At 71.8% G+C, this 55540-nt stretch carries 52 protein-coding genes and 1 pseudogene (1 of these 53 cut by a window edge); 27 read left to right on the top strand and 26 right to left on the bottom strand.

What is annotated here, in order from left to right; genetic code table 11:
- The 3 genes in view from GWI24_RS02545 to GWI24_RS02535 are tightly spaced (at most 34 nt apart) and all read left to right on the top strand, a layout consistent with a single transcriptional unit that may run on beyond the window.
- Positions 1-443: the end of an extracellular solute-binding protein gene (locus GWI24_RS02545; RefSeq protein WP_210944246.1), read on the top strand. It extends 865 nt beyond the left edge of the window; only the last 443 of its 1308 coding nucleotides appear in the window; its start codon lies off the left edge, out of view; the stop codon is at positions 441-443.
- 34 nt (positions 444-477) lie between these two features.
- Positions 478-1425 carry a carbohydrate ABC transporter permease gene (locus GWI24_RS02540; protein ID WP_210944245.1) on the top strand — a complete coding sequence of 316 codons (948 nt, stop codon included), beginning with the start codon at positions 478-480 and terminating at the stop codon, positions 1423-1425.
- A 7-nt stretch (positions 1426-1432) separates the two neighbouring features.
- The gene (locus GWI24_RS02535) at positions 1433-2371 is read left to right on the top strand and encodes a carbohydrate ABC transporter permease (protein WP_210944244.1); all 939 of its coding nucleotides are present in this window, start codon (positions 1433-1435) and stop codon (positions 2369-2371) included.
- Here GWI24_RS02535 and GWI24_RS02530 read toward each other — a convergent pair.
- From GWI24_RS02530 to GWI24_RS02515, 4 genes are all read right to left on the bottom strand, one after another.
- Positions 2365-3462, bottom strand: a complete 1098-nt coding sequence (locus tag GWI24_RS02530; RefSeq protein ID WP_210944243.1) for a LacI family DNA-binding transcriptional regulator — start codon at positions 3460-3462, stop codon at positions 2365-2367. The genes GWI24_RS02535 and GWI24_RS02530 overlap by 7 nt on opposite strands.
- Before the next feature lie 64 nt (positions 3463-3526).
- The gene (locus tag GWI24_RS02525) at positions 3527-6181 is read right to left on the bottom strand and encodes a SpoIIE family protein phosphatase (RefSeq protein WP_210944242.1); all 2655 of its coding nucleotides are present in this window, start codon (positions 6179-6181) and stop codon (positions 3527-3529) included.
- A 179-nt stretch (positions 6182-6360) separates the two neighbouring features.
- Positions 6361-7380, bottom strand: coding sequence for a Gfo/Idh/MocA family oxidoreductase (locus GWI24_RS02520; RefSeq protein ID WP_210944241.1), 1020 nt, complete (start codon positions 7378-7380; stop codon positions 6361-6363).
- Positions 7381-7452: 72 nt separating this feature from the next.
- Positions 7453-8235, bottom strand: a complete 783-nt coding sequence (locus tag GWI24_RS02515; RefSeq protein ID WP_210944240.1) for a TIM barrel protein — start codon at positions 8233-8235, stop codon at positions 7453-7455.
- A 238-nt stretch (positions 8236-8473) separates the two neighbouring features.
- Here GWI24_RS02515 and GWI24_RS02510 point away from each other — a divergent pair, with 238 nt between their 5' ends.
- A complete protein-coding gene (locus tag GWI24_RS02510; protein WP_210944239.1) occupies positions 8474-9499 on the top strand; it encodes a LacI family DNA-binding transcriptional regulator in 1026 nt (341 codons plus the stop codon).
- 22 nt (positions 9500-9521) lie between these two features.
- Here the strand turns inward: GWI24_RS02510 and GWI24_RS02505 are convergent, their stop codons facing one another.
- The gene (locus GWI24_RS02505) at positions 9522-10217 is read right to left on the bottom strand and encodes a type 1 glutamine amidotransferase domain-containing protein (RefSeq protein ID WP_210944238.1); all 696 of its coding nucleotides are present in this window, start codon (positions 10215-10217) and stop codon (positions 9522-9524) included.
- A gap of 205 nt (positions 10218-10422) precedes the next feature.
- On the opposite strand from GWI24_RS02505, the gene GWI24_RS02500 reads away from it, so the two are divergent.
- Positions 10423-11379: a LysR family transcriptional regulator gene (locus tag GWI24_RS02500; RefSeq protein ID WP_247615763.1), complete on the top strand. Its 957-nt coding sequence runs from the start codon at positions 10423-10425 to the stop codon at positions 11377-11379.
- A 32-nt stretch (positions 11380-11411) separates the two neighbouring features.
- Here the strand turns inward: GWI24_RS02500 and GWI24_RS02495 are convergent, their stop codons facing one another.
- Together GWI24_RS02495 and GWI24_RS02490 are read right to left on the bottom strand one after the other, a co-directional pair.
- Positions 11412-12137, bottom strand: coding sequence for a response regulator (locus tag GWI24_RS02495; protein WP_374103260.1), 726 nt, complete (start codon positions 12135-12137; stop codon positions 11412-11414).
- A complete protein-coding gene (locus tag GWI24_RS02490) occupies positions 12130-13371 on the bottom strand; it encodes a sensor histidine kinase (protein ID WP_210944236.1) in 1242 nt (413 codons plus the stop codon). The genes GWI24_RS02495 and GWI24_RS02490 overlap by 8 nt, the downstream gene beginning before the upstream one ends.
- A gap of 269 nt (positions 13372-13640) precedes the next feature.
- Here GWI24_RS02490 and GWI24_RS02485 point away from each other — a divergent pair, with 269 nt between their 5' ends.
- The 3 genes from GWI24_RS02485 (at position 13641) to GWI24_RS02475 (ending at position 18698) form a co-directional block, all read left to right on the top strand.
- Positions 13641-16100, top strand: coding sequence for an FtsX-like permease family protein (locus GWI24_RS02485; RefSeq protein ID WP_308343375.1), 2460 nt, complete (start codon positions 13641-13643; stop codon positions 16098-16100).
- Between the two features lie 125 nt (positions 16101-16225).
- Positions 16226-17659, top strand: a complete 1434-nt coding sequence (locus GWI24_RS02480) for a cytochrome ubiquinol oxidase subunit I (protein WP_374103259.1) — start codon at positions 16226-16228, stop codon at positions 17657-17659.
- Positions 17660-17675: 16 nt separating this feature from the next.
- Complete coding sequence (locus GWI24_RS02475; RefSeq protein WP_210944234.1) at positions 17676-18698, top strand: cytochrome d ubiquinol oxidase subunit II; 1023 nt, start codon at positions 17676-17678, stop codon at positions 18696-18698.
- A gap of 85 nt (positions 18699-18783) precedes the next feature.
- Here GWI24_RS02475 and GWI24_RS02470 read toward each other — a convergent pair whose 3' ends face one another.
- The 7 genes from GWI24_RS02470 to GWI24_RS02440 form a co-directional block, all read right to left on the bottom strand.
- Positions 18784-19638 carry an FHA domain-containing protein gene (locus GWI24_RS02470; protein WP_247615762.1) on the bottom strand — a complete coding sequence of 285 codons (855 nt, stop codon included), beginning with the start codon at positions 19636-19638 and terminating at the stop codon, positions 18784-18786.
- The gene (locus tag GWI24_RS02465) at positions 19635-21566 is read right to left on the bottom strand and encodes a serine/threonine-protein kinase (RefSeq protein WP_210944233.1); all 1932 of its coding nucleotides are present in this window, start codon (positions 21564-21566) and stop codon (positions 19635-19637) included. Before GWI24_RS02465 ends, GWI24_RS02470 begins: the two co-directional genes overlap by 4 nt.
- Positions 21567-21778: 212 nt before the next feature.
- Positions 21779-22213, bottom strand: a complete 435-nt coding sequence (locus tag GWI24_RS02460) for a septal ring lytic transglycosylase RlpA family protein (RefSeq protein ID WP_247615761.1) — start codon at positions 22211-22213, stop codon at positions 21779-21781.
- Positions 22214-22283: 70 nt separating this feature from the next.
- The gene (locus GWI24_RS02455) at positions 22284-23096 is read right to left on the bottom strand and encodes a glycoside hydrolase family protein (protein ID WP_247615760.1); all 813 of its coding nucleotides are present in this window, start codon (positions 23094-23096) and stop codon (positions 22284-22286) included.
- Positions 23097-23107: 11 nt separating this feature from the next.
- Complete coding sequence (locus tag GWI24_RS02450; RefSeq protein WP_210944231.1) at positions 23108-23995, bottom strand: thaumatin family protein; 888 nt, start codon at positions 23993-23995, stop codon at positions 23108-23110.
- A gap of 24 nt (positions 23996-24019) precedes the next feature.
- Positions 24020-24775, bottom strand: coding sequence for a chitinase (locus tag GWI24_RS02445; RefSeq protein WP_210944230.1), 756 nt, complete (start codon positions 24773-24775; stop codon positions 24020-24022).
- A gap of 479 nt (positions 24776-25254) precedes the next feature.
- The gene (locus GWI24_RS02440; protein ID WP_210944229.1) at positions 25255-25881 is read right to left on the bottom strand and encodes an alpha-ketoglutarate-dependent dioxygenase AlkB; all 627 of its coding nucleotides are present in this window, start codon (positions 25879-25881) and stop codon (positions 25255-25257) included.
- A 189-nt stretch (positions 25882-26070) separates the two neighbouring features.
- Between GWI24_RS02440 and GWI24_RS02435 the strand changes: the two genes are divergently transcribed.
- Positions 26071-26721 (top strand): L,D-transpeptidase family protein, encoded by a 651-nt coding sequence (locus GWI24_RS02435; protein ID WP_374103258.1) that lies wholly within the window; start codon positions 26071-26073, stop codon positions 26719-26721.
- A gap of 56 nt (positions 26722-26777) precedes the next feature.
- Here GWI24_RS02435 and GWI24_RS02430 read toward each other — a convergent pair whose 3' ends face one another.
- Positions 26778-27713 carry a fumarylacetoacetate hydrolase family protein gene (locus tag GWI24_RS02430; RefSeq protein WP_210944228.1) on the bottom strand — a complete coding sequence of 312 codons (936 nt, stop codon included), beginning with the start codon at positions 27711-27713 and terminating at the stop codon, positions 26778-26780.
- A complete protein-coding gene (locus tag GWI24_RS02425) occupies positions 27685-29016 on the bottom strand; it encodes an MFS transporter (protein WP_210944227.1) in 1332 nt (443 codons plus the stop codon). The genes GWI24_RS02430 and GWI24_RS02425 overlap by 29 nt, the downstream gene beginning before the upstream one ends.
- A 195-nt stretch (positions 29017-29211) precedes the next feature.
- On the opposite strand from GWI24_RS02425, the gene GWI24_RS02420 reads away from it, so the two are divergent.
- Together GWI24_RS02420 and GWI24_RS02415 are read left to right on the top strand one after the other, a co-directional pair.
- Entirely contained in the window at positions 29212-30561 is a 1350-nt protein-coding gene (locus GWI24_RS02420; protein ID WP_210944226.1) for an enolase C-terminal domain-like protein, read from the top strand.
- Between the two features lie 17 nt (positions 30562-30578).
- Positions 30579-31325, top strand: a complete 747-nt coding sequence (locus GWI24_RS02415) for a FadR/GntR family transcriptional regulator (protein WP_210944225.1) — start codon at positions 30579-30581, stop codon at positions 31323-31325.
- A gap of 26 nt (positions 31326-31351) precedes the next feature.
- Here the strand turns inward: GWI24_RS02415 and GWI24_RS02410 are convergent, their stop codons facing one another.
- The 3 genes from GWI24_RS02410 to GWI24_RS02400 form a co-directional block, all read right to left on the bottom strand.
- Positions 31352-32434 (bottom strand): polyprenyl synthetase family protein, encoded by a 1083-nt coding sequence (locus tag GWI24_RS02410; protein ID WP_210944224.1) that lies wholly within the window; start codon positions 32432-32434, stop codon positions 31352-31354.
- On the bottom strand, positions 32431-33477 hold the full coding sequence (locus GWI24_RS02405; RefSeq protein ID WP_210944223.1) for a tetratricopeptide repeat protein: 1047 nt from the start codon (positions 33475-33477) through the stop codon (positions 32431-32433). The genes GWI24_RS02410 and GWI24_RS02405 overlap by 4 nt, the downstream gene beginning before the upstream one ends.
- A 208-nt stretch (positions 33478-33685) precedes the next feature.
- Positions 33686-34141 (bottom strand): DUF4186 domain-containing protein, encoded by a 456-nt coding sequence (locus GWI24_RS02400; protein ID WP_210944222.1) that lies wholly within the window; start codon positions 34139-34141, stop codon positions 33686-33688.
- 115 nt (positions 34142-34256) lie between these two features.
- Here GWI24_RS02400 and GWI24_RS02395 point away from each other — a divergent pair, with 115 nt between their 5' ends.
- Entirely contained in the window at positions 34257-35000 is a 744-nt protein-coding gene (locus GWI24_RS02395; RefSeq protein WP_210944221.1) for a trans-aconitate 2-methyltransferase, read from the top strand.
- Positions 35001-35018: 18 nt separating this feature from the next.
- On the opposite strand, the gene GWI24_RS02390 is transcribed toward GWI24_RS02395, so the two are convergent.
- Entirely contained in the window at positions 35019-35669 is a 651-nt protein-coding gene (locus GWI24_RS02390) for a hypothetical protein (RefSeq protein ID WP_210944220.1), read from the bottom strand.
- The gene (locus GWI24_RS02385) at positions 35669-36229 is read right to left on the bottom strand and encodes a GNAT family N-acetyltransferase (RefSeq protein ID WP_210944219.1); all 561 of its coding nucleotides are present in this window, start codon (positions 36227-36229) and stop codon (positions 35669-35671) included. Before GWI24_RS02385 ends, GWI24_RS02390 begins: the two co-directional genes overlap by 1 nt.
- A gap of 109 nt (positions 36230-36338) precedes the next feature.
- On the opposite strand from GWI24_RS02385, the gene GWI24_RS02380 reads away from it, so the two are divergent.
- The 9 genes from GWI24_RS02380 to GWI24_RS02340 all read left to right on the top strand — a co-directional run bounded on the left by GWI24_RS02380 (position 36339) and on the right by GWI24_RS02340 (position 42012).
- Positions 36339-36902, top strand: a complete 564-nt coding sequence (locus GWI24_RS02380; RefSeq protein ID WP_210944218.1) for a TetR/AcrR family transcriptional regulator — start codon at positions 36339-36341, stop codon at positions 36900-36902.
- Positions 36903-36943: 41 nt separating this feature from the next.
- Positions 36944-37330 carry a tautomerase family protein gene (locus tag GWI24_RS02375; RefSeq protein ID WP_210944217.1) on the top strand — a complete coding sequence of 129 codons (387 nt, stop codon included), beginning with the start codon at positions 36944-36946 and terminating at the stop codon, positions 37328-37330.
- A gap of 166 nt (positions 37331-37496) precedes the next feature.
- Positions 37497-37964, top strand: coding sequence for a DUF2269 family protein (locus GWI24_RS02370; protein WP_210944216.1), 468 nt, complete (start codon positions 37497-37499; stop codon positions 37962-37964).
- A 113-nt stretch (positions 37965-38077) separates the two neighbouring features.
- On the top strand, positions 38078-39133 hold the full coding sequence (locus tag GWI24_RS02365; RefSeq protein ID WP_210944215.1) for a biotin/lipoate A/B protein ligase family protein: 1056 nt from the start codon (positions 38078-38080) through the stop codon (positions 39131-39133).
- Between the two features lie 95 nt (positions 39134-39228).
- Positions 39229-39858: a TetR/AcrR family transcriptional regulator gene (locus tag GWI24_RS02360; RefSeq protein WP_247615759.1), complete on the top strand. Its 630-nt coding sequence runs from the start codon at positions 39229-39231 to the stop codon at positions 39856-39858.
- A 109-nt stretch (positions 39859-39967) separates the two neighbouring features.
- Entirely contained in the window at positions 39968-40639 is a 672-nt protein-coding gene (locus GWI24_RS02355) for an enoyl-CoA hydratase-related protein (RefSeq protein WP_210944214.1), read from the top strand.
- A gap of 101 nt (positions 40640-40740) precedes the next feature.
- Positions 40741-41196: a PaaI family thioesterase gene (locus GWI24_RS02350; RefSeq protein WP_210944213.1), complete on the top strand. Its 456-nt coding sequence runs from the start codon at positions 40741-40743 to the stop codon at positions 41194-41196.
- A 71-nt stretch (positions 41197-41267) separates the two neighbouring features.
- A complete protein-coding gene (locus GWI24_RS02345; protein WP_210944212.1) occupies positions 41268-41486 on the top strand; it encodes a hypothetical protein in 219 nt (72 codons plus the stop codon).
- A 67-nt stretch (positions 41487-41553) separates the two neighbouring features.
- Positions 41554-42012 carry a hypothetical protein gene (locus tag GWI24_RS02340; protein WP_210944211.1) on the top strand — a complete coding sequence of 153 codons (459 nt, stop codon included), beginning with the start codon at positions 41554-41556 and terminating at the stop codon, positions 42010-42012.
- A 57-nt stretch (positions 42013-42069) separates the two neighbouring features.
- Here GWI24_RS02340 and GWI24_RS02335 read toward each other — a convergent pair whose 3' ends face one another.
- Positions 42070-42507: a TIGR03618 family F420-dependent PPOX class oxidoreductase gene (locus tag GWI24_RS02335; protein ID WP_210944210.1), complete on the bottom strand. Its 438-nt coding sequence runs from the start codon at positions 42505-42507 to the stop codon at positions 42070-42072.
- A 214-nt stretch (positions 42508-42721) separates the two neighbouring features.
- Between GWI24_RS02335 and GWI24_RS02330 the strand changes: the two are divergent.
- Positions 42722-43441, top strand: a pseudogene (locus GWI24_RS02330) (sensor histidine kinase); the annotation flags it as partial.
- Between the two features lie 31 nt (positions 43442-43472).
- Here the strand turns inward: GWI24_RS02330 and GWI24_RS02325 are convergent.
- A complete protein-coding gene (locus tag GWI24_RS02325; protein WP_247615758.1) occupies positions 43473-46199 on the bottom strand; it encodes a helix-turn-helix transcriptional regulator in 2727 nt (908 codons plus the stop codon).
- 72 nt (positions 46200-46271) lie between these two features.
- Here GWI24_RS02325 and GWI24_RS02320 point away from each other — a divergent pair, with 72 nt between their 5' ends.
- Positions 46272-47168, top strand: coding sequence for an MBL fold metallo-hydrolase (locus GWI24_RS02320; protein ID WP_210944208.1), 897 nt, complete (start codon positions 46272-46274; stop codon positions 47166-47168).
- The gene (locus GWI24_RS02315; RefSeq protein WP_210944207.1) at positions 47159-48313 is read left to right on the top strand and encodes a carboxylesterase family protein; all 1155 of its coding nucleotides are present in this window, start codon (positions 47159-47161) and stop codon (positions 48311-48313) included. The genes GWI24_RS02320 and GWI24_RS02315 overlap by 10 nt, the downstream gene beginning before the upstream one ends.
- Positions 48314-48411: 98 nt before the next feature.
- Here the strand turns inward: GWI24_RS02315 and GWI24_RS02310 are convergent, their stop codons facing one another.
- Both GWI24_RS02310 and GWI24_RS02305 read right to left on the bottom strand, forming a co-directional pair.
- The gene (locus tag GWI24_RS02310; protein WP_210944206.1) at positions 48412-49308 is read right to left on the bottom strand and encodes an MHYT domain-containing protein; all 897 of its coding nucleotides are present in this window, start codon (positions 49306-49308) and stop codon (positions 48412-48414) included.
- A 268-nt stretch (positions 49309-49576) separates the two neighbouring features.
- Entirely contained in the window at positions 49577-49819 is a 243-nt protein-coding gene (locus tag GWI24_RS02305) for a hypothetical protein (RefSeq protein WP_210944205.1), read from the bottom strand.
- 197 nt (positions 49820-50016) lie between these two features.
- Between GWI24_RS02305 and GWI24_RS02300 the strand changes: the two genes are divergently transcribed.
- Genes GWI24_RS02300 through GWI24_RS02290 form a run of 3 tightly spaced genes read left to right on the top strand, consistent with a single transcriptional unit; the run spans position 50017 to position 55099 of the window.
- Positions 50017-53763, top strand: coding sequence for a CHAT domain-containing protein (locus GWI24_RS02300; RefSeq protein WP_210944204.1), 3747 nt, complete (start codon positions 50017-50019; stop codon positions 53761-53763).
- Entirely contained in the window at positions 53760-54446 is a 687-nt protein-coding gene (locus GWI24_RS02295) for a hypothetical protein (protein ID WP_210944203.1), read from the top strand. The genes GWI24_RS02300 and GWI24_RS02295 overlap by 4 nt, the downstream gene beginning before the upstream one ends.
- Positions 54447-54472: 26 nt before the next feature.
- The gene (locus GWI24_RS02290) at positions 54473-55099 is read left to right on the top strand and encodes an RES family NAD+ phosphorylase (protein WP_247615757.1); all 627 of its coding nucleotides are present in this window, start codon (positions 54473-54475) and stop codon (positions 55097-55099) included.
- 50 nt (positions 55100-55149) lie between these two features.
- On the opposite strand, the gene GWI24_RS02285 is transcribed toward GWI24_RS02290, so the two are convergent.
- Positions 55150-55540 (bottom strand): FHA domain-containing protein (locus GWI24_RS02285; protein WP_210944201.1); only part of this gene is annotated, 391 nt, incomplete at its 5' end.

Below are 55540 nucleotides of genomic sequence, written 5' to 3'. Positions count from 1 at the left end.
AGTCGACCCTGAAGGACAAGCTGGGCGGCTCCCCCATCCCCACCTTCTACGACCGTCCGGCCGGGGCCTCGGACAGCCACGCCCTGGTGCTGCCGCACCAGGACAACCCGGATCCGGAGCGCAGGCGGCGTGCCCACCGGTTCGTGGCCGAGCTGGTCCGGTCCGGGCTGACATGGGCGACGGCGGGCCACATCCCCGCGTACACACCGGCCGTCTCGTCCGCGCAGTACGCGAAGCTGCGCCCGCAGTCGGAGTACGCGGGCGCCGCGAAGCAGCTCGTACTCGACCCGCCGGTGTGGTTCGCGGGCTCCGGCTCGGACTTCCAGACCCGGATGTGCCAGGCGCTCGATCCCGCGCTCGGCGGCTCGTCGTCCGCGCAGAGCGCGGTGCGCACGATGGTCTCCCAGATCAACACCCTGCTGGCCCAGCCGAATCCGGCCTGATCGCGACGGAGTCGCGATGGAAAGGAGCGATGTCATGGCTTCCGTCTCCACGCCCGCACGGCGGGCCGCGGCCGGATCCCGGCGCGCCGGATTCCGGCGGGCCGCCGCCACGGACCGGCCTCGGTCGGGCGGCGCCGGGTGGCTCTTCGCCACCCCCTTCCTGGTGTTCTTCACTCTCTTCCTCATCGTGCCGATCGGCATCGGCCTGTGGATGAGCTTCACCGACGCCAGCCTGACCGGGCACGGTGACAACACCCTCATCGGCCTGGACAACTACACCGAGGCGTTCGGCGACAGCCAGGTGTGGCAGACCCTCGGCAACACGCTCTGGTTCACCGTCCTGACCACCGTCCCCCTCGTAGTCGTCGCCCTGGTGATGGCCCTGCTGGTGTACACAGGGATGCCGGGGCAGTGGCTGTGGCGGCTGGCCTTCTTCGCCTCGCATCTGCTGCCGGTCGCGGTGGTCTACCAGATCTGGAGCATGCTGTTCCAGCCGGACCGGGGGATGCTCAACGGCCTGCTGAAGATCTTCGGGATCGACGGCATCGGCTGGCTGACGGACGAGAAGTACGCGATGTGGTCCATCGCACTGGTGACCCTGTGGTGGACCGTGGGGTTCAACTTCCTGCTCTATCTGGCCGCGCTGCAGGCGATCCCCGACCACCTCTACGAGGCGGCCGCGCTGGACGGCGCCGGGGCGTGGCGCCGGCTGTGGTCGGTCACCCTGCCACAGCTGCGGCGGACCACCGGGCTGATCGCGGTGTTGCAGGTGATGGCGTCGCTGAAGGTTTTCGACCAGATCTATCTGCTGACCAAGGGCGGCCCGAACGGGGCCACCCGGCCGATCCTGGAGTACATCTACGACACCGGCTTCACCAACTACCGGCTCGGCTATGCCTCGGCGGTGTCCTATGTGTTCTTCGGGCTCATCATCATCCTCTCGATCGCCCAGCTGAAGATCTTCTCGCGCAGGGAGGACTGATCGCGCCATGACCACCGAGACACTCTCCCCCCGTACCCCCGGAAAGCCCCGGTCGACCATGCCCCGGGAGGTGGTCCGGCGGCGCCGCTACGGCGGCCATGTCTGGCACCCCTCGCTCGGGACGGGCCCCCTCCCCCGTGTGCTGACGCTGCTGGCGCTGGCGCTGATGACGGTGGTCTGGCTGGTGCCGTTCGGCTGGGGGGTGGACACCTCGTTCAAGACGGAGGTCGACGCGAGCGCGTCGGGCGCCGACTGGATCCCCAAGGCGGGCTTCACCCTCGACGCCTACCGGACCATCTTCGGCCAGGGCAATCTGCCGGTGTGGGCGGTGAACAGCGTGGTGATCGCCGTGTGCGTCACGGCCATCACCGTGGCCATCTCGGCGATGGCGGCGTACGCCTTCTCGCGCACCCTCTTCCGCGGCCGCCGGGTGCTCTTCGCCGTCACCGTCGCCTCGATCATGGTGCCGCCGCAGATCCTGATCGTGCCGCTGTTCCGGCAGATGCTCGCGATGAACCTCGTCGACACCTACGCGGCGGTGATCCTGCCGCAGGTGGTGGCGCCCGCCATGGTGTTCATCCTGAAGAAGTTCTTCGACGGCATTCCGCGGGAGCTGGAGGAGGCCGCCCGGATCGACGGGGCGGGCAGCTTCCGGGTGTTCTGGAGTGTGGTGCTGCCGCTGTCCCGGCCGATCCTCGCGGCCGTGGCCATCTTCGTCTTCATCAACACCTGGAACAACTTCCTCTGGCCGTTCATCAGCACGAGCGATCCCCAGCTGATGACCCTGCCGGTGGGGCTGTCGACCGTGAAGGACTCCACCGGGCTCCGCAACGCCCAGGAGTCCGCCGCCTCGATCCTCGGCTCCATCCCGCTGCTCATCGTCTTCATGCTGTTCCAGCGTCAGATAGTGAAGTCGGTGGCCACCACGGGTCTGGGAGGTCAGTGAGCGGTAGTGGCGATACCGCCCTCGGTGGACTCGCGGGTGTGGAGGGTGTGGCCGACGACGACCTCCTGGGCCGGACGGTCCGGTGTCTCGATCCGCTCCAGCAGCAGATCGACGGCGTGCCGGGCGATGGCGCTCTTGTCCGGTGCCACGCTGCTCAGACTCGGTGTGCTGTAGCGCGCGGCCTCGATGTCGTCGAAGCCCATCACGGCCATGTCGTCCGGCACCCGCAGTCCGCGCTCGTAGAGGGTCCGCAGGGCACCGAGGGCGAGGGCGTCGTTGAAGCAGAACACGGCGTCCGGGGGTTCGGGCCGGTCCAGCAGCGCCGCCATCGCCCGGGCGCCCTCGGCCAGGTGGTAGCGGGGCGTCTCCCGCTCCAGGAGGGGGTCAAGCGGCAGCCCGGCCTCCTCCAGGGCCTGGCGGTAGCCGGTCCTGCGCAGCAGCGGAGTGCCGATGTACGGCTCGGGCTGGAGGCCGATGGCGGCGATCCGGCGGCGCCCGCCGGCCGCCAGATGGGCCACGGCCTCCTTGGCGGCGGCCACGTTGTCGATCACCACATGGTCGGCGAGGCCGCCGCTGGGGCGTTCGCCGATGAGCACGAGCGGCACGGTGCCGAGGTGGTTCGCCAGCGCGCTGCCGTGCAGGGCGAGCGGGCTCACCACCATGCCGTCCACGACCTGGTCGCCCAGGCCGTGGATCACCGCCGCCTCCCGCTCGCGGTCGCCGAGGGTCTGCTCGATCAGCAGGGTGCGGCCGTGTTCCTCGGCCGTGGTGAGGAAGTGGCGTCCCAGCTCGGCGAAGTACGGAACGTCCAGCTCGGGCAGGACCAGCCCGATCATGCCGGTGCTCCCGCGGCGGAGGTTGCGGGCCACCCGGTTGGGCCGGTAGCCGAGCTCCCGGATGGCCCGCTGGACCCGTTCCCGGGTCGCCGGGGACACATGCACAAAGCCGTTGATCACATTCGACACGGTCTTCGGGGAGACCCCGGCGAGCGTCGCCACGTCCTTGACGGTGGCGCTCCGGCCGGCACCGTCCGAGCGCTTCCGCCCCGGTGCCGCTTGGTCCCTGGTGGTCTGCTGTTTCACGGCGGTCACCGACCGATCCTAGAGCGTGCCGGTGGTGGGCCGCACCGCCGGGCACACCGCGGGCCCCGTCCGCTCAGGGCGCGGTGGGCCCCGTCCCCTCAGGCGGCGGCCGGTGGGCGGGCGAGGGCAGTGCCTGCTCCGTCCAGATGCACTTGCCCGTCGCCGAGAACCGCATGCCCCATCGATCGGAAAGCGCGGCGACCAGCTGCAGCCCGCGCCCGCCCTCGTCGGTCTCGGCGGCGCGGCGGATCCGCGGGGTGGTGAGGCTGCGGTCGGAGACCTCGCAGATCAGCGTCCGGCCGTAGAGCAGGCGCAGTCGCGGAGGGCCCTTGGCGTGCCGGACGACATTGCCGACCAGCTCGCTGACCAGGAGCTCCGTCGTCATCGTCAGCTCGTCGAGATGCCACGCGGACAGCTGCTCGGTGACATGGTGGCGGGCCTCGGCCGCGGCGATGGGGCCGTCCGGGAGCGCCCAGGACATCACCCGGTCCGGAGCCATCGACCGCGTCCGGGCGATCAGCAGCGCGGCGTCGTCGTGGGTCGCGGCCTGCTCCGGCACCAGCGCGCTGATGACGGCGTCGCACAGTCGGCCGGGATCGTGCAGCGTGGCGGGTCCGGACGCGGTCCCGGACGGATCGGCGGGGGGTGCGGCGGCCCTGGTGAGGGCCTGGGCGAGGCGGTCCATGCCCTCGTCGATGTCGACCGCCGACGACTCGACCAGGCCGTCGGTGTAGAGCACCAGATGGCTGCCCTCGGGCACCTGGACCTCATGGGTCTCGAAGGGCGGGCTGGCGGCGCCGAGCGGCGGATCGGCGTCGACATGAGGGAAGTGGGCCGTGCCGTCGGGGTGGACGATGGCGAGCGGTGGGTGCCCGGCGCTCGCGAACGCACAGCGATTGGTGACGGGGTCGTAGACCGTGTACAGACAGGTCGCGTAGAAGTCATCGCCGAGGTCGCCGACCAGATCGTTGAGATGGGTGAGCAGCTCATCGGGCGGGAACTCGAGATCGGCGAGGGTGTGCACGGCCGTGCGCAGCCGCCCCATCGTCGCGGCCTCGGACAGCCCGTGGCCCATGACATCGCCGATGACGAGGGCGACCCGCTCCCCGGACAGCGGGATGAGGTCGTACCAGTCGCCGCCGACCTGTACGCCCTCGGTGGCGGGCAGATAGCGCGCCTCGGCGGCGACGGCCGGTACGACGGGCAGCGTACGGGGCAGCAGTCCGCGCTGGAGCTCCTGGGCCCGGGTGTGCTCGGCGTCGTAGAGCCGCGCCCGCTCCAGCGCCTGGGCGACCAGTCCGCTCAGGGCGATGAGCAGGGAGCGGTCCTCCTCGGAGAAGTGGCGTGGCCGCGAGAAGCTCACCACGCAATAGCCGATCTGCTGGTCGGAGGCGATCAGGGGGAGGAACGCCCACGCCTTCATCCCGCTGCGGTGGAGGTAGTAGGCGGCGTCCGGATGCTGTTCGGCATACTGCCGCGGGGTGGACAGGAAGGTCGGGGAGCGGGAGCTGAGCACCTGGACGATGGCGGACATCTCCGAGACCATCAGTTTCTGGATGATCTCGAGGAACTCCTCCGGATACCCGGCCGAACCGACGATCCGCAGCCGCCCGTTCTCGATCAGCTGGCAGATCAGGCCGGTGGCGCCGAACGGCGGAAGCATCCGGTCTGCGACCGCCTTCACCACGTCCTGGACGGTCAGCGCCTCGGCGAGCGCCGAGGTCAGCTCGCCCATGCGCATGACCCGCTCGGCCGCGGCGCGCTGGGCCGCGGACTGCTCGGCCTCCTCCGCCCGGCGTTCGGTGATGTCCGCGATGTGGATGACCAGTCCGTCGGGGACGGGGTCGAAGCGTGCGTGGTACCAGCCCGGTCTGCCGGGCCATCGGGTGTCGAATCCGGCCGGTGCGCGAGTGGTCACGGCCCGCCCGTGGCAGGCGGCCATCCCGGTGTCCCGGACCACCGGGTGGTCCCACAACACGGTCCCCAGCGCCTCCTGGGCGGAAGAACCCAGCAACTTCAGGGCCGCGGGGTTGGCGAAGGTCAGCCGTGCCTGGTCGTCGAGGGCGAGGAGGCCGTCGTTCATCCGCCATACGGCACTGCCGACGGCGTCGCCGCCGAGGGGTTGCCTCTCGTGCTCGACGTCCGTGGCGGCGGGGCGGGCGGGCCGCAGATACTCGGCGACCCAGTCGGCGACCATCCGCAGGAATTCACATCGCGCGTCGCCGAGCTCGTCCGGCGCCTCCACCAGGGCGGACAGCGCACCCACCGGCTGCCCGTCGGCCGTGACCACGGGCACCGACACCACCCCGCTGCCGGGCGGAAGCGAGCCGGCGCCGGGAGGGAAGTCCCCGTGGGAGGAGCGGCCGGACGACGAGAGGGGTGCCCGGTGCGGCACATCCGGCGGTGGCGGCGTCCAGACCTGGGTACCGTAGCGCACACACGACACGGGGGCCGCGCTGTCCTCGTCCGTGAGGGTCTCCCACCCCGCGACCAGGTTGTCCGGCAACCCCATGCTGGCCACCAGGCGCATCACCCCCTGGCGCGGATCACACACATGGATCATGCCGCCCAGGGCGCCGAGTTCGGCGACCGCCTGCCCGAGGGCGAGCCTCACCGGCCCGGTGCCACTCAGCTGGCCACCCGCGGAACCCATCAGCCGAAGCCGCGTCCACGCCGACCGAGTGATCCGGGTGTCCGCACTGTCCGGGTGCTGTTCATCCACACCCATGGCGTCACCTGTCATCGTCCTCGGGAGCCCGGTGCCGTACGGATCGCAGGCCGGCCGCGTCCTATACAGCCCGAATATAACGCCTCTCCGGAAACGAGTCCCGCCATCCGGGCGTGGCCGTCGGCATACGTCGGCGTAGGTCGCCGGGCGCCGTCACCGAGAGCCGAAGGGCGGTACCGCTACGCGATGTCACCGACGCGGACCGGGCCGCCGGTGGTGACCGACTCGATGGCCGCGAGCGCGACGGACAGGGCGGCGCGGGCGTCCTGTCCGGTGACGGAGGGGGCGCGGCCGGTGCGCACACACTCGGTGAAGTCGGCGAGTTCGGCCACGTAGGCGGCGTGGAAGAGTTCCTGGTCGTAGGTGACACATTCGGCGGCGGTGCCGTTCGGGCCGTAGGCGGTCAGATGGCTGCGGCGGATGTCGCCCATGGTGAGCATCCCCGCCGAGCCGAAGACCTCACCGCGCACGTCGTACCCGTACGCCGCCTGGAAGTTCGCCTCGGCGGTGGCGAGGGCGCCGTTGTCGAAGCGGATGGTGACCACGGCGGTGTCGAGCAGTCCGCGCTCCTTGAAGTCGGGGCGGACCAGGGCGTCGGCGAACGCGAAGACCTCGACCGGTGCGGCGCCGGGGTTGAGGTAGCGCAGGGTGTCGAAGTCGTGGATGAGCGTCTCCAGGAAGATCGTCCACGGCGGGATGCGGCCCGGGTCGGCCAGCTTGGGGTCGCGGGTGAGCGAACGCAGCAGCTGCGGGGTGCCGATGGCGCCCGCGCGGACCTTCTCGTGGGCGGCGTGGAAGCCGGTGTCATAGCGGCGGTTGAAGCCCACCTGGAGGGGGACACCGGCGTCGGCCACGGCGGCGATGGCGCGATCCGCCTCCTCGAGGGTGACGGCCATGGGCTTCTCGCAGTAGACGGCCTTGCCCGCCCGGGCCGCGGCCTCGACCAGCCCGGCGTGGGTGCGGGCCGGGGTGGCGATGACCACCGCCTCGACCCCGGGGTCGGCGAGCAGCTCGGCTATCTCGGTGTACGCCGTGGTGCCGCCCAGCCGGTCGCCGAGCCCCTGCGCGGCGCCGGGGGCCGGGTCGGCGATGGCGGCGAGACGGACGCCGGGGAGGCGGCGGGCGAGGGTCTCGGCGTGGAAGGAGCCCATGCGTCCGGCGCCGATGAGGCCGATGGGGAGGGGGTGTGATGTGGTCATGCGGATGCTCCGTGGGGTCTGTGGGTGGCGGCGTGCGATGAGGGCTGGACGGCCGCCTCGCGGGCGCGCGCTTCAGCGGGTGAAGGCGGAGCGGAAGCGCTCCAGGGCGAGGTCACTGTCACCGGAGGCCCATGCCTCCATGGCGACGGTGCCCTCGTAGCCGAGGTCGGCGAGGGTTCGGGCGAGGGCCGGGTAGTTGATCTCTCCCGTTCCGGGCTCGCAGCGGCCGGGTACGTCGGCCACCTGGATCTCGCCGATCAGGCCCCGGCCGTGGGCCCGGCGGACCAGCTCGATCAGGTTTCCCTCGCCGATCTGCGCGTGGTACAGATCCAGGTTCATCCGCAACCCCGGCCGATCCACGGCCTGGACCAGGGCCAGGGTGTCGGCGGCCTTCGCGAACGGCACACCGGGGTGGTCCACGGCGGTGTTGAGGTTCTCCAGGGTGAAGGTGACCCCGGTGCGCTCGCCCAGCTCGGCGAGGCGGGTGAGGGTGCGGTGGGCGGCGATCCACATCGGGCCGGTGGCCTCGCCCGGCACCGGCACCACCGGCAGGCCGTCGCCGTCCAGCCCGGTGCCGTGCAGATTCAGCCGGGGACAGCCGAGCTGATGGGCCACCTTGACCGACTCCTCGGCGGTGCGCAGGAGTTCGGCCGCCCCGTCATCGTCCGTCAGGCTGCCGCGGAGATAGCCGGTCATGGAGGAGAACACCGCACCGGTCCGCTCGAGGGCGGTCGGATCGTGTCGGCTCCAGTCCCAGATCTCGACCTGGAAACCGGCGTCGTGGATGCGCCGCGCCCGTTCCTGGATCGGCAGATCCCGGAAGACCATCTCGGCGCAGACCGCCAATGTGTACATCGCTACTGCTCGCTCTCTCCGGCCTCGGCAACGCAGACCAGAACGTTCCAGTCACTAGAACGTTCTAGGAAACGAGCAGCAGTACGCCAGCCGCCGACCGCCCCTGTCAAGGGTGGACGGCGGAGTCGCTAGAACGTTATAGACGCGGGGAGCGTGTCGGCCGGACCCTGGGCTACGATCGTCGCGCCCGGGGGCGAGACCCCGCCCGAAGACGACACCTCGACCAGGGAGACCAGTGGTGCCACCGACGCCGGCCGTCCCCCATGGGAAGCGCCCGACCCTCGCGGACGTGGCGGCGCGGGCCGGCGTGTCCACGGCGCTGGTCTCCATCGTGATGCGGGACGCCAAGGGCGCCGGTGCCGCCACCCGTGAGCGGGTCCTCCAGGCGGCACAGGAGATCGGCTACCGGCCGGACGCCCGGGCCCGGCTGCTGCGCAGCCACCGGTCCCATCTCCTCGGGGTGCAGTTCGGCCTTCAGCACCCCTTCCACTCCGATCTGCTGGAGGGCATCTACGCGGTGGCCGAGCCCGCCGGGTACCAGATCGCACTGAGCGCCGTGGCCGCCGGGCGTGGTGAGCAGCGGGCCACCGACACCCTGCTCGCCGACCGCTGCGAGGCCCTGATCCTGCTGGGCCCGCAGGCCCCGGCCGCGCGGCTGGCCGAACTCGCCGCGCAGCTCCCGGTGGTCTCCGTGGCCCGTCGGCTGCGCGGGTCCGCCCCGGGTGTCGAGGTGGTGCGGACCGCCGATGACGAGGGCGCCCGCCAGGCCGTGGACCACCTGGTGGCCCTCGGCCATCGCGACATCGCCCATATCGACGGCGGCAGGGCACCCGGCGCCGCCGACCGGCGCCGTGGCTATCGCACCGCCATGAGCCGCCACGGCCTGGCCGACCGCGTCCGCGTCCTGCCCGGCGGCCTCACCGAGGAGGACGGCGCCGCGGGCGCCCGCGCCCTCCTCGACGCCACTCCCCGGCCCACCGCCGTCCTCGCCTTCAACGACCGCTCCGCCACCGGGGTTCTGGACACCCTCCTCCGCGCCCGGGTCGCCGTCCCCGACGAGATCTCCGTCATCGGCTTCGACGACAGCCACTTGGCGCGCCTGGCCCATATCAACCTCACCACCGTCGGCCAGGACATCCCCCGCCTCGCCGAACTCGCCGTCGGCCGGGCCATCGCCCGCCTGGAGGGAGAGCGGATCCCCGACGGGGAGGCCGTGGTCGCCCCCCGTCTCGTCATCCGGGGCACCACGGCCGAGCCCGCCTGAGGCGCGAGGGAGGGTCGAGAGGTCAGCCGAGCTTCTTGAGGAGTTCTTCGGCGAGCGGGCCGGAGGAGGCCGGGTTCTGGCCGGTGATGACGTTGCGGTCGACCTCCACATGCGGTGCGAAGGGGTCGCCGACCCGCACCGTCAGGCCCGCCTCGGTCAGCCGGTCCTGCAGGAGCCACTTGGCCTTGTCGGCGTTGCCGGCCATCTTCTCCTCCTCATTGGTGAAGGCGGTGATCCGGTAACCCGCGTACGCGTGGGTGCCGTCCTCCGTGACCGCCGCCAACAGCGCCGCCGGGCCGTGGCAGACCACGCTCACCGGCATGCCACTGCGCACCGCGAGGGTGAGGATCTTGCCCGAGTCCGCGTCGACCGCGAGGTCCTCCATGGGGCCGTGGCCACCGGGCACATGGACGGCGTCGTAGTCGTCCAGCGTTACGTCGCTCAGCGCGATGGGGGCGCGGAACTCCGCGGCGGTCTCGGTGACGCTCCTGACCCTGGCGGCGTTCTCCGGGCCGCCGTTGACCTCGGGGCTGAGGCTGGCGGAGTCCACGGGCGGGACGACGCCGCCGGGGGTGGCGACGGTGATCTCGTGGCCCGCGGCCTTGAGCGCCTCATAGGGGACCACGGCCTCGTCGGCCCAGTAGCCGGTGGGGTGCTTCGTACCGTCGGCCAGTGTCCACTGGTCGGCACCGGTCATCACGAACAGGATCTTCGCCATGCTCACTCCTCGATGCGAACACACGCGGTGAATGTGATCGCTGGATTCTCCTGGGGCGTCTTCGCCGCCCCGATGTGGCGCCGCCGTCCTGGCGGCGTGCTCGAAGGTAGATCCACTGGGCATCGGAATGCCAATAGATCAGTCGATCGATGGCATCGGGTTTCCGATGGCGGGAAAGACCGTGTGCCTCTCTATGCTGGGCCGCATGGCGGACGGGACACACCAGGACGGCGACATCGTCATCGGCGGCGGGGCGCCCCCGCAACAGGCCGATCTGAATCTGCTGCGCACCTTCCTGGCCGTCTACCGCTCCGGCTCGTTCACCGCCGCGGCGCCGCTGCTCGGGCTCTCCCAGCCGACCGTCACCGCCCAGATCCGCGCCCTGGAGCAGCAGACCGGACGCGCGCTGTTCACCCGGCTTCCGCGCGGTGTGGAGCCCACCCACCTCGCCCATGACCTGGCCGGACACATCGCCGGGCCACTCGACGCCCTCGCCTCCCTCGGCGGCCGGAACACCGTACTCACCGGCCGCACCACCCCCGTCCACCTGGCCGGGCCCGCCGAGTTGCTGTGCGCCCGCGCCCTGCCCGCACTCGCCCCGCTGGTCGCCGAGGGGGTACGGCTGCGGATCACGATGGGGCTGACCGATCCGCTGCTGGAGGCGCTGCGCGCGGGACATCACGACCTTGTGATCGCCACCAGGCGCCCCGGCGGCCGCACGCTGACCTCGCTCCCGCTGGCGGACGAGGACTATGTGCTGGTCGCCTCGCCGGGCTGGGCCCGGCGCATCGGGGAGCGTCTGGCGGCCGACGGGCCGTGTGCCGCCGTCCGTGACGTACCGCTGATCACCTACGCGGAGGACCTCCCCATCGCCCGCCGGTACTGGCGCAATGTCTTCGGCAAGCGGCTCACCGCCCAGGCCGCGGTGACGGTGCCGGATCTGCGCGGGGCCGTGTCGGCCGTCGCCGCGGGCGCCGGATACAGCGTGCTCCCCCGTTATCTGTGCCAGGACGAACTCGCCTCCGGTGGACTCGTCCTGCTCCATGAGCCCGAAGAGCCGCCGCTCAACACGCTCTTCCTCGTACAGCGGCCGGGCGCCGACGCCAACCCGGACGTCGCCCGGGTCCGCGAGCGGCTTCAGCGCGCCGCCCGCACCTGGTAGCGCGCACACGCCGGGGGCATCCGCCGGGCGGGTCAGCCTCCGCCGCTCGGCGAGGACTCGTCCACCATGCCGTGCTCCCAGGCCCAGGCCGCGATCTCGACGCGGTTGCGGGCGGCCAGCTTGCGCTGCACGTTGCCGAGGTGGGTCTTGACGGTGGAAAGGGTGACATGGAGATCCGCGGCCACCTCCTCGTTGGTACGGCCACGGGCGACCCGCCGGACCACCTCGATCTCGCGCTGGGTCAGCGGCTCGATCAGACCCTTGGGCCCGCTCCTCCCCCGGCGGGCCGGACGGGCCTCGGAGGGGGCCGGCCGGTCGCGGTGGGGTGCCATGTGCGCGAGCAGGCGGACGGTCACCGACGGGGAGATCAGCGAATTGCCCGACGCCGCGGCACGTACCGCCTCGGTGAGCAGACCGGGTGCGCCGTCCTTGAGCAGAAAGCCGCACGCGCCGTTGCGCAGCGCCCGGTAGACGTATTCGTCGAGGTCGAAGGTGGTGGCGATGAGGACGTTGAGGGGATCCGGCACATCGGGTCCGGCGAGGAGCCGGGTGGCCTCCAGACCGTCCAGCTCGGGCATGCGGATGTCCAGGAGGCAGACATCGGGCCGCAGGCGCCGGGCCTGCTCGACCGCCTCGACGCCGTTCGCCACTTGGGCGACGACCCGCATGTCCGGCTGGGAGTCGAGAATCATGCGGAAGGCGGCACGGACCATCTCCTGGTCGTCGGCGATGAGTACCTGGATCGTCATGTCACGCATGATCGCAGGCGATCGTCTCCTCAGTGGCCGTCCTGTCCAGTGGCAGGACCGCCAGGACGTGCCAGCCGCCGCCGTCCCGTGGCCCTGACGTGATGCGCCCGTTGACCTCCTCGACCCGCTCGGCGATCCCCACCAGACCGTATCCGCCCCCCTCTGCCGACCGCTCGGCGGCGGGCGAGGCGCCACCCTGCCCGTCGTCGACGACCGACACCTCCAGCCCCTCCGGATCGCCGGGCCGGACACCGATCCGCACCTCCACCCGGCCGGCCCCGGTGGCGTGTTTGCGGACGTTGGTCAGGGACTCCTGTACCACACGGTGGACCGTGGTGGCGATGCCGGGCGGCAGCGGCCGGTCGGTGAGTTCCGGGGCGAGGATCAGCTCGGCGGTCGGGCCCACCTCGGAGAACTCCTCGGTGAGGGCACGCAGATCACGCAGCCCGCGCGGACCCGCCGGATCGCCCGTGGGCCGGGTCGTGGCGGAGGCGGTGGCGTGGTCCCGCAGGCTGGTGACCATGGCGCGCATCGACCCGAGCGCCTGGGATCCGGCCCGCTCGATCTGGGCGAGCATCCGGTCCAGGTCCTCCGGGGACTGGGGGTGTCCGGCCGCGGCGGTGAAGCGCGCGGCTTTGGTCTGTGCGACGATCGCCGTGACGTGGTGGGCCACGAAGTCGTGCAACTCCCGTGCGTGCTCCAGGCGTTGGGCCTGCCGGATGGCCTCGCGCTCCCGCTCCCGCAGTGTGTCGTACAGACGCAGACACAGCCCCACCACCACCATGAACGGCACGGCACAGACCGCGATGACGGCGATCAGGTCCTTCAGGTAGTCGTCCCACAGCTCGATCCGCAGCGGAAGGACCACGGCGGCGAGGGAGGACGCCGCGACCGGCCCGGCCGCTCGCAGTGGCGGGCAGCGCCGCACGGCGCGGGTGCTGAGCAGCAGCAGCGCGCCCAGTTCCACCATGCCCGGGGTGTTCGGGGGACGCTCGGACAGCTGCGCTTCCGTCACCGTCAGCATGCACGAGACGGCCGCCACGCCGAGGGCGCAGCGCGCGAAGAGGCGTTCCGGCACGGCGAGCGCGCCCAGGCACAGCACCCCGGACACCATCGTCGCCGCGGCCATCGCCGGATCCGGCGCGTTCAACCCCTCCAGGACCACGAGGACGACCAGAGCGACGCCGACCAGGCCCTGCCGGAGGTGCCGGAAGCGGAAACGGGACCGGAACTCGGAGATCATGGCAGGTCACGCTACGGTCCGGCCGCCGTCGCCACATCAGACTTTCGGCCGAGGAAACCGGGGAGGGGCACGGCCCGCTTCGGCATTCCGGTGGATCCGCCGCGCCACGTCCGCGCGAAGGATGGCATCCGGGGCGGCCGGAGAGTGCTCGAGCGCTCTGCGTCCGCCGGCCACGCCCCTTCCGACCGTTGCCCCCTCAGTCCTTCCGAAGGCCGTCGATGTTCCGCACCGCCCTGCGCACCCTCCGATCCCATCGGCTCCGTTTCGCGATGCCCGCCCTCGCCGTCGTGCTCGGCGTGGCCTTCGTGACCGGTTCGCTGCTCTACGGCGACTCCGTCAGAGCGGCCGTGAACCGCGCCCGCTCCAACTCCCAGCCCGATGCGTCCGTCTCGGTCACCGCGGACCCCGCCGCGCCACACCGGCTCGATAACACGCTGCTGCGGCGGCTGCGGGCGCTGCCGTCGGCGTCCGCGGCGCGCGGAGTGGTGGAGGGCCGCTCCTTCCTCGTCGGCTCCGACGGCACTCTGGTCGGCGATCTGAACCAGGCCGCGGGCGTCAACTACGTGCCCGACGGCAGCGGCAAGGACATCCGCTATCCGCTCACCGAGGGCCGTGGCCCCCGTGGCGCCGCCGAGATCGCCGTCGACCGGCGGACCGCCGAGCGGGCCGGATACCGGGTGGGCGCCCGGGTGCGTATCGTCGTGGCCGGCACGGCCCGCGACGCTCGGCTGGTCGGCGTCTTCACCGCCCATGACAGCCGGGTGGACTCCGGCGGCACGCTCACCGCCTTCGACACCGCCACCGCGCAACGGCACTTCGCCCCCGCGCCGAAGAGCTACTCGGCGATCACGCTGACCGCCGCCGAGGGCACAACGGATGTCCAACTCGCCCAGCAGACACAGAAGTTGTTGCCACCCGGGCTGCGGGCGGTCACCCGCGCGGATCTGGAGTCCGGTGCCGCCTCCGACGGGGACGCGGACAAGCTCACCACACTGCTGCTGAGCTTCGCCGGGGTCGCCCTGTTCGTCTCCACCTTCCTGGTGGCCAACACCTTCACCATGCTCAGCGCGGCCCGCGCCCGGGAACACGCGCTGCTGCGGGCCATCGGCGCCACCACGAACTACGTGATGCGAATGGTCCTGACCGAGGCCGCCGTGGTCGGCACGGCCGCCTCGGCCATCGGCTACGGTCTTGGCGTCGGTGCCGCGCATCTGCTGGGCAGCCTGTTCGACGCCTCCGGTGCGGGGAACGCCACCGTGCCGGCGCTGTCCGCCGAGCCGCTGCTCGCGGCCTTCGCCGTGGGCATCGGCGTCACCGTCCTCGCGGCCTACGTCCCGGCCCGGCGAGCGGCGGCCGTACCGCCGGTGGCGGCGCTGCGGACCGTCCAGCCGTCCACCGCCGCCTCGCTGCGCCGCCGCAACACCATCGGGCTGATCACCACCGCGTGCGGCGCGCTGCTGATCGCCGCCGCCATCGGTGAGCCGAACCTCCTCTTCGGCGCCGCGCCCCTGCTGCTGGTCGGCCTGATCGTCCTCACTCCGTTGCTCGCGCTCGGCGTCACCGGGTTGCTGCGCTCCCCGCTGACCCGGCTGGCGGGCGTCCGGGGCAAGCTGGCGGTGGAGAACGCCCGCCGCAATCCACGGCGTACCGCGGCCACCGCGACCACCCTGATGGTCGGTCTGGCGATGGTCACCGCCGTCACCGTGGCCGTCACCTCGGTGAACCGCTTCGACGAGCGGGACGCCGACCGTTCCATGGCCTCGGACCTGCGCATCACGGCCGTTGACTTCGGCGAGATGGGCGAGGGCACGGCGGCCCGGGTGGCGCGGCTCGCCGACGCCGAGGCCGTCACTCCCGTCATCCCCACCTACTTCGACCTCGCCGACAAGACCGCCCTCTCGGTCACCGCGGTGGACCCCGCCGCGGTGGAACGCGCCGCGTCGCTCACCGTCCGCGAGGGGTCGCTGGACCGCCTCGACCAGGGCATCGCCGTCACCGAGGAGCTGGCAGCCGCCCACGGCTGGCGGCTCGGCTCCCGTGTCACCGGCACCTTCACCAGTGCGAGCGGGCGTACGCCGGGCAGCAGGGCCAACCTGCCCGTCGTCGCGATCTACGACGGTCCGGACGATCTGACCCCCGCTCTCGTCTCCGCACGCGCCCTGCCACGTCCGGCCGGCGCCGAGGACCGGCCCAGCATCGACTCGGTACTGGTCAAGGCCGCCCCCGGCCGCACCACCGCGCTCCAGGAGGAGATCCGGCGCGTCCTGGACAACCCGGCGCTGCTCGTCCAGGACCGCGCCGACGCGAGGGCCGCCGCCACCGCGCGGACCGCGCCGTTCCTGAACATCATGTACGCCATGCTCAGCGTCACCGTGCTGATCGGCGCCCTCGGGGTGGTCAACACCATGGGCATGGCCGTCTTCGAGCGGGTGCGGGAGATCGGGCTCCTGCGGGCCATCGGACTGGACCGCGGTGGCGTCGGATCCGTGCTGCGCCTGGAGTCGGTGACCATCTCCCTCTTCGGCTCCGCGCTCGGTGTCGTCGCCGGTACCGCCATCGGCGCGGCGGCGGTACTCGGCCAGGAGGTCGTTCCGCTCGTCATCCCCTGGGACAGGACGGCCCTCTTCTTCCTCGCGAGCGCCGCGATCGGTGTCCTGGCCTCGCTCTGGCCGGGGCGTCAGGCCGCGCGCATCCCGATGCTGGAGGCCATCGGCGCGGACACCGAGTGACGGTCGTGGGGCGACCGCCCGTTGCCCCACCCCGGCGTGTCGCGGCCGGGAAACCACCGCGACATCGCGGAGGCGGGTAAAGGTGTTTTTCCGGGAGGGGGCTCAGCGACGAGTGAGGAGCGGCCGTGCCCGCTGTCGACCAGCACCCGTGGCCGCAGGCCACGGCCGTGGTGAGGGACTGGCTGGCGGGCCCGGCCACGTCCGGCGATCTGGCCGCGGCCCGCGCCCAGATGGGTTTCTCGCTCGCCTGGCACATCGTGGTGGCCTGTCTGGGCGTGGGGCTTCCGCTGCTCACCCTGATCGCCGAATGGTGGGGCGTGCGCACCGGCGACCCCTCGTACCGGCTGCTCGCCCGGCGCTGGGCGCGGGCCATGGGGGTGCTGTTCGCCGTGGGCGCGGTCTCCGGCACGATCCTCAGCTTTGAGATGGGGCTGCTGTGGCCGGGGCTGATGGGCCGTTACGGCCAGGTCATCGGGCTGCCGTTCGCCATCGAGGGCATCGCCTTCTTCATCGAGGCCATCTTCCTCGGCATCTACCTCTACGCATGGGACCGGCTGCCGCCGCGCGTCCATATGCTCACCGCGATCCCCATCATCATCGCCGGTGTGGCCTCGGCGTTCTTCGTGGTGTGCGCCAACGCGTGGATGAACCAGCCGCGTGGCTTCACCGTCCGCCACGGCAGGGTCGTGGACGTCGACCCGCTCGCCGCGATGTTCAACCCGGCCAGTCCGCCGCAGACCGTCCATATGATCCTCGCCGCGCTGATGGTGGCGTCCTTCCTGACCGCGAGCGTGTACGCGGTCTCCCTGCTGCGCGGCCGCACCGACCGCTACCACCGCGCGGGGTTCTTCATCCCGTTCGTCCTCGGCGCGGTCGTCTCGCCCGTCCAGCTCGTGGTGGGTGACTGGATCGCCCGCTTCGTGGCCGACTACCAGCCGGTCAAGCTCGCCGCCATGGAGGGTGTCTTCACCACCTCCAGCCATGTGCCGCTCACCGTGGGCGGTATCGCGGGCGACCACGGCCTCAAGGGCGGTCTCGAGATCCCCAACGGTCTGTCGCTGCTGGTCGGCTTCAGCCCCAGTACGGTCATCGAGGGGCTGAACCAGGTGCCCCCCGCGCGGCGGCCCCCGATCACCGGCACCCATCTGGCGTTCGACCTGATGGTGCTCGGCGGGCTGTTCCTGATCGGGCTCGGGGTCTGGCTGCTGCTGGCCTGGTGGCGCACCCGGCGCCGGGGCGAGAGCGACCCGCTGGCCCGCCGGGGCACGCGCCTCTTCCTGTGGCTGGCGTCGTTCAGCGGTCTGGCGGCGGTCGTCTCGCTGGAGTGCGGCTGGGTCGTCACCGAGGAGGGCCGTCAGCCGTGGGTGGTGCAGGGGGTCCTCAGCGTCCGGGACGCGGTGAATCCCGCCCCCGGCCTCATGACCGGGCTGTGGCTGGTGCTCGTGGTGTACGCCGCGATGACGGTGGCCACCGTCTACGTCCTGCGCCGGCTCGCGGGCGAACGCCCGGTCCCCGTGGCCCCGCAGGAAGCCGATGTGACCGGCTATCCGGTCGTGTGAAGCGCTGGAGGTCCTGATGCTCGCGGACACCGTCCTGGCGGTGATGTGGCTGGGTCTGATGTGCTACGCCCTCTTCGCCGGCGCCGACTTCGGGGCGGGGCTGTGGGATCTGGTGGCCGGTGGCAGCCGTCGTGGACGGCCGCAGCGCGCGCTGATCGAGCACGCCATCGGACCGGTCTGGGAGGCCAACCACGTGTGGCTGATCTTCGTGGTGGTGATGCTGTGGAGCGGCTTCCCCGAGGTGTTCGCCGCAGTGATGTCCACTCTCTATCTGCCGCTGACCCTGGCGGCGCTCGGCATCATCGCGCGCGGTGCCGCGTTCGCGTTCCGCAAGGCCAGCACCCAGCTGTGGCAGCAGCGGCTGTTCGGGGCCTGCTTCGCCACGTCGTCGGTCGTCACGCCCTTCTTCCTGGGCACGGTCGCCGGTGGTGTGGCCTCCGGGCGCGTACCCCCCGGCCTCGCCGCGGGCAGTACGGTCACCAGCTGGCTCAATCCGGCGTCCTTCCTCGGCGGTGTGCTGGCCGTGGTGACCTGCGCCCATCTGGCCGCCGTCTATCTGTGCGCGGACGCGGCACGCGGCGGCGGGCCCGACCTGGTGCGGGCGTTCCAGCGACGCGCCCTGGTCAGCGGGATGGCCGCGGGTGCCGTGGCGCTCGTCGGGATCGCCGTGCTGCACGCCGACGCGCCACGGCTGTTCCACGGGCTCACCCATCGCGCCCTGCCCCTGGTGGTGCTGTCGGCCGTCACCGGTGTGGCCGGGCTGGTCCTGCTCATGCGGTCGCTGTGGGGCTGGGCCCGGGCCGCCGCCGCCCTCGCCGTGGCGCTCATCGTCTGGGCCTGGGGCGTGGCGCAGTATCCGCTGATGCTGGTCCCGGACCTCACCGTGGCACGGGCGGCCGCACCGCCTTCGGTGCTGGCCGCCGTGCTGATCGTGTTCGCGGTCGGGGCGCTGCTGCTGATCCCGTCCCTGGGCTGGCTCTACGCGCTCTTCCAGCGCCCGGAGACCGGCGCGGCGGCGGGCGCCGAGGACACGCGCTGAACGGTCAGGACGCGCTGAACGGTGAGGACACGCGCTGAACGGTCAACGGCCAGGGCGCGCTGAGCGGTCAGAACGCGCTGAGCGGTCAGGCGGCCTCGATCAGGGCCAGATCCGGGGGGACGAGCGTGGTCGACATCATCAGGGCGCGGATCAGATGGTCGTTGAGCGCGTTGCCGACCGGTTCGCCGACCTCCTCGCGGGTCAGCCAGGGCACTCCGTCCCGGGACAGCATCGTACGGACCCGGTTGACCAGGTGCTCCACGCGCTTCTCACTCCATCCCTCACCGGGGCGCAACTCCGCGAGCTGGGAGGCCGTCTGCCTCCAGGTGAGGGGCTGTGGCCGGGGTTCGTGGAGCAGATACCGCTGGCCGAGAACGACGAGCGCGAGCTTCTCCTCGTCGGTGAGCACCCATACGCGGGGCGGGCGGGTGACATCCCCGGGCAGGGCCACCGGCCGCTCGGTCTCTGGGCCGCTGACGAAGACCTCCAGCAGATGCTCACGGTCGCGCGAGCCCCGGACGAACAGCGGGGTGTAGCCGGTCTCGAGGGGCAGTGGTTCCTCGCCCGTGAAGAGCAGCCGGGACGGGAAGCGGAGCGGCAGCCGGCCGTTGTTGGCGACCCACCACCGGCCGTGGCGATGGGTCAGTCTGCCCTGGCAGCGGCTGACCTGGGGGTCGTCCTCGCCCACGCAGACGTGCACCTCGGGGCGGTTCCGCCCGAAGAGCAGCTCACGGCCGTCGCCGGGGCCGAGGGTCATGCCACCGGTCAGGGCGAGGGCGAAGGCGGTGCCCGGCACCGGCGCCGTCACCCCGCGGGCCAGACTGCCGTGCGCGGCGGGCAGCGGGCGGCCGCCCGCTGCGGGACGTCCGGTGGCGGGGCGACGGGTGGCGGGAGCCCGCCCGATGGCAGGGCGGTCACTGCCGGGAGGTGTTGTGGTCATGATGCCGGGAGTTTCTTCGCGGCCGTGGCGGCGAGCGCCTTGGCGGTCTTGCAGAGCTTTTCAGTGGACGTGGGCCCGTAGACGTTCAACGACATGAACTCGACGGTGTCGTCACCGAGGGAGTTGCGGTACGAGCGGTGCAACATCCGGACCAGGCACGAGTCGTCATCCCACTCGTTCGGCGACACCGAGCTCCGCTTGCCGGCGATGACCGCCGGCCGGCCGTCATCCGTGGTGAACTGGTTGTCCCGGTTGAACACCACCTTCACCCCCGCGTCGCCCGAGCCGTCCGTCCACTCGCACTGCCAGTCCCCGAAGCCCGGGTCGCGGTCCGCCACCCGGACACCGGCGACCCGCTTGAGCTCATCGCTGTCCAGCAGCCGGCATGCGTGTCCCCGGAGCAGGGAGCTCGCCACCGGCTGCCCGGAGCGCCGGGGGACCTGGCCGCGGTCCAGCACACTGACCACATAGTCGGTGGCGGCGTCGCCCAGTTGACAGGGGTCGGGCGCCGGGGTGTCGAGCCGCTCGGTGATGATCCAGATCTGCTTGCGGTCGGCGGACGCGATGTTCCGCAGGCACTCGTCCCCATCGCGCTGGTACGCGCCGACGGTGACATTGCCGACCCTTCTGGTGGGCACATCGCCACCCGGTTCGGGCGGATCAGCGCTGAAGTTGAGCTGGACGTCGGCGATGTCATCGCCGCTTTCGCCCTGCAGCAGGACATCGCATCGATCGATCTCGCCGTAGTCCGGGTCGAGCACGGTCTCACCGAAGCGGCTGAGCGAGGCGGGGTTGAGCAACTTGCAGGGATCGGCGGTCCGCGCGTCGCCTATGGTGCCGGCCGGGCCCGTCCGGGCCGGCGAGTCGGCCGTACCGGAGACGCCACGCCCGCCGTCCTTCCCGGACCCGCCGCTCTCGTCGGAGCGCCCGTCACCCCAGGGGCCGAAGAGGGTGGCCCATGCCACCAGGACCGCGGCAATGCCCAGCGCGGTGGCGGTGATGACCACCCCGCGGCTCGGGCGGCGCCACGGCCCTCGGACGGACGGCGGCACCAGTCGCATCGTGAAGGGGGTGCGGTCCAGCGTGTCGCCGTCGTGCGGGTCCTCGAGGTCCTCGATCCGCGGGGACGATGGGGCGACCCGCCGCAGCAGCCGTACGGCCTGGTCGGCGGCGGGGCGCCGCTTCGGCTCCAGATCCAGCAGCTTGGTGAGCGTGTCCACCAGCGGACCGGCCCGGTGCGGGCTCTCGATATAGCCCTCGATGGCCCGCGCCACATAGGCCATGGGATGCGATGCCTCGCCGTACGGGGACCGCCCCTCGATCGCCGCGTAGAGGGTCGCACCCAGCGAGAAGACATCGGACTTCCGGTCGGCCACCTCTCCCCTGGCCACCTCGGGCGGCAGATACGGCGGTTTGCCACGCACCCCGCCCGTCCGGGTCATGGTGGCCTCGCTCCACAGCGCCCGGGAGATGCCGAAGTCGGTCAGCTTGGCGACCCCGTCCTCGGTGATCAGGACGTTCTCCGGGGTGACATCGCCGTGCACCACACCCTCGGCGTGCGACTTCGCGAGCGCGGCGGCGATCTGGCAGCCGATGGAGGCCGCCTCCTCCGGGGGGAGCGCGACGCGATCGCGCACCATGTCCGCGAGACTGCCCCCGGACACATACTCCATGACGATCCAGCAGATCTCGCCCTCGTCCACGAAGTCGAACACCGAGACGATGTGCGGATGGTGCAGCCGTGCGGCGTTGCGCGCCTCGTTGGTCAGGCGCGCCACCGCGCGGTCGTCGTCCGGACGGGCACACTTCACCGCGACCTGGCGGTCCAGCAGTTCATCGTGGGCCCGCCAGACGACGCCCATCCCACCTCTCCCGATGGGCTCCTGGAGCAGATATCGGTCGGCGACCTTGTCACCGGCCTCCGCCATCACCCGCACCCCCGCTACCCCGCTTCATCACCCGTCACGTTCCAGTGTCGCCACGGAGAGTACTTGCCTACGAGGTCAGTGGGTAGCGCTTCCGGCGGACAGCCCCCGGAAAGAGGGAAGCCTCCGGCGCACGACGGTCGCTTCGCGAGCGGGGTATCGGGGACCCGACGTGGAGCGCCGGGACCGGCGCTCCACTTCACCACATGCCCCTTTCACCTCACGATTTCTTCCTTGACGACGATGTGGCCGGAGTCGGGATTGAGGACTCCGCCGAGCCGGGAGTACGCACCGTCGGTCAGGTCCAGACACTTGGGCACGGACGGCGTCCATCCGAAGGTGCCGCGGTCGTTGACGCGCACGACCAGTGACGTGCCGTTGGCCACGTTGGTGACCTTCACCTTGGTGCCGAACGGCAGCTGCGGGCTACGGCTGAGGGACGTGGCGGCGGTGTCCGCGTTGTTGTCGAAGAGTTCGCCGCTGGCGGTGTAGGCACCGGGCGGTATGTAGCCGTAGTGCGTGGCCCAGCAGTTCTGCCCGGGCGGCGGGGTGTCGCTGGTGGCGGCGGTGCTCGTCGGGGCGACGGTCACTACGGCGGTCAGTGCGGCGGCTCCGACCGCCAGTCGGCCGATCAGCGTTGCCTTGCGCATGGCGGAGGACCTCGTTTCGATTGTCATGGTGTCGTGTGAGTGGTGTGGTGTGAGCGCGCGTGGCCTTGCCTCAGCCGGCCGCGCGATAGGCGGTGCCGATCTGGTTGGGCGTCGCGCCGTTGTAGAGACCGGTGCCACCGCGGTCCGCGGAGAGCGTGAACCACGCATACCGTTGGACGAAGGACAGGCCTTCCAGCATGGCGGTGGACTTCTTCACGAACGCGGCCTGCTGGGCCGGGGTCGGATACCTCGGGGTACCGCTCGAGAAGTCGATCAGCGCGTATTCGGTGAGCCAGATCGGCTTCTTGTAGCGGTCGTGAGTGGCCTGGAGATAGCCGCGCAGCTGTTCGGTCGCGCGGGTGGCGTCGAAGTCGGCGCCGTACCAGTGCAGCGGAATGAAATCGACCTTGTAGTTGCGGTCGGCGGCGCCCTTCATGAAGCGGTCGATCCAGCCACCGGCGACATCGCCGCCGTAGGCCACCGCGGGCGCGCCGAGCCGCATACCGGTCGACTGGAGCCGGGGCCACAGATCGAGCGCCTTGGCGACGGTCATATCGGCCTGGCCCGCCATATCCGGTTCATTGAAGCCGAGCAGGGTCGTGCCCTGGCTCTTGGCCTGGTTGAGTTCGGCGTCGGTCACCGAGCCGGGACCCCAGATCATGGGTACGAATTCGACCCCGGCCGGGGGCTGGATCTGCTGCTTGCCCGAGGCCCAGGTGTAGAACCAGCCGACCTTGGCGTCGGACATCGCCGCCGTGACCCCGTTGAACTTCCAGGCGCTGACGCCCTTCTTCTTCACCGCGGCGGTGGACGCGCCGGCGCCCGTCTGGCTTCCCGCGGTCAGCAGGGTCACCACCGCCAGCAGTACGGCGAGAAGTCGCATCCTCCGCATGGTCACGACCCCGCGTTGAAGGTCACGGTGAAGCCACTGCACTTACCGCAGTTCTGCATCACCTGGTTGCCGGGCTCCTGGTCCTGCTTGGAGTAGGCGTACGCCTTGGGGCACCGGGAGGCGATCGCGTCGCTGTACGGCGTCTTGACGTCCCGGTCGGGGTTGGTGCACAGCATCGGTGTACCGTCCGACCAGCGGGTGAGGTTGGCGGCCGGGCAGAACGGCAGCAGGTTCTGTGTGCAGCCCTGGGTGCCACAACCTCCGCCACCGGCGGGGTTGTTGGGGGCGATCGTGATGGGGTTGGAGAACGCGTTGACGTAGCTCACGTTGTACCAGGGAGCGAGCGTGTCCTTGGTGTCGAAATTGAACTCGGCGAGGCTGACGGGCTGCTCGCCCAGCTCACAGTGGTCGGCGAACTTACCGCAGTCCCCCACCTTGCAGTGGAAGGTGCTGCCCGAGGTGCCGGTGCATCCCAGACGGGCGAAGAACTTTCCACGCCAGTGGCCAGGATCGGCGTTCTCGGGGATCGTCACCGACGCCGACTGTCCGGGTTCCAGGATGGGCAGTTCGGCGAATTGCTCGGAGCCATCGGCATTGACGGCGCTGCCGATCCACACCTTCCGTCCGGTGTGATTGACGAAGGTGACCGTGTGGTTGGCGGCGCGGACCGCCTTGGTCGCGTTCGCCGTCTCGTTCGCCTTGTTCGCCTTGTTCGCCTTGTTCGCCTCGTTCGCCTTGGCGGGAGTGGCCGTACCGGCCTTCATTGCCGCGGCGGGCGCGTCGCCGGTCGGCATCGCCACGCTCGTGGCCGCACTCGTCCCCGCGGTCGGCAGCAGGGCCGCCAGCACCACCAGTGCCGCGGTGGCCAGGCCGATCAGAATTCTGCGCATGACTCCTCCGTGGGAAGGGCGCTCTCAGCAGGTCAGATTGGCGCCGGGCGCGACGCCGAGGAGGCTGGTGAACTTCTTGTAGAGGTTGACCCGGTCCTGCATCTGCGCGGGGTTGGCCCCGTTGCACTCCAGCGCGCCATTGATGGCGCGTATGGTCTGCCCGAATCCGGCACCGGTGGTCATGGCCTTGTGTGCGGGCATGGAGCCGGGCCCGGACTGGGTGGTCCAGTACCAGAGCGCGGTCTTCCAGGAGATGACGGCGTCCGTCCGCACCAGGCCCGGTTCTTTGAGCAGATTGACGCCCAGCGCGTCGCCCGCCGCCTTGTAGTTGAAGTTCCAGCTCAGCTGAATCGGCCCGCGTCCGAAGTACGCGGCCTTGCCCGCCGGACATCCGTAGGGGCGCGTCGTGTCGCAGTACTTCGGGTAGTTGGAGATGTCCTGCTCCACGATGTAGCGGAGGCCACCGGTCTCATGGCTGACATTGGCCAGAAAGGCCGCCGCCTCCTGCTTCTTGACCGTATCGGTACCGGTCCTGGCAAAGCCGGGGAACCGGTTCATCGCGCTGACCAGCGCGTCATACGTGTAAAACGCGTTCTTGTTCGGGAACATCCGCTGGTACTGGGCCCGGCTCACCACGAAGCCGGCCGCCGGCGCCTGGACCGACGACGGATCCTGTGCCGTGCCGGAGGCCGCGTCAGCGGCCGAAGGGGGAAGCGCAAGCGCCGATATACCGGCCGCCGCCGTCGCGGCCGTGGCCACGAGGGCACGTCTTATGGGCATGTCTCATCTCTCTTTCGTGGCGGAACATTCGGATGCCACCGCGCCGACGACGCACGGGGATGTCGGGCAGTCATCGGGCGTGGCGACGCACGGGCGACGCGCCGCCGCCCTTGGGGCGAGAGGCCCGTGGGAAGGTGCCGCGTGATAGCGCGGCGGGAAAGGTGCTACGGAAAACTGGTGAATCCACTAGAGGTCATGCGCCGTGGCCCTGCCACGGCGGACCGGGGCTCAATCCGCTCAGGCCCTTCGCGGCCGCGGCCTGAAGGAGCAAAGAGGTTGTCAAGATCATGACAACCTCTGGGACGTCCATTCACGGGGAACTCTCCGAGGTCCGGCCCCGGATGGCGACATCCACCCGAGGCGCTCTCAAGAGCTGACGGGCCCCATGACACCGCCCCCGAACATATATGTCAATGGTCTGTACCAAAATCCAGCCGTCTCCTGAGACCCCCGGACCGCACCGGGGTGGTCGGCGGGTGTCACCCCACGCCACTGGGGCGGAACTGGATGCTGATGCGTGGGCCGGTGGCGCGGGAGGATTTGGGGATGGCATGTTCCCACGTCCGCTGGCAGGAGCCGCCCATCACCAGCAGGTCGCCGTGGCCGAGCGGCCGCCGCATGGCCTTGCCACCGCCACGCGGGCGCAGCAGCAGGTCCCGGGGCGTGCCCACGGACAGGATGGCCACCATGGTGTCCTCGGTCCTGCCGCGGCCTATGCGGTCGCCGTGCCAGGCCACGCTGTCCCGGCCGTCGCGGTAGTAGCACAGCCCGGCCGTGGTGAAGGGCTCCCCCAGTTCGGTGGCGTAGTACGTGGAGAGCGCCTCCCGGGCCTCGGCCAGGACGGGGTGCGGCAGCGGGTCCTCGGCGTTGTAGTAGGCGAGCAGCCGTGGGACGTCCACCACCTGCTCGTACATGTGCCGCCGCTCGGCCTTCCAGGGGACCTCGGCGACGAGCTGGGCGAACAGGTCGTCCGCTCCCCTCAGCCACCCGGGCAGCAGATCGATCCAGGCCCCGGACCCGAGCTCGGCCCGGTGCGTCCCGCGCAGCGAACCGAGACCGATGTCATCGGTCTGGTCGAAGAGCGAGCCCTGGAGATACGCACCCATATGTGCAGCGTACCCGCGTAATCGAGCAAGCGTTCTACTGACGGCCCCGGTGATACGCCCATGGCCGCTTCGGCGACGACACCGCAGGTCAACGGCCGTCGCCGAACAACGGCAACGGCGACATCATTCGAGCCGTCGCGCGACACTTGGCCTGACGCGTTGCTCTCCGTCCAGACCGGGGGCCGGCCCATGACCATGCGCACACCACGTGGCACATCGCGTGGCGCACCACGACGCACACCGTGTCCGGCACCCTCCCGGCCACCGGGGCTCGGGCCCAGGACCTGGGCCGAGGTGCCGCGCCGGTCCCGGCAGGTGCTGGTGGTGACGGGCCACGACCGGAATTCACCGGTGTCCACGGCGGTCCTGTACGAGCACACCGGGGCCGGGTGGCGGGCCGGGGCGAGCCGGGCGGCGCACAACGCGCTCCACGGCTGGACCGACGACCACCGGGAAGGCGATCTGCGCTCCCCCATCGGCGTCCACACCCTCACGGACGCCGGCGGACGGCTCCCCGACCCCGGCACCCGGCTGCCCTACGACCGGTCGGCCCGTTTCACCGCGAGCGGTACAGGCTTCGAAGGCGAACCCCTGTCCGGCTCGTTCGACTACGTGATCGCCATCGACTACAACCGCCGGCCCGGTACCTCTCCCCTGGACCGGACCCGCCCCCTCGGCCCGGACCGGGGCGGCGGCATCTGGCTGCACATCGACCACGGCGGCCCCACACGCGGCTGTGTCAGCCTCGCGGAGGGCGCCATGGAGGAGCTGCTCCGGGCGCTGGACCCCGACCGCGGGCCCGTCGTCGTCATGGGCGACGCGGCTTCACTGGAGCGCTGAGGCCCGGGCCTGTCCGCAGGGCCACTCCCGGGTCACTTCCCGGGTCACTTCCCGGGTCACTCCGGAAAGCGGCTGCGGTGGGCACGGCGGGTAAGCGGCTCGGCGATGGCCTCCACCAGCCAGTCCAGTTCGGACTGATGGGCCCGTACCGGGTTGCGCAGGACGCCGACCCCCTCGATGGAGATCTCCACCACGTCCCCGGCGCGCAGGGTGAAATCGAGCGCGGGCACGATGCCGGTGCCGGTGGACAGCACGGCGCCGTCGGGGAAGGGCTGGGAGCGCCACAGGTGGTCCACCAGCCCCTGCGGGGTGCGGTGGAACGCGGCGGTTGAGGTGGCCGCCTGGTACGCCGCCTCACCGTCACGCCACACCGCCATGGTGATGTCCAGCGCGTCGGGTGCGTCGATCTCCCAGGCGGGCACGATGGCCGAGGACACGGCGGCGCTTCCGGCGTAGATCTTGGCCTGCGGGAGGTAGAGCGGGTTCTCGCCCTCGATGGACCGTGAGCTCACGTCGTCGGCGACCAGATAGCCGACGGTCTCGCCATACCGGTTGAGGACCAGCGCCAGTTCGGGCTCGGGGACGTTCAGCTCGGAGTCGTCCCGTACGGCGATCGGCTCGCCGTCCGTCACCACCCGCCACGGCGGCGATTTGAAGAACAGCTCAGGGCGCTCGGCGTCGTAGATCCGCTCGTACACCGACTGCTCGGTGCTCTCCTCCACCCTGGCCTCGCGCGAGCGTTCATACGTCACCCCCGCCGCCCACAGCTCCATCAGCCCGTCCAGCGGCGGCAGCGGCAGGACGTTCCGCTCATGGGCGGCCGCCGGGCCGGAGGCGGTGTTCTCCACCAGGGCCCGCAGCTCCAACGTGGGCAGCCGCAGCAACTCGGCGATGAGCGGCGCACCGGGGAAGGCCCGGATCCCGCCGGCGTCGTCGGCCACTCCGGTCCGGACCGTCCCGGCCTCATCGACGAAGCGCACGATGCGTGTCATCTGTCGTCCTCTCCTCTCGTGACGGTGTGGTCGGTGCTCCTACCCAGCGGAGGGTGGTCGCCGCGCACACACCGGCCGCCACGATGGCGGCGATGGCGTAGAGACCCGTGGCGCCCGAGCCGGTCGCCGACTCCGCGACGCCCATCAGATACGGGCCCAGGAAACCGCCGAGGTTGCCGAAACCGGAGATCAGCGCGATGGTCCCGGCCATATGGGCGCCGGACAGGATGGTCGGTGGCACGGTCCAGAACACCGGTTGCGCGCCCAGGAATCCGAAGGCGGCCACGCACAGGGCGGCGATGGCGGGGACCGGGGGCAGCAGCACCCCGCCGAGCAGACCGACGACGGTCAGCACGAGGGCGAGCCGCAGCGGACCGCGCCGGTCGCCGCTGCGGTCCGACATCCACGGCAGCACCAGCACACCCAGCAACGCGCACACCCACGGCAGTGCCGAGACGAAGCCGATGCCCACATCGCCCAGCCCGTCGATCCGGCCGACCAGCGCGGGGAGCCAGAACGTCACGCCGTAGACGCCGATCTGGATGGCGAAGTACACGAACATCAGCCGCAGCACCCGGCTGTCGCGGAGGGTCTCGCGGGCCCGGCGCGGCGGTTTGGCGTCCTCGCCGGGGCGGTCCGCCTCGATGCGCCGGGCGAGCAGGTCCTTCTCCTCGGCGCTCAGCCAGCGTGCCTGTTCGGGACGGTCGGTGAGCAGCCACGGTACGGCGAGCGCCAGGACCACGGTCGGGGCGCCCTCCAGGAGGAACATCCACTGCCAGCCCTCCAGGCCGGCGATGCCGTGCAGCCCGATGAGGCTGCCGCCGAGGGGGTTGCCGATGATGCTGGCGACCGCCACGGCCGCCTGGAACATCCCGGTGGCCTTTCCGCGGTCGGCGGCCGGGAACCAGTAGGTGATGTAGAGGATGACACCGGGGAAGAACCCGGCCTCCGCGGCGCCCAGCAGAAACCGCAGCACATAGAAACCGGTGGGATTGGACACCAGCGCCATCGCACAGGACAGCAGCCCCCAGACGAACATCAGCGCGGCCAGCCACCGGCGGGCGCCGAAGCGGTGCAGCACCAGGTTGGAGGGCACGCCCAGCAGGGCGTAGCCGATGAAGAAGACACCGGCGCCGAGCCCGAACGCGGTGGCGTCGATCCCGGCGTCATCGGCGAGATGGGACTTGACCAGGGCGACGTTCGTACGGTCCAGGAAGCTCAGCACGAACATCACGAAGAGTGGGGGGAGCAGGCGCCTGGACACCTTCCGGCGGGTGTTCTCCATGGTGGTGGCCGGGTTCATCGGGCCTCCCTGCGGACCACACTGTCTCGCGGAAACATCTGACCCGTGGAACGTAGGTGTCACCTACAGCCTTTGACAAGGTCTCAACAACCACGAGTTTTCCTCCAGATGACCCTTGGCGACCACAGCAGACATCTGACATGTTGGTCAGCGTTGCTCGCTTTCCCTCGCCCTTTGCCCACAGGAGCGCGTGCCATGACCCTTCGCGTCGTCGACGTCGAGACCATCGATGTCCGCTTCCCGACCTCCCAGCACCTCGACGGCTCCGACGCCATGAACGAGGCACCGGACTACTCGGCGGCATACGTGGTGCTCAAGACCGCCGATGACGCCCCCTCCGGCCAGGGCGCGGCGGGGTCCGCACCCGGCGCCGAACCCCTGGAGGGCCATGGCTTCACCTTCACCATCGGCCGTGGCAACGATCTGGCGGTGCAGGCGGCGCGCGCCATCGGGGAGCGGGCCATCGGCCTGTCCGTGGAGGAGATCACCGGCGATCTGGGCGCCTTCTCACGCCATTTGCTGGGTGACAGCCAGTTGCGCTGGCTCGGCCCGGACAAGGGCGCCATCCACCTGGGCAGCGCCGCAGTCATCAACGCGGCCTGGGACCTCGCCGCCCGGCGGGCGGGCAAACCCGTGTGGAAGCTCCTCGCCGACCTCTCCCCCCAGCAGGTGGTCGACCTGGTGGACTGGCGCTACCTCAAGGACGCGCTCACCCCCGAGGCCGCCCTGAAGATGCTCGAATCCCGCGCCGGGGGCCGCGCCGAGCGGGAGGCGTACGTCCGCGAGCACGGATACCCCGCGTACACCACCAGCGCGGGCTGGCTCGGATACGACGACGCCAAGCTGGCCCGGCTCTGCCAGGAGGCCGTGGACCAGGGCTGGAACTCGGTGAAGCTGAAGGTGGGCGCCGATCTGGAGGACGACATCCGGCGCTGCCGTATCGCCCGTGGTGTCATCGGGCCGGACCGCCGGCTGATGATCGACGCCAATCAGACCCTGGGCGTGGCGGAGGCGGTCTCCTGGGCCGAGGCGCTCCGGGAGTTCGACGTCTGGTGGTTCGAGGAGCCCACCAGCCCCGATGACATCCTCGGACACGCGGCCATCGCCCGGCGGATCGGTCCGATCCGGGTGGCCACCGGCGAACACGCCCACAACGCGGTGATGTTCAAGCAGTTCCTCGCGGCCGACGCGATCGGCGTCTGCCAGATCGACGCCTGCCGCCTGGCCGGTGTCAACGAGGCGGTGGCCGTTCTGCTGCTGGCCGCCGCGTACGACGTGCCGGTGTGCCCGCACGCCGGCGGGGTCGGCCTGTGCGAGCTGGTCCAGCATCTGTCGATCTTCGACTATGTGGCCGTCAGCGGCTCCATGGACGACCGTGTCATCGAGTACGTCGACCATCTCCACGAACACTTCCACGACCCGGTCCGCATCCGTGGCTCGCGCTATCTCGTCCCCGAGGCACCCGGCTACAGCGCCCGGATCCGGCGGGAGACCCTGGAGACCTACCGCTACCCCGGCGGACCGGTCTGGAGCCACCGCGGCTGAGTGGCATCCTGGTCGCCATGCCCACCAATCCAGACCGCTCCGGCCCCGGCGGCGGTGTCCCCGCCGCCGGGAGCAGTGTCGTCGACATAGCCATCGGCCGGTTGCGCAAGCGCATCGAGAGCGGTGAGTTCACGCCCGGCCACCGTCTGCCGCCGGAGGCGGTGCTGGCGAGCGAGCTCGAACTCTCCCGTCCATCGCTGCGGGAGGCGGTCCGCGCCCTGGCGATGGCCGGGGTCCTGGACGTACGCCGCGGCGACGGCACCTTCGTCACCGATCTGCGCCCTGACCGGCTGCTGCGCGCCCTCGGCAGCTTCCTGGACCTGGCCCAGGACACCGGTCTGAACGAGATGCTGGAGTGCCGCAAGGTCCTGGAGCCGGGCGCCACCGCGCTGGCCGCGACCCGCATCGACGAGGCCACCCTCGACCGGCTCCAGGAGCGGATCGAGCGAATGCGCGGTCTGCAGGACCCGGAGGAGCTGGTCCACGAGGACATCGCCTTCCACGCCGACATCGTCGCCGCGTCCGGCAACCGCACCCTCGCCTCGCTGGCCGACTCGGTCACCCAGCGCACCGCCCGGGCCCGCATCTGGCGCGCCCTGGTCAAGTCCGATGTGCTGTCCTGGACTCACCAGCAGCACATGGACATCTACACCGCGCTCCGCGCCCATGACAGCCTGGCGGCGTTCACCGCGGCCGGCCGGCATGTGGGCGATGTGGAGCTGTGGGTCCGCGACCGGCTGGACGCGGTGCGCGACCGCCGCTGACCACGCGGCGGTAAGCGCTCCGCGGATCAGATGTCACGCCGTACGAGGAAGCCCAGCAGGGTGCGCAGTTCCGCGCTCGCGCGGGGCACGAGCGGCAGGCTCTCCAGGCATGTCTCCACGGCCGCGATGTGGCGGTCGGCCTCCGCCAGGGCCGCGGAGCGGCCACCGGCCTGCTCGATCAGGGCGGCCGCCCGGCGCGTGGTGGCGTCGTCCTGGGTGTCCGGGGACTCCTCCAGCAGCGTGGCCAGCCGCTCGGCGGCCGGGGCGCCGGGGCCGCGGGCGCTCAGCGCGGCGAGCACGGGGAAGGTCTTCTTGCGCTGCCGCAGATCGCGGTGGACGGGTTTGCCGGTGACCGCGGGATCGCCCCAGATGCCCAGCAGATCGTCCACCACCTGGAACGCCACGCCCATGTGCCGCCCGGCCCGGTCCAGGGCGGCCACGGTGGGCTCCGGCGCCCCGGCGAGCGCGGCACCCAGGGCGGCGGCGCAGCCGAGCAGCGCGCCCGTCTTGTGCTCGGCCATCGTGCGGTACTCCTCCGGCCCCACCGCCTCGGGTCCCGTCCAGGGGCGCGACTCGAAGAGCAGGTCGTCCGCCTGGCCGCGGACAAGGTCACCCAGCGCCGCGCTCAGCTGCCGCACCGCGGCCGCGGCTCCGGCGCCGTCCACGCCGGCCAGCGCCTCCACGGCCAGCGCGAACAGGGCGTCACCGGCGAGCACGGCCGGGCCGGTCCCGTACGCCTTCCACACGGTGGGGCGGGTGCGGCGGGTCTGGTCGCCGTCCATGATGTCGTCGTGCAGCAGCGAGAAGGTGTGCACCAGCTCCACCGCCACCGCCCCGGCGACCGCCGCCTCACCGGATGCCCCGGCCGCCTCCGCGCACAGCACGGCCAGGGCCTGCCGCACCCCCTTGCCGCCCGATCCCTCGGCGGGCGTACCGCCCACATCGCACCAGCCGAAGGAGTACGCGGCCATCTCGGCCACCCATGGGTGCAGCCGCCCGACCGTGCCGGCCAGCGCGGGGCGCACCAACTCCCGGCAGCGGCCGAGGATTTCGCCCGCGGTGGCGGTGGTCTCGTCCGCTCCGAGGAGCTCGGGGAACGCCGTCGTCACAGCGCCACCTCCAGGACCTCCGTGAGGCCGAACTCCTCGCGGGCCCGGTCCACCATCCGGCGGGCGTGCCGCAGCCCGATCCGCTCCAGCACACCGGCCAGTTCGGACAGGTCATCGGCGGTTTCGGCACGGTCGCGGCCCAGCCGGGCCAGGGACTTGATGAGCCCGAGCCGGGCGAGACCCTCGCCGCGCGGCTCGCTCATCTCGCGGAACTCGTCCAGGGCCTGCTGGTACATCGCGCGGGCCGCCTCGTAACGGCCCGCGCGGTAGAGCACATTGCCGCGCATCTTGTGGTTGTAGGCCAGCGCGCTCACCAGGTTCATCTCGCGGCAGGTCAGTTCGGCCTCGGAGAGCAGCTCCAGCGCGCGCTCCACGTCCCCGTCGCGTACGGAGACGATGTCGGCCATGCCCCGCAGCGCCCAGGCGTGTCCGCGCCGGTCCTCGGCCTTCGCGGCTATCTCCGCGGCCTCCTCGAACATCGCGTAGGCCGAGTCGTACGACCCGGTGTTGCGGTGCATCTGGGCGATGCCCTCGAGCGCCCATACGGTGTGGCGCGCCTCGCCGCGTTTGCGTGCCTCGGCCAGGAGTTGCTCGTGCAGGGCGCCCACGGCGTCGTAGTCGCCCTGGATACGGCCGGTCTCCGCCATCCCGGCCAGTGAGTAGCCACGGACGACGATGTCCCCGCCACGCTCGCCGAGGTCGGCCGCGAGGCCGAGCAGCCGCCACGCCAGCGCAAGCGCGCCCCGCTGCCGGGCGAGGGTGCCTCCGCTCCACAGCGCCCATGCCATCGCGCCGAGGTCCCCCGCCGCACGGGCCGCCCGGTAGCTGGCCTTCCACTCGCGGTCGGCCTCGCCCACCTGCCCCAGCCTCCGGTGTGCCTCGGCGACCGCGAGCCCCGCTCGGGCCGCCTCGCCAGGGGAGCCGCCCCGCTCGGCCGCCCGCAACTGCTCGGTGCCCGCCGCCAGCACCTCGACCAGGGACGAGTTCACGGACAGGGTGGTGAGGGAGCCCTGGTACTCAGGGGCGAATGCCTTGCCGTACATGGATGCCTTTCCGTCTGTTGTTCCCAGGAGCGCACTCCTCTATACACCGAGTGCATACATGGGGTGTATGCACCCTATGTATACACGGCGTGTATAGGAGCCGGGAAACCGGCCCCGTCAGTGTCACCGGTGCTGTGCGCCCGTTGCCGATCTAGACGCGATCGGACCCGGAGAGGTTTACTGTCCGGCTCCGTCGATGGCAAAAACCTTATGGACCTGGCCTGGTCCGTGCTCCCGCCACCTCGCGCTCGATCCAACGGCAGATCACATCGACCACATAGGCCCGCTCCGCGCGGCTCAGCTCCCGCCCCTTGGGGATCTCGTGCCAGCGCTGAAGACAGGTACGGCAGCAGGTGGCGGTCGCGTGCTGGGCGACGAACACGGGGTGGCCTCGATAGGGCGTCTGCTTGCCGTCCTTGTAGGGTTCGGCGGGGGCCAGCCGCTTGGCGATCAGGTCGTAGGCGTGCCAGCGCAACGTCGACGGTCCGCTCAGCTCGGCCGTGGCCCGATCGCGACCGCGCAGATGGAACTTCGCGCGGAACGGATGGCGCGCGATGGAGGCCAGCCGCTGGTCGAGCGATTCGGGGCTCGGGCCGGACGGGGTAGACGCCGGACCGGACGAATCAGGCATCGGCTCGGACGAGTCAGGCGTCGGGTCGGACATCGAAGGCTCCCGGAGACGACAAAGACCCCTTCCGATCCTATGACGGCTGGTCCACGGCGCCATCGGCCGGGGCCATGCCTTGCGCGCCCGCCGCCCCGAGGGCACTGTGACGGCCATGGTGGACACGCAGTTCTCCGAGCGCCGGCTGGCCGCGCTGTACGACCTGTTCTGCCCCTGGGACGAGCGCGGGGACTTCAGGTTCTATCTGCCCCTCGTGATGTCCGCCCGCTCCGTCCTGGACGTGGGGTGCGGCACGGGCGCGCTGTTGCGCGGGGCGCGGGAGGACGGGCACGAGGGGCGGCTGTGCGGGCTGGATCCCGCGGTGGGGATGCTGGAGGTGGCGCGCGAGTGCCCGGATGCGGAGTGGGTGCTCGGCGACCTGGCCTTGGCGCCGGGGTGGCACCGTGAGTTCGAGCTAGTGGTGATGACCGGCCACGCCTTCCAGACGCTGCTCGGAGACGAGGAGTTGCGCGGTGCGCTGGCCGCGATCGCCACGGCGCTGACCGACGATGGCCGCTTCGTCTTCGAGACCCGCAATCCGCTGGTGCGGGAGTGGGAGGACTGGGATGTGCGGTATTCGGGCCAGGTGGTGGACGCCACCGGGGCCGTGGTGCGTTGCGTGTGCGAGGTGGAGACGCCGGTGCGGGGCGATCTCGTCACGGCCACGCACACCTACACCGGTGCGGGCTGGGAGCGGCCCCTGCTGAGCCGCAGCACCCTGCGGTTCCTCGGCCCGGAGGCGCTGGCGGGATTCCTGGACGAGGCGGGGCTGGCCGTGGCGGAGCAGTACGGGGACTGGGATCGCGGGCCGCTGACGGACACCAGCCCGGAGATCATCACCGTGGCCCGCCGCCACTGACCATGTCGTGCACGGCCGTCAGCCCCAGGTTCTGCCGGTGACCAGGTCGGGGCCGAAGTGGCGGGCGGCGATGGCGGTGATGGCCGAGGCCGGACCGATCCGGCGGGCGAGTTTGTAGGTGTGGACCACACAGGTCCGCACCGGATGCACCTCCCCGCCGGCCTCCGCCGTGTCGTCCGTGGCGAGGGGGCGGATCTGCGGACGGGCGAGCGCGAAGCACACCAGCATGGTGCGGTGGTCCTCGCAGATCAGGAAGTCGGAGACCCCTCGGTGGCGGAAGTCCAGGCAGGGAAAGACGACCGCGATGTCCTCCCGGCCGTAGGGAGCCGCCCGGAGGGCCGGGAGGACATGGCGTATCGACTCACCGGTGGCGAGCAGCCTGGCCTCCTCATGGGAATCGCCCCAGGGCGGCGGGTCGTCGTCCTCCTGCCACTGGGGATGCCGCTCGGTGCGCAGCGACGTCCCCGGGGCGGGCCGGTCATAGCGCGCCTGTCCGCTGACGCTGACCCAGTTGAGGCTCGCGTTGACACAGAGCCTGCCCGCCAGAAGCCACCACGGCGTACGGACCACACGCTCCCGGGCCAGGTCCACCACGAGGCGGCCGAAGGAGTCCGGCGGAAGCAGGTCCGGCCTGGCGGGCGCGACGAAGGCGTCGGTCCAGGTTCCCATCAGGAGGGCTGCCGGCCCGCCCGCCACTCCGGTGCGAGCACCGACCAGATCTCCATGTCATGCCGCTTGCCCCGGTGCAGACGGCCCTCCCGCAGCACACCGTCCTTGGTCATCCCCAGCCGCCGGGCCACGGCGATGCTGGCCTCGTTCGCCGCCGCCGCCCACCACTCCACGCGGTGGATGCCCCGCTCCTCGACGGCCCAGTCGATGATCACGCGCGTGGCGCGGGTCACCAGTCCCCTGCCCACCGCCGACGGCTCCAGCCAGCAACCCGCCTCCGCGGTGCGCTGTTTGACGTCCATCGTGCGGAAGAGGACTCCGCCGACCAGCTTGCCGTCCGTCCAGATGCCGTGGATCCGCCCCGCGTCGGCCGCCGCCTTGTCCGCGTACCCCTGGAGGAACGCCCGGGCCGACTCCAGGTCGGCCACGGCGTCCGCCAGCGCGATGTGCCGCCCGATGAACTCCCGACCCCGGTCCATGTGGGCGAGGAACTCCTCGGCCTGCCACGGCTCCAGCGGGCGCAGCTCCGCGCCGTCCTCGCCCAGGGGTATCGCGTACATCGTCACCTTCCACCGTCCGAACCAGCGCGCGCAGTACGGGGGGATCTTCTCACCGAGGGGGCGGTCCGCGCGTTTCCTTTTGTACCTACTAGTATGTAGGGTCACGTCCATGGACACCCGGGAACGACTCATCGCAAGCACCCGTGAGCTGCTGTGGGAGCGCGGCTACGTGGGCACGAGCCCGAAGGCGATCCAGGAGCGCTCCGGAGCGGGCCAGGGCAGCATGTACCACCACTTCCGCGGCAAGCCCGACCTGGCGCTCGCCGCGATCAGCCGCAGCGCCGAGGAGCTGAGGGGCAGAGCGGAGGCCGAGTTCGGCGGCTCCGGCACCGTGGTCGGGCGGATCACCGCCTATCTGCGGCGGGAGCGGGACGCCCTGAAGGGGTGCCCGGTCGGCCGTCTCACCCAGGACCCCGATGTGATGGCGGATCCGGAGCTGCGCCGTCCGGTCGAGGAGACCTTCGCCTGGCTCACCGACCGGCTGGCCGGGCTGCTCGCGGAGGGCCGGGCGAGCGGCGAGCTCGACACCGGGCTCGACCCGGTGGCCACGGCCACCGCGCTGGTCGCGGTGTTGCAGGGCGGCTACGTGCTGGCCCGCGCCGCCGACTCGGCCGAGGTGTACGCCCGGGCGATGGACGGGGCGCTCGGCCTGCTCACCGCCCATGTCCGCTGAGCCCACGACCCCTCACCCCTCGCGCGAAAGAGAGCCCCGACATGCCCTTCGTCCGCATTGACGCACTGCGGGCCGACGCCGACCGGCTCGACGCGCTCGGCCGTGCCGTGCACGACGCGCTGGTGGAAACCATCGACTTCCCGCCCAACGACCGGTTCCAGGTGCTGACCAGCCATGACGGCACCGGCGGCATGCTGCGTTACGACGACTACCCCGGGGTGCCGCGCGACGACGGCATCGTCTACGTCGCCCTCACGATGCGCTCGGGGCGCACACCGGCACAGAAGCAGGCGCTGTACCGGCGGATCGCCGAGCTCGCCGAGGAGTACGCGGGGACCGAGCCGCGGAACGTGTTCATCACCCTGACCGAGAACGAGTCGGCCGACTGGTCGTTCGGACACGGGGTGGCGCAGTACGTCGAGGGATGAGACGCCGCTGTCGGGCCCGGCCTGGCGAGAATCCGTTGGCTTCTGTCATTTCAGCCCCTGGGTGATCTTCTCCCGGCTCCCTAGCGTGGGGCGGGCACCACCCGCCCCACGCTCGGAAGGAGACGCTGGTGCCTGCCACGTTCGAAAGGGAGCCGGACACCACCCGATGACCAAGATCCTGCTCTCCCTGCACGTCCTGGCCGCCATTGTCGCGATCGGACCCGTCACCGTAGCGGCCAGCATGTTCCCGCCCGCGGCCCGCAACGCCCACGCGTCCGCCGCCGAGGGCCAGGCGGACCTGGGCACGGTCCGGCTGCTGCACCGCATCTGCCGCGTCTACGCCAAGATGGGCCTGGCCGTGCCCGTCTTCGGCTTCGCCACGGCCGCCGTGATGGGCGTCCTCGACAGCGGCTGGCTCACCGCCTCCATCGCCCTGACGGCCGCGGCCGCCGGTGTCCTGGTCGCCTTCGTCCTGCCCCGCCAGGGCGAACTCCTCGACAGCCTCGGTGCGAGCAAGGCCCTGGAGCGGTCCGACACCGTCCAACTGGCCATGTTCACGGGCGTGTTCAACCTGCTGTGGGTGACGGTGACCATCCTCATGATCGTCCGCCCGGGCTCGACCGCCGGAGCCTGACCCCGCCCCCTCTCCCGCGCTGTGGCCTGAAGCCGGTCACTGCGCGGGATCCGGCCATTGGCGCGGGATAATGATCCGGAGCGCCGGGGCGGAAACAGGAGGCGGTGCAGGGCATGCACGGTGAGTACAAGGTGCCGGGCGGCAAGCTGGTCGTCGTGGATCTGGAGGTCCACGACGGCGCGCTGCGCGGGGTGCGGGTGGCGGGCGACTTCTTCCTGGAACCGGACGAGGCGCTGCACGCCATCGACCGGGCCCTGGAGGGCGCGCCCGCCGACGCCGACGCACAGGCGCTCGCCGCCCGCGTCAAGGCGGGGCTGCCGGCCGATACCGTGATGTTCGGCTTCTCCCCCGAGGCCGTCGGCATCGCGGTGCGGCGGGCGCTGGCCCGTGCCACCGACTGGACGGACTACGACTGGCAGCTGATCCACGACGGGCCGCAGGACCCCGCGCTGCACATGGCCCTGGACGAGGTGCTGACCGGCGAGGTCGCCGCCGGACGGCGGCCGCCCACACTGCGGGTGTGGGAGTGGGGCCGCCCGGCCGTCATCATCGGCAGCTTCCAGTCCCTCCGCAATGAGGTGGACCCCGCGGGTGCGGCCCGTCACGGAGTCACGGTGGTGCGGCGCATCTCCGGTGGCGGAGCCATGTTCGTGGAGGCCGAGAACACCATCACCTACTCCCTTTCGGTACCGGCCTCCCTCGTCTCCGGCCTGTCGTTCGCCGATTCCTACGCCTACCTCGACGACTGGGTCCTGACCGCGCTCGGCGACATGGGCATCAAGGCCTGGTACCAGCCCCTCAACGACATCGCCTCCGAAGAGGGCAAGATCGCCGGTGCCGCACAGAAGCGCCTGGCCAGTGGCGGCGGCGCGGTACTGCACCACGTGACGATGGCGTACGACATCGACGCCGACAAGATGCTCGACGTGCTGCGCATCGGCAAGGAGAAGCTGTCCGACAAGGGCACCGAGAGCGCCAAGAAACGCGTCGACCCACTACGCCGCCAGACCGGCCTGCCCCGAGCCGAGATCATCGACCGCATGCTCGCCTCCTTCCGCGCCCGCTACGGCCTCGCCCAGGGGCACGTCACCGACGAGGAGATGGCACGCGCCGAAGAGCTCGCCCTTACGAAGTACAGCAGCGGAGAGTGGACAGCGCGGGTGCCATAGCGACGGACAACGGCCGGGCGTGTTCGCCGACAGCTCTTGCATGTTCTATGTCATGGAGCATAAGTTACCCACACGTAAGGGAGGTGGTGGGTGGCATGGTCCGGCGCAAGAGCGACAGCCGCGAGCGGATGGTGCTGAGTGCCGCTGCGCTGCTGCGTGAGTACGGTGCGAGCGCCACGAGCATCGACCGGGTGCTCGCGCACAGCGGAGCCCCGCGTGGCTCGGTCTACCACCATTTCCCGGGCGGGCGGGCGCAGTTGATCGACGAGGCGGTGGCGCTCGCCGGTGACTTCATCGCCGGGCTGATCGAGACCGGTGCGCGGGCCGATGACCCGCTGGAGGCGGTCGACGCGTTCTTCACGCTGTGGCGTGGACTGCTCGTCGAAAGCGACTTCCGGACCGGCTGTCCCATCGTGGCGGTGGCCGTCGAGACCAACGACGACGCCCCGCAGCTCGCCCGCTCCGCGGCCACGGTGTTCACCCGCTGGCAGGAGGCGCTGGCCGCCCTGTTCGTCCGGCACGGTCTGTCGGAGGAGCGGGGAAGGCGGCTGGCCGCGTTCGTCATCGCCGCGGTGGAGGGCGCCGTCATCATGTGCCGGGCCGAGCGGAGCACCGCCCCGCTGGAGGCGGCCGCCACCGAGATCCACGACCTTCTGGCCCACGCTCTGCGCACCGCCGACTCGTTGGCGGACCCCGCCCGCGACCGCGACGCGCCACCACCCTGAAACCCACGCCACCACCCTGAAGCCACTGTGAACCAACCGCCGTGATCCGCGAGCCACTGGGTGGCGCGCGGACCCGTCGGCCGACTCAGCCCTGTGTGAAGGAGCAGCCATGCCCACGCTGGACCGCCAGGACAACGTCTTCGTGCTCGACCTCGGGGACGGCGAGAACCGTTTCCACCCCGACTGGCTCGCCACTGTCAATAGCGCCCTGGACGAGGTGGAGAAGGCCGAAGGGGCGCGTGCCCTGGTGACGGCCGCCACCGGCAAGTTCTACTCCAACGGCCTTGACCTGGACTGGCTGTTGGCACACGCCGACCAGCACCAGGACTATGTCACCTCCGTCCACGGGCTCCTGGCCCGGATGCTGTCGCTGCCGCTCGTGGCCGTGGCCGCGCTGCAGGGGCACACCTTCGCGGCGGGCGCGATGTTCTCCCTGGCCCATGACGTCCGGGTGATGCGCGCCGACCGTGGCTTCTGGTGTCTGCCCGAGGCGGACATCAACATCCCCTTCACCCCGGGCATGTCCGCGCTCATCCAGGGCCGACTGAGCCCGCGGACCGCCCACGAGGCCATGGTCACCGCTCGTCGCTACGGCGGCCACGACGCGCTCGCCGCCGGGATCGTCGACCACGCGGTGGCGGAGGACTCCGTCCGGTCGACCGCCGTCGAGCTCGCGGCGGCGCAGGCGGGCAAGGCCGGTGACACCCTCGGCACCATCAAGAGCCGTATGTACGCCCCCGTACTGGCCGCCCTGCGGGCGAAGGACAACCCCCTCGGCTGACAACGCCTTTGGCCGACAGCCCCCTCAGCCGACAGCCCCACCGGTTCCCGCGCCGTATCCCTGCCGAACGGCGCGGGCCACCACGATCGCAAGGAACGCCTGTGACCACCACCGACCTCACCACCCTCTCCGGCCTCGACCTCATGCGCTGGGTGCAGTCCGAGCGACCCGCCGACATTCCCACCATCGGACGGCTCCTCGGCATGCGCTTCGACGAGGTGGACCCCGGACGCGTCGTCGTCTCCCTCGACACCCGCCCCGACTTCGCCAATCCCCTCGGCACCGTCCACGGCGGTATCGCCGCCACTCTGCTCGACTCGGCCATGGGCTGCGCCGTTCACACCACTCTCCCGGCCGGGGTGGGCTACACCACCCTGGAGCTCAAGGTGAACTACATCCGCGCCGCCCGCACCGACGGGCAGACCCTCATCGCCGAAGGCACCGTCCTCCACGCCGGTCGCCGCACCGCCACCGCCGAGGGCAAGGTGCTGGACGAACAGGGGAGGTTGATCGCCCACGCGACCACCACCTGCATGATCCTCCGCGCGGACGACTGACCGGCCCGGCCGACGCCCCGGCGGACGACCCCCGGCCCCGCGTAGCCTGATCCCGTCGCGGACCGGAGCGGATGTTCGACCGGCCGTGGTTCGAGAGTGCGGTGTTCGAGGTGACCCTGGGGGAAGGCCCGCCCCGGCTGCGTCTCCATCCGGTCGAGCTCACCGCCGACGGCGAGCCGGTGATTCCCTTGGCCTCGACGGCGCGGCGCATCCTGCGGCAGGTCGAAGAGGTCTCCCAGGAGCTGACCCCTTCGACGAGGGTGGACGGGGACGGCCGCGTCCGTTCCTGACGACGCCGGTGTCACACCGGGTGACGGTGGCGACGGGACGGGTCCCCAGCGGGGTGACTGAGCCTGGATGCCCGATCCCATCGGTGAGGAGACGATCGTGGCACGCATTTCGCGCATCAATCTGGCTCTCACGGCCTTGTTCGGCGTGGCCGTCCTCGGCGCACCGAGCGCCGCTTCGGCGGCCGCCCAGGACAACCCGACGGCCTTCAACACCAGGGAGCAGTTCCTGGACGCCCATCCCACACCCATCATGGACAAGTCGTGCATCGACCGCCGCGTCCAGCTGGCAGCCGGCAACTACGACTGGGAGCAGTGGCTGGGTGACGCGAAGCGTTTGAACGTCTACCTGGGCGCGGACTGGTACACGTGGGAGGACTGCCTGATCCCGGATGATGGCTTCTACCGCCAGGAGACATCTCTGAACCCCGACAACCCCGAGTGGGACACGATCAGGCTCGAGGACAGCGAACGGCTGTCGCAGTCCGCCGTCTTCACATGGGGCTCGATCCTCGACCCGAGGTTCTGACCGGCCACCGCCCGGTGGTGCCGGGGTCGGACCGTGGCCCCGGCGCCGCCACGGGGATCAGTTGCCGTAGACGCGCTCGGGGTGGACGAAGACCGCGGCGCGGCGCTGCTCGGCCATCACACGGTCGTAGGCCGCCCAGTCGTCGTGGGTACCGCCCGCGGCGGTGAAGATCTCGCGCAGCAGCAGCCGCAGGCGCTCGGGGTCGATCCCGGGGAACGGGTCGTCGGGCCCAGCCATCTCGGTGCGGCCCTCGACCGCGGCCCAGTTCCATCCGGCGCGGAAGACCACGGTGGCCCGCGGACGCGCCCGCAGATGGGCGAGTTTGGCGGGGCCGTAGGTGACGAAGGCGACCACCTGGTCGCCGGACACCGGATGGCCGACGATCCCCGCGTTGACCACTGATGCCTGGACCGTGCTGTCGGCGCGCGTTGTCGACACGACCGCCAAGTGGTGGTCGGCCGCGGCGATGCGGTCCACTTCCTGGAGATCCGTCATCGGGTGCCTTTCTGGGCGGACCGGTTCCTCCACCATGACTCCCCCGGCCCGTACCCGCACCCTGATGCGTCCATGCCGGTGAGTCCCGGGCGGGGGGCCTGGGGTGTAGCGGGCTCCACCATCGAAGGGGCGGCTCGCTCTCCCGTGTGGGTCCGGCCGGTCTTCTAGCCTCGTCGGTATGGGTAGGCGGATGCGGCACGCGGCGCGGGCCACGGCCCGGCTGGCCCGGCGGGTGGAGGAGCTGGTGGAGACCCGGGCGGGTGCCATCGCCGCACACGGTGCCGAACTGCGGCGTATCGAGCGGGAGTTGCACGACGGAACCCAGGCGCGGCTGGTCTCCCTGTCCCTGCGGATCGGGCTGGCCAAGCGGGCGTACGACCGGGATCCGACGGCGGCGCGCAGGATGCTGGACGACGCGCAGGACCTGGCGGACGAGGCGCTGGCGGAGCTGCGCCATATGGTGCGTGGCATGCATCCGCCGGTCCTCACCGACCGTGGTCTGGCCGGGGCGGTACGGGCGCTCGCCGCGAGCAGCGGGCTCGATGTCACCGTGCGGGTGGACGGTCTGGAGGACGGGGCGCGGGCGCCGGCGGCGGTCGAGGCGGCCGCGTACTTCGTCGTGGCGGAGGCGCTGGCGAACGTGGCCGGGCACAGCGGCTCCGACCGGGCCGAGGCCCGGCTGGCCCGTACTCCGAGCGGGTTGTGTGTCTCGGTGCGTGACGAGGGACGAGGCGGCGCCGAGGCCGCCACCGGCGGTTCCGGCGCGGACGGATCCGACGCGGACGCGTCCGGCGCCGGGGAGACGGATGGTCCCGAACATGACCTCGGGCTGCTCGGGATACGCCGCCGTGTCGCCGCGCTCGATGGAACGGTGACGGTGTCCGGCCCGCGCGGCGGGCCGACGGTCATCGCGGTGGAGCTGCCCTGCCGGTGGCGATCGCCGGGATCGCACGTGGCCACCGCCACTACGACTGGCCGGACGCCTCGATCAGGTCGCGCAGCTGGGAGCGGGCGGTGACGCCGAGCTTGGGGAAGCTGCGGTAGAGGTGTGAGCCGACGGTGCGGGGAGAGAGGAAGAGCCGTTCGCCGATCTCGCGGTTGCTCAGGCCCTGCGCGGCCAGGCGGATGATGTGCTGCTGCTGCGGGGACAGCGAGGTGAGGGCGTCGGGGCCGGCGGGGGCGGATTCGACACCGGCGGCGCGCAGTTCGGCCTGGGTGCGGTCGATCCAGGAGGGGGCGCCGAGACGGCGGAAGGTCTCCAGCGCGGTGTTCAGCTGGTGGCGCGCCTCGGTGATGCGGTGGCGGCGGCGCAGCCATTCGGCGTGGTCCAGCAGGATCTGCGCACGTTCGAACGGCCATTGGCCGCCCGCCGGTTCGGCGAGGGCCGCGGTGAAGTGCGGCTCGGCCTGGGACGGTTCGAGCAGTGCGCGGGCGCGGTGGATCAGGATGCGCATCCGGGGCGAGGGGTCCTCGGCGAGCCGGTCGGCGGTGCGCTCCACGATGGCGGCGGCCTCGGCGCCGTGGCCGGTGCGGACGGCCGCGGCGGCCAGTTCGGCGACCCCCGGGTAGGAGCACGCGTAGTGGACGGGGTCGCCGTCGGCGGTGAACAGCAGGCGGAACTGCTCGTACGCACCGATGTGGTCGCCGTCGGCCACCGCGGCCATGCCCAGCGCCCACCGGGCCCGGACGGCGACGGCGCGGCTGCGGTGCGGGTCGACGAGGGACAGCGCGGCCGAGCCCGCGGCGCGGGCCTCATCGGTCCGTCCGGTCAGCGCGAGCGCGGCGGCCTCGAGCGACCGTGCGGCGGCGTCGAGGTGCGGCAGCCCGGCACCCGCGGAGTTGGTGTTCACGGCGGCGGTACGGGCCTGCGCCCACCGCCCGTGGTCCAGGTACGACCACCCGGCCGAGCAACCGAGACCGATGGGCAGGGAGCCGCCCAGCCGCCAGCGGTGGAGGGCGTCGTCGAAGATCCGTACCGCGAGTGCGGTCTCGTCGAGCAACCAGGCCATGGCGCCGAGCGAGATGAGCCGGGCGGGGTCGCCGTCCGCCCGCCCGACCAGCGTCGGGATCGCCGCCACCCGCTCGGACCGGTGCGCGGTGGGGTCGGTCACCGTGAGCGTCCAGGGGTCGTCGTGTGCCCGGGCCCGTACGGCGAGGCGGTATTCCTCGTCGCCCGAGTAGAAGCCCGCCACCGACGCCGAGGAGAGCGCGACCCGGCGCAGCTTGGGGTCCTCCGCCGCCCGCAGCAGCAAGGACATCGCGGTGTCGTGCTCGGTGCTCAGCGTGAGCACCTGGCCCACGCGCAGCGATGCCTCGGCCGACAGCTCCGGGTCGTCGGTGAGCGCGGCGGCCTGCGCGGCGAGCCTCCGCACCCAGTGCGGCTGTCCGGTGGACACCGCGGCACCCGCCGCGGCCACCAGGCGGCGGGCCCGGTCGCGCCGCCCGGGGCTCAGCTCGGCGGCTCGCTCCAGTGCGGTGGTGGCGGCGGTGTATCCGCCACGCTCCCGGGCCCTGGCCGCCGACTCCTCCAGCGCGGCGGCGATCTCCTCGTCCGGCCCCTCCGCGGCGGCGGCCAGATGCCAGGCGCGGCGGTCGGGCTCGGCGCCGAGCAGCGTGGCGAGGTCGCGGTGGGCCTGACGGCGGGCGGCCAGTGGTACGGAGTGGTAGATCGCGGACCTGATCAGCGGATGCCGGAAGCGGGCCCGCCAGCCGCCGCGGCCGCCGCCGGTGATCCGCAGCAGTCCGGCGGCCTCGGCCGGGGCAAGCGCCTCGACCCGGCCCGCCACCGCCCGGTCGTCCGCCGCGACCAGGAGCAGTGCCTGCCGGGTGGCCTCGGGCAGGGCCTCGAGGTCGGCGGCGAAGACCCGCATCAGGCGGTCGGTGGGCGGCAGGAGCTCCCCGTCGGCGGAGCCGGCCGAGTCCGCGCCGCAGGCGCCGTTCGCCCGGGCCAGTTCGATCAGCGCCAGCGGATTTCCGGCGGCCTGGTCGAGGATGCGCAACCGGCGGCTGCCGGTCGGCGGATACGGCTGCCGGTCCAGCAGGAGGCCCGCGGCGGTCGCGTCCAGTGGGTCGAGCGTGAGCAGGGGAAAGCCGGAGAACGGCGCCGTGGCCCCGCCCCGGGCGCCCTCGCCCGGGTCCCTGGCTCCGGCCAGCACGGCGAGGGGTTCGTCGCCGATGCGCCGGGCGGCGAAGGCGAGCAGTTCCAGCGAGCCTGCGTCGATCCACTGAAGGTCGTCGGCGACCACGAGGACGGGCGACTGCCGGGCGAGGTCCGACAGCAGCGTGAGCAGCGCGACCCCGAGCAACAGCCGATCGGGCGGGCCGCCGCGTCCAGTGTCGACGCCGTCGGGTTCGGCCTCCCTGAGGTGGGCGTTGTCGGGCTTGGCCGGCCCGAGACCACCGCCCCCGAAGTCGTCCCCCAGGCCCATGGCCCCCAGCAGCGCCGACCGCTGCCGCCCCGGCAGCCGCGCGGTCTCCGCCAGCACCGGACGCAGCAGCTGGTGCAGCCCCGCGAACGTCAGGTTCGCCTCGCTCTCGCTGCCCGTCATCCGCAGTACCCGGCCCTGGTGACGATCCGCCGCGAGGCCGAGCAGGGTGCTCTTGCCCGCGCCCGGTTCACCCGTAAGGATCAGCACACCGCTGGTCACACCGAGTACGGCCGCGCTCTCACTCTCCCGCCCGACCATGGTCATCCATCGACTCTAGCCCGTGGTGCAGTCATATGACCGATACCGCCCGCGCCCGCCGATGCGCACGCTGGAGACATGGACACCATCACGCTTGGAAACGTCGAGATCACCCGGGTGGTAGAGGTGGCCCCGAGGGGTCTGCCACGCGGCTTCATCTTTCCCGACGTGGCCCCGGAGCACTGGCGCGCGCACGAGAGCTGGCTGGCCCCCGAATTCCTGGATCCCGCCGCCGATGAGATCCTCACGATGATCCAGACCTGGCTGCTCCGCAGCGAGGGCCGGACGATCCTGATCGACACGGGCATCGGCAACGACCGGGAGCGGCCGGGCATGCCGCACTTCGACCATCTGCACACGAACTACCTCGGGGAGCTGGCCGCTGCCGGGGTCCGCCCGGAGGATGTGGACGTGGTGATCTGCACCCATGTGCACGGGGACCACGTCGGCTGGAACACCTCATGGGCGGACGGTGAGTGGCGGCCGACCTTCCCCAACGCGCAGTACGTGCTCCCCCGCGTCGACTTCGACTACTGGAACCCGGAGAACGGGCACCGGACCCGCTCCGGCCCCCGGATGACGAATGTGTTCGAGGACAGCGTCGCCCCCGTTCACCGGGCCGGGCAGACCGTGCTGTGGGAGGGCGACCACTACGACGTGGACGCCCAGCTGCGCATCGAGCCCGCCCCCGGCCACACCCCCGGCTCGTCGGTGGTGCGGCTGCGGTCGGGCACGGATCGGGCGGTCTTCGTGGGCGATCTGATGCACAGCCCGCTGCAGATCGTGGAGCCGGACGCGTGTCCCTGCTTCGACGAGGACGAGCCGCGGGCACGGGTCTCCCGGCGCCGGGTGCTGGGCGAGGCCGCGGACGAGGGTGCATTGTTGTTCCCCGCGCACTTCCCCGGTGCGAGCGCGGCCGAAGTGCGGCGTGACGGCGAGCGGTTCACGGTGAGGGAGTGGGCGGCATGGCGATGAGCGTGTTCCGGAACATCCCGTACGCGGCCGGGCCGACCGGCGCCGCGCGGTTCGCCGCACCGGCCCCCGTACCGGGTGTACCCCCCGCACACGGTACAAGCGGCGCCGACGGGCCCGGGCCGACGGCTCCGGCACCCGAGCGGCGGTTCCCGGCGGACCTGAGCCCGCTGATGGGCCCGGGCTGGGTGCGTGGCGAGGACTATCTGACGCTCAACGTCTGGACGCCACGGACCGACGGAAACGCCCCGGTGATGGTCTTCGTGCACGGCGGCGCGTTCCTCTCCGGCACCGGCCAGGCGCCGGTGTACGACGGGACGTCCTTCGCCCGCGACGGCGTGGTCCTGGTCACCCTCAACTACCGCCTCGGCGCGCTGGGCTGGCTCGATCTGCCGGGCGCCCCGCGCAACCGGGGCCTGCTGGACGTGCTCGCGGCGCTGCGGTGGGTGCGTGAGCACATCGCGGACTACGGCGGGGACCCCGACCGGGTCACGGTATTCGGGCAGTCGGCGGGAGGGATGATCGTCAGCGCGCTGCTGGTGATGCCCGAGGCCGCCGGGCTGTTCCGGGGCGCGATCAGCCAGAGCGGTGGCCTCCACGCCCTGACCGGCGCGGAGGCGGCGGAGACGACCCGGGCCCTGGCGGACCGGCTGGGCGTTCCGGCGACGGCTGAGGCGTTCGCCGACATCCCCGACGAGCGACTGGTGTCCGCGCTCGCCGAGGTGCCCGGGGTGGGGCCGAGACTGTCGCCGCTCGGTGTGGTGCTCGACGGGCTCGACGACGCGCCACCGCCGCATCCGGTGGATCTGCTGGTGGGCACGAACACCCAGGAGTCGCTGCTCTACCAGCGGCCGGAACAGAGCGCGGCCATCGACGCGATGTTCCGTGACGCCCGTGAGCGGCTGGTGTCCCGCTACGACAAGGCGTTCACCTACGACTTCGACTGGCGGGGCGGGCCGTTCGGCGCGTGCCACGCCGTGGAGCTCCCGTTCGTCTTCGACCACACCGAACTGCCCGCGCTCCGTACGGCGAACGGACTGCTCGGACCGGACATCCCGCCGTCGCTGGCCGCGGAGATGCACGGCGCGTGGGTGCGCTTCGCCATGAGCGGGGATCCCGGCTGGGCGGGAACGCACCGGTTCCATTAGGGCACACGAGGTGCGGCGAGGTGGCCGTGGCGGCGGATCGGTGTCCGCTCCGCACGCGGGTCACGGGCGCCTCGTCGTGCCCCGGAACGGTCGTGGGTTCACCACTCGCGGTACTCCTGGCGGCCGTGGCGCGGGTCCGGGCGGTTCGTCCGGACCCGAGCGGGCTCCTCCTCCGGTGGCCAAGTCGGCCAGACCGGCCGGGGCGGTGGCGGCGGCGGGGTCCTGCGCGCACTGTCCGCCTTCTTCTCGTTCCACTCCCCCTCGCCCAGGACGAGCAGCGGATCGAACATGATGATGGTCCCCGCGATCACCAGGAAGATCACCGGGCCGATCAGCATGGGGAGGATGAGCGAAGCGGGCGCCTCACCGCCCACGGAGGCGCTGAGCACATCGTCCAGCCGCACGCTGACCGCGGCCATGCCCGTGTAGTGCATCCCGGTCACGGCGACCCCCATCACCATGCTCGACGCCAGACTGGCGCGGAAGCCGTGGATGGTCACGGCGGCCCAGAGCGCGGCGGTCGCGGCCACGACCGCGATCAGGACGGAGAGCAGGACGGTCGGCACGGAGTACTCCAGGTGCCCCTGCACGCGCATCGCGGACATCCCGATGTAGTGCATGCCCGCGACACCGAGTCCGGTGAACACACCGGCCGAGACCAGCACCCCCGGGGAGGTGCCCCGGTAGCCGACCATGAAGACGCCGATGCCGACGACGACGATCGCCACGGCAAGGCTGAGAAGGGTGATCGGTATGTCGAAGCCGATCGGGGTCTCCTTCACATGGAACCCCATCATGGCGATGAAGTGCATCGTCCAGATGCCCGAGCCGATCGACGCGGATCCGAGCGCGAGCCAGCCCGCCTTCCAGGAGCGCTGGGTGCGCACCGACCGGGCGGTGCAGCGTAAGCCGAGGGCTCCTCCCAGACAGGCCATGAGGTAGGCCGCCAGCGGGGTGGCGGCCCCGTAGTTGAACCCGTCGATCGTGCCGTACATGTACGCTCCACCTTTTCGCCGCGGGGATCCTGTGCAGAAACGTTGGTTCACCGGCGAGGGTAGGTCGCGGCCGAGCACGCCACCCACACATTTGGTCACGCATCGATAAAGGTGCCTCACCGGGCGTGACGGGATGTCACGCGATTCACCTCATGTCCGTTTTCCCCTTTGCCGCAGGTGGGTGGGTTTGTGCCGGGGGCACGTGCCCGGCACGAGGGTCACCCGGGGCGGCCCGGGAGCCACCCGCGCCGCCCTCGCCCCGGAGCGTCTACGCCGCGGATGAGCCCTCCGGATGTCTTACGGCTCTCTTCACCGCCCGCTCCACCTCGAATCTGCTCAACCCGGCCGACGTGGCGTGCTCCGTGATCGCCGCCTGTACCCGCTCCGCCGCCGCGCGCCACCGCTCCCACTGCTCCCGGCGCTCATCGCCGTCCAGTCCGGACACCCGGTGATGCTCTGCATCGGCGGATTTTTGCAGGTCAATCAGCTCATCAGTTACCAGATCAGACATGCGATCGATTCTAAGGAAACCGTACGAGGAAGAGCGCGAAGGCGCCGCCGGAGTTTTCCCGCGGCTCCGCACCCGCGCATCCGACCGGGCGATTCGCGGACGTCTTCTGGTCGGTTTCCGGAAAGAGCGATCAAAGGACTCCTGTGCTCGCGCGGACGGGCGGATGATGAGAGCGGCATGACGAAGGGGGACGTTTCATGCACGGCAGGGATCTCGCGGCATTACGTGACCGCGCCGAACGGGCCGCGGCCGACGCGCTGGCGTGGATCGTCCCGCCCCCGCCGGAGAGCCCGGCGGCCGGCGCCGGTTCGAAGGGCCCCGGTTCGGACGGCTCGTCCGACGGTACGGCGGCCACGCGAGCGCCCGACGGCACCCGGCCGCCCGCCACCGCCGACCCCGCCCTGCTCGACCACCGCATCACCGAACTCGACGACCTGGAAGCCGAGTTGGCGGCGTCCGTACCGGACGGGGACGCGCTGCTGTGCACCGTACGCGCCCGGCTCGGCGGCCTGTACGCCGAGCGCTACGGGCGCAATCCCACGGACGACGACCGGAGTAGGGGCCTGCGGGTGCTGCGGGCTGCCCGCGCCGCTGAGGCGCTCGACCCACGGGACGAGCGCGCCTCCGCCTTCCACCTGGTGCGGTTGCTGCTGACGCCCGGCATGATGGCCGGATGGGACGGCACGCTGTCCCGCCTCCTGGAGTCCTTCGACATGGGGCGCCGAGTGGCGTTGGGCGACCCTGAACTCACCGCCGACCTGGCCGAACTGCGCGGTCTGGTGACCGACCTGGCACCGACCCTCCCCGAAGACGCCGCCGAATCCCTGTTCTGGGCAGCCGACATCCTCGAGCGGGTGCCCGCCGTCGTGCGCTCCCGGGACCTCGAGCAGATGGCCGCCCTGGCCGCGCAGATGGCGCAGCGGCTGCCGGGCCGCAACTCCGACCTGATGCGGGCCCTGAGCGGTCTGGCCGCCGAGTTCTCCGGACCCGGAGGGGCGGGCGAAGGCGATGAGGCCGAGGCGATGGCGGAGCCCCCCGAGGAGGAGACCGCCCTCACCTTCGCACAGGCCGCCCTCATGCTGGAGCTCGAGGTGCCCGGCACCATCCGGACCGAGGATCTGGAGGACCTGGTCAATGAGGTGAGCAAGGGGCCGGCCGGTGAAGAGGCGGAGACCGCGATGCGCGCCGCGATGAGCCGCATGGCGCACGGCATGCGCACGGGGGACGCCGACCGGCTGGCCGAGGCGGCCGAGTTGATCGGCACAGCCGCCGGTGCGGGATCCGGCCGGGTGGACTGGATGGCCGGGGTCATATCGCCCGGACTGCTGGCCGCGGCCAACATCCTGGGCGGCAACCTCACGGACCGCGACCAGGCGCGTGTCCGCCTCGACGCGCTCTTCGGCCCCGCCTCCGCGGTGTTCGAATCCGCACACGCGACCGGGCCCGGCGCGGAGGGGCTGAGGCTGTGCACCCGGAGCATGCACCTACAGCTGCGCCTCAACGAGGCTCTGGACGAGCGGAACACCGAAACGCTGGAGGACCTGCTGGACGAGCTGCTCGACCTGCTGGAGGAGGCCGGCGAGAGCAGCGAATGGCAGTTTCTGGTGCTCTTCCTGCTCGGCCAGGCCCAGTTGAGCCTGGCCACGCTGGACGGCGGGATCCCCGCGCTGCGGGCGGGCGTGGCCTACTTCGAGGAGGCGGCGAACCACCCGAGGCTCCCGACGTTCGCCCAGCCCCTCATGGACGCGCAGTGCGCGCCCCTGCTGGCCCTCTTCTCCATGATCGAACCGGATCCCGCGCGGGTCTCCGAGGCCGTGGCCCGGGCCCGCCGGGCCCTGGACGGCCCCGCCTCGACCCCCGACCAGCGGGTGTGGATCCGGCAAGGCATCGGGCTGGCGCTGCTCACCGTCCACAGGTCGACCGGCGACCCCTCCGACCTGGAGGAGGCGGTCGGGGAGCTGGAACGGGCCAGGAGGGAACTCACCGAGCGCACCAGTCCGGACATCCGGCAGAAGCTGCTGTGGGAGCTGGCCGAGGCATACCGGCTGCGCGCCGACCGGGAGCGCGATGACACAGGGGCGGCCGTCGCCACCGCCCATGCCTCGCTGTGGGTGCTGGCCGAGGACGTGCTGCTGCAACTCGGCGCCGAGCACGGCCTCGAGGTGGCCAGGGCGGGGGCCAGCCGTGGGCTGCTCGCCGCCCACTGGGCCGCCGTGGCCGGCCGGATCGAGGAGGCCGTGACGTCGCTGGAGAACGGGCGGGGCCTGGTGCTGCGCGCCGCGGCCGCGGCCGCCGGGGTCCCCGAGCAGCTGGCCGCCCGGGGCGAAGCGGAGCTGGCCGAGCAGTGGCGGACCGCCGTACGGGACCTCCCGCCCGAGTCCGCGCCGACCGGCGGCGGACTCGCGCCCGGCATCGGCGGCGGCACCCCGGAGGAGGTCCGGAACGCGCTCGCGCGGGTCATGCCGACCGGGGCCGCCCCCGGTGTCGAGATCCCCAGCACGCTGCGCCGCCGCGCGCTGGACGTGCTGCGGCGGGACAGCGGCGAGGCGCCGCTGCGCGGACTCCTCGGCGCCCCCGACATCAGGGAGTTGCGGGACGGGCTGCGCGCCACCGGCGCCGACGCCCTGGTGTATCTGGTGCCCGGGCAGGGCACCGCCGATGGCGTGGCCGTCCTGGTGCGGAGCACCGGCGAACCGACGGCGCTGCCGCTGCCGGGGCTCGGCGCGCTCGGCCGCGAGCCGCTGGAGCGCTATCTGGACGCGGGCGCCCGGCGGTCCGCCGTGTCCGAGCAGGGCATGGACGCCCACGCCGAGGCTCATCGCGACTGGGAGGCGGCGCTGGAGGGGCTGTGCGACTGGGCGGGCCCGGCCGTCCTCGCCCCCGTCCTGGAGGCGCTGGACGCACGGGCGCAGGACGGGCGCGGGAAAACGGAGGACGGGCGCGGGAAAGCGGGGGCCGGGCATGGGAAAGCGGGGGCCGGGCCCGCGGCACACGACGCGCCGGTCCGGCTGGTCCTCGTGCCGTGCGGCAACCTCGGTGCCGTTCCCTGGCACGCCGCCCGCCTCCCCGGGCAACGGGACGACGCACGGCGCCCGTACGCGTACGCCTGCGAGGGCGCGGTCATCTCGTACGCCGCCTCCGGCGGTGAGTTCCTGCGGGCCGCCCGGCGCGGCCGGGTGCCCGCGAGCGAGCGCGCGGTGCTGGTGGCCGACCCCAGCGGGGATCTGACCTGGGCGCAGGACGAGGTGACGGCCCTTCGTACGGCGTACTACACCGAGGCCCTGCTCTACGGCTGGCACGAGGACGCGCCCGACAACGCGCTGGGCACCCCCGATGACGTGCTCTCCCACCTCCCCGGAGGCCCGGCCGCACCCGCCGCCTCGCTGCTGCATCTGGTGGTGCACGGCCTGGCCGGGCTGCGGCCCACCGACTCGGCCCTCCACCTGGCCGACCCGGACACCCCAGACGCCCAAGTCCCCGTGGACACCCCGGACCTGGGCAGGCTGACGGTGACGCGCATCCTCGACGTACCCGCCGGGGAGCGGGCCGCCACCGGGCCGCTGATCGTGCTCAGCGCCTGCGAGACGGACCTCAGCAGCCGTGACCACGACGAGGCGCTGACCCCGACCACCGCACTGCTGGCGCGCGGCGCCACGGATGTGGTCGGTTCGCGGTGGAAGGTCTCGGACAGCGCCTCCGCCGCGCTGATGGTGGTCTTCCACCACCATCTGACCGTCACCGGGCTGGCCCCGCCGGACGCCCTGCGCGCCGCCCAACTGTGGATGCTCGACCACGACCGCCACCCCGTCCCCGGGCTGACCGGGCTCCTGCTGGCCGAGACGCAGAGCGACGCGGGGGGCCTGGCCCGGGCCGTCTCCTGGGCCGGATTCATCCACCAGGGCAACCCCGCTCCCCACGCACCCGTGGAAGGACGACAGCCATGACCACCGACGATCTCCTGGAGCTGCTGCGCCGGCATCTGCCGGAGATCCGCGCCTCGCTCACCGCCGCGCAGTTCAGCGGCTTCCAGGACAGTGTGCTGCGGCTGCGGGCCGCCGGAGACGACGCCAGGGCCGTGCGCGGTGCGGTGCGGCAGGTGCGGCTGGCGCTGCTGCCCCTCCCCCGCGAGATGGAACTGCGCAGAAAGCTGGACCAGTTCCGGTCCGGGGGCGCGGCTTCCTCCGCGGTCCTGCCGGACACCGACCGGCTGGCCGAACTGATCCGGCTGCTGGACTCCGTGGACTGGCCGACGCTGGACCCCGAGAGCGCCCAGATCGCCCGGGCCGTACGGCAGCGGCTGCTGACCGCCCCCACGCGGGGCCCGGAGCAGCTCACGGGCACGGCCGCCGAGGATCCCACCGGGGCCGGGCTGATCCGTCTGTCCGATCCCGAACGCGGTGACCGCTACCCGGACTTCCAGTTCGACCCGGACACCGGTGAGCCACGGCCGGTGGTGCAGCGGATCAACAGAATGCTGCTGTCGGACCAGGACCCCTGGGGCGCCGCCGACTGGTGGCTCGGCGGCAACACCTGGCTGCGCGACGCACCGGCCGCCCTGGTGGGGCGGGTGCCGGACGCACGGCTGACCGAGGCCGCCGCCGCGCTGATCGGAGACGGCGGATGGTGAGGCAGGCGCCCCCCGAGGGCGCGCGCATGAGCCCGAACCTGTTCGTCCTGAGCGCGGGCACCGAGCTGTGGAGGTGTCATGAAACCGCCTACGCCTGCACCGAGTTCAACCCGAAGCCCGCACACTCCTTCTTCGGCGGCAACCGCTTCGACGCCACCACCGAGGACCGGTACCCGTATCTCTACGCGGCCGTGGCACCGACCACCACCCTCGCCGAGGTGATGCTGCGGGACATGGAGTTCACCGGGCCGGAGGGGCGGCGTCAGGTGCCGTGGGCGCTGGCGGCCACCCGCTCGCTGTCCAAGGTGCGGGTGACCGAGGACCTGGTCCTGGTGCGGCTGGTCGAGGAGGAGGACCTGGCCGCGGTGTTCCAGACCTCCTGGCTGCTGGAGACCGACGAGTACGCGCAGACCCGCGCCTGGGCGCGGGAGATCCGGCGTCAGGTGCCGGACGCCCAGGGGCTGGTGTGGCAGTCGCGGCGGCACCGCCCGCACCCCGCCCTGGTGCTGTTCGGCGACCGCTGCGGGGAGGAGCCGCTGAAGGCGGTGCCCGGCCAGGCCCACAACCTGGGCACGTTCGAGGGGGCGGGCGAGGCCAACCATCTGCTGGCACCGCTGCGGGCGGTCATCATTCCGCCCGGTATGCGGGCATGAGCCCGCGGGGCGGCACGGGGGTCCGCCCCGCGACCCCGCCCGGCACCGGCTCAGCCGGTGCCGGGCTCCGGTCCGTACAGCCGTATGGCGAAGCTGACCCGCAGCCCGAGCCGCAGCTGGTCGCCGTCGCGGACGGGGGTGCGCACACCCGCCGCGATCCGGGCGCCGTTGAGATACGTACCGTTGCGGCTGCCCGCGTCGGGCTCCTCGACCCAGGCGGTGCCGTCCGGCTCCACCGTGATCGAGGCATGGTGGCGGGAGACCTTGTTCCAGCCCTCGAACGCGGCGGCGGTCCGCGGCGCCCAGTCCGGGTGGCGGCCCAGCCGCAGCGGTGGGCCCGGACCGTGGCGGAGCTCCAGACAGGGCTCGGTGCAGACCAGCAGCGCATGGGTGCGCGCACGGCCGCAGGACGCGCAGCGGGTGTCCCGGGGGGCCACCGGC

The sequence above is a fragment of the Streptomyces sp. MK37H genome (assembly GCF_018035285.1).
Lineage (GTDB): Bacteria > Actinomycetota > Actinomycetes > Streptomycetales > Streptomycetaceae > Streptomyces > Streptomyces endocoffeicus.
Note: the sequence above shows the minus strand (reverse complement) of the source record. Positions and strands in the feature narration are given on the sequence as shown.

Bases quoted from the DNA above. Each gene is read 5' to 3' on its own strand.
- GWI24_RS02540 (WP_210944245.1), top strand. From the start codon at position 478: ATGGCTTCCGTCTCCACGCCCGCACGGCGGGCCGCGGCCGGATCCCGG.
- GWI24_RS02535 (WP_210944244.1), top strand. From the start codon at position 1,433: ATGACCACCGAGACACTCTCCCCCCGTACCCCCGGAAAGCCCCGGTCG.
- GWI24_RS02525 (WP_210944242.1), bottom strand. From the start codon at position 6,181: ATGGGTGTGGATGAACAGCACCCGGACAGTGCGGACACCCGGATCACT.
- GWI24_RS02520 (WP_210944241.1), bottom strand. From the start codon at position 7,380: ATGACCACATCACACCCCCTCCCCATCGGCCTCATCGGCGCCGGACGC.
- GWI24_RS02515 (WP_210944240.1), bottom strand. From the start codon at position 8,235: ATGTACACATTGGCGGTCTGCGCCGAGATGGTCTTCCGGGATCTGCCG.
- GWI24_RS02505 (WP_210944238.1), bottom strand. From the start codon at position 10,217: ATGGCGAAGATCCTGTTCGTGATGACCGGTGCCGACCAGTGGACACTG.
- GWI24_RS02500 (WP_247615763.1), top strand. From the start codon at position 10,423: ATGGCGGACGGGACACACCAGGACGGCGACATCGTCATCGGCGGCGGG.
- GWI24_RS02495 (WP_374103260.1), bottom strand. From the start codon at position 12,137: ATGCGTGACATGACGATCCAGGTACTCATCGCCGACGACCAGGAGATG.
- GWI24_RS02490 (WP_210944236.1), bottom strand. From the start codon at position 13,371: ATGATCTCCGAGTTCCGGTCCCGTTTCCGCTTCCGGCACCTCCGGCAG.
- GWI24_RS02485 (WP_308343375.1), top strand. From the start codon at position 13,641: ATGCCCGCCCTCGCCGTCGTGCTCGGCGTGGCCTTCGTGACCGGTTCG.
- GWI24_RS02475 (WP_210944234.1), top strand. From the start codon at position 17,676: ATGCTCGCGGACACCGTCCTGGCGGTGATGTGGCTGGGTCTGATGTGC.
- GWI24_RS02470 (WP_247615762.1), bottom strand. From the start codon at position 19,638: ATGACCACAACACCTCCCGGCAGTGACCGCCCTGCCATCGGGCGGGCT.
- GWI24_RS02465 (WP_210944233.1), bottom strand. From the start codon at position 21,566: ATGGCGGAGGCCGGTGACAAGGTCGCCGACCGATATCTGCTCCAGGAG.
- GWI24_RS02460 (WP_247615761.1), bottom strand. From the start codon at position 22,213: ATGCGCAAGGCAACGCTGATCGGCCGACTGGCGGTCGGAGCCGCCGCA.
- GWI24_RS02455 (WP_247615760.1), bottom strand. From the start codon at position 23,096: ATGCGACTTCTCGCCGTACTGCTGGCGGTGGTGACCCTGCTGACCGCG.
- GWI24_RS02450 (WP_210944231.1), bottom strand. From the start codon at position 23,995: ATGCGCAGAATTCTGATCGGCCTGGCCACCGCGGCACTGGTGGTGCTG.
- GWI24_RS02445 (WP_210944230.1), bottom strand. From the start codon at position 24,775: ATGCCCATAAGACGTGCCCTCGTGGCCACGGCCGCGACGGCGGCGGCC.
- GWI24_RS02440 (WP_210944229.1), bottom strand. From the start codon at position 25,881: ATGGGTGCGTATCTCCAGGGCTCGCTCTTCGACCAGACCGATGACATC.
- GWI24_RS02435 (WP_374103258.1), top strand. From the start codon at position 26,071: ATGACCATGCGCACACCACGTGGCACATCGCGTGGCGCACCACGACGC.
- GWI24_RS02430 (WP_210944228.1), bottom strand. From the start codon at position 27,713: ATGACACGCATCGTGCGCTTCGTCGATGAGGCCGGGACGGTCCGGACC.
- GWI24_RS02425 (WP_210944227.1), bottom strand. From the start codon at position 29,016: ATGAACCCGGCCACCACCATGGAGAACACCCGCCGGAAGGTGTCCAGG.
- GWI24_RS02420 (WP_210944226.1), top strand. From the start codon at position 29,212: ATGACCCTTCGCGTCGTCGACGTCGAGACCATCGATGTCCGCTTCCCG.
- GWI24_RS02415 (WP_210944225.1), top strand. From the start codon at position 30,579: ATGCCCACCAATCCAGACCGCTCCGGCCCCGGCGGCGGTGTCCCCGCC.
- GWI24_RS02405 (WP_210944223.1), bottom strand. From the start codon at position 33,477: ATGTACGGCAAGGCATTCGCCCCTGAGTACCAGGGCTCCCTCACCACC.
- GWI24_RS02400 (WP_210944222.1), bottom strand. From the start codon at position 34,141: ATGTCCGACCCGACGCCTGACTCGTCCGAGCCGATGCCTGATTCGTCC.
- GWI24_RS02395 (WP_210944221.1), top strand. From the start codon at position 34,257: ATGGTGGACACGCAGTTCTCCGAGCGCCGGCTGGCCGCGCTGTACGAC.
- GWI24_RS02390 (WP_210944220.1), bottom strand. From the start codon at position 35,669: ATGGGAACCTGGACCGACGCCTTCGTCGCGCCCGCCAGGCCGGACCTG.
- GWI24_RS02385 (WP_210944219.1), bottom strand. From the start codon at position 36,229: ATGTACGCGATACCCCTGGGCGAGGACGGCGCGGAGCTGCGCCCGCTG.
- GWI24_RS02380 (WP_210944218.1), top strand. From the start codon at position 36,339: ATGGACACCCGGGAACGACTCATCGCAAGCACCCGTGAGCTGCTGTGG.
- GWI24_RS02375 (WP_210944217.1), top strand. From the start codon at position 36,944: ATGCCCTTCGTCCGCATTGACGCACTGCGGGCCGACGCCGACCGGCTC.
- GWI24_RS02370 (WP_210944216.1), top strand. From the start codon at position 37,497: ATGACCAAGATCCTGCTCTCCCTGCACGTCCTGGCCGCCATTGTCGCG.
- GWI24_RS02365 (WP_210944215.1), top strand. From the start codon at position 38,078: ATGCACGGTGAGTACAAGGTGCCGGGCGGCAAGCTGGTCGTCGTGGAT.
- GWI24_RS02360 (WP_247615759.1), top strand. From the start codon at position 39,229: ATGGTCCGGCGCAAGAGCGACAGCCGCGAGCGGATGGTGCTGAGTGCC.
- GWI24_RS02355 (WP_210944214.1), top strand. From the start codon at position 39,968: ATGCCCACGCTGGACCGCCAGGACAACGTCTTCGTGCTCGACCTCGGG.
- GWI24_RS02345 (WP_210944212.1), top strand. From the start codon at position 41,268: ATGTTCGACCGGCCGTGGTTCGAGAGTGCGGTGTTCGAGGTGACCCTG.
- GWI24_RS02340 (WP_210944211.1), top strand. From the start codon at position 41,554: ATGCCCGATCCCATCGGTGAGGAGACGATCGTGGCACGCATTTCGCGC.
- GWI24_RS02335 (WP_210944210.1), bottom strand. From the start codon at position 42,507: ATGACGGATCTCCAGGAAGTGGACCGCATCGCCGCGGCCGACCACCAC.
- GWI24_RS02325 (WP_247615758.1), bottom strand. From the start codon at position 46,199: ATGACCATGGTCGGGCGGGAGAGTGAGAGCGCGGCCGTACTCGGTGTG.
- GWI24_RS02320 (WP_210944208.1), top strand. From the start codon at position 46,272: ATGGACACCATCACGCTTGGAAACGTCGAGATCACCCGGGTGGTAGAG.
- GWI24_RS02315 (WP_210944207.1), top strand. From the start codon at position 47,159: ATGGCGATGAGCGTGTTCCGGAACATCCCGTACGCGGCCGGGCCGACC.
- GWI24_RS02310 (WP_210944206.1), bottom strand. From the start codon at position 49,308: ATGTACGGCACGATCGACGGGTTCAACTACGGGGCCGCCACCCCGCTG.
- GWI24_RS02305 (WP_210944205.1), bottom strand. From the start codon at position 49,819: ATGTCTGATCTGGTAACTGATGAGCTGATTGACCTGCAAAAATCCGCC.
- GWI24_RS02300 (WP_210944204.1), top strand. From the start codon at position 50,017: ATGCACGGCAGGGATCTCGCGGCATTACGTGACCGCGCCGAACGGGCC.
- GWI24_RS02295 (WP_210944203.1), top strand. From the start codon at position 53,760: ATGACCACCGACGATCTCCTGGAGCTGCTGCGCCGGCATCTGCCGGAG.
- GWI24_RS02290 (WP_247615757.1), top strand. From the start codon at position 54,473: ATGAGCCCGAACCTGTTCGTCCTGAGCGCGGGCACCGAGCTGTGGAGG.